The following is a 56,857-nucleotide window of genomic DNA, read 5'->3' on the forward strand; positions in this document are numbered from 1 at the left end:
AAGACGACGTGCCCGAGGGTGTCCGACGCCGCGGCCTTCCCGGGTGCGAGAGTGGTGGTCACGTTGCGCTCCTGAAGAACAAAGTCAACGTGCCGACACTATGCCTTTAAACTGTTAAGTCAAAACGGCCAAAAACCAGGGGATGCTTGCGGGCTACGGCTTCAGTTCTTGAAGTCAGGCGATCCGGCGAGGTTCCTCGGCCGTCGGCCGCGCGTCATGGTGGATCGGGCCGTCGTGGGCGCTGAGCGGGAGGCAGCCGCCGCCGCGGCGGTACGCGACGATCTCGGCGGCGACGGCCACCGCCGTCTCCTCCGGGGTGCGGGCGCCGAGGTCCAGGCCGATGGGGGAGCGCAGCCGCGTCAGCTCCACCTCGGTCAGGCCCGCCTCGCGCAGGCGGTCGAGCCGCTCGTGGTGGGTTCGGCGCGAGCCCATCGCGCCGACGAAGCCGAGCGGCATCCGCAGCGCGCGCTCCAGCAGCGGGATGTCGAACTTGGCGTCATGGGTCAGCACGCACAGCGCGGTCCGCGCGTCCAGGCGACCGGCGGCGGCCTCCGCGTCCAGGTAGCGGTGCGGCCAGTCGACCACCACACGGTCCGCCTCGGGGAAGCGGCGCTCGGTGGCGAAGACCGGGCGGGCGTCGCACACCGTCACGTGGTAGCCGAGGAACTTGCCCACCCGGACCACCGCGCCCGCGAAGTCGATGGCCCCGAAGACGATCATGCGCGGGGCGGGCACGTAGGACTCGACGAAGAAGACCGCCGCCGCATCGGAGTTGGGGTCGCAGGGACGGCCGTCGAGGGCGAACGTCAGCTGACCGGTGCGGCCGGCGTCGAGCATGGCGCGGGCCTGGCGGACCGCGGCCCCTTCGAGCAGCGGCGCGGAGATGCTCCCGTGGTGGGTGTCACCGGTGACGGCGACGGTGGCGCCGAGCAGTTCGGCCGGGCCGCTGACGCAGCGCACCAGGGCGACGGGGGTGCCCGAGCGGAGGTAGGCGACGCCCGCGTCCATGCCGTCGGAGGCCCCGGGGGCGACCGGCTGCACGAAGACGTCGATGATCCCGCCGCAGGTGAGGCCGACGGCGAAGGCGTCCTCGTCGCTGTAGCCGAAGCGGTGCAGCACCGGCTCGCCGCTCGCGAGTGCCTCCTGGCACAGCTGGTAGACGGCGCCCTCGACGCACCCGCCGGAGACGGAGCCCACAGCCTCACCGTCCGCGTCCACAGCCAGTGCGGCGCCCGGGTCGCGCGGGGCGCTCCCGGACACGGCGACGACGGTGGCCACGGCGAAGGGGCGTCCGGCGGCGTGCCAGGCGGCGAGCTGCTCGGCGATGTCCTGCATGGGAGGCGCTCCTACGGTTGCTACGGGTGGTGCCGGGCCGCCCTCCCGGTGGAGGGCGGCCCGGCGTCGGCTCAGTGGATCCCGAGCCAGAGCTTGATCGGATGCAGCGCGAAGTAAACGAGGAAGACCGCGGTCAGACCCCACATCAGCACGCCCGGCTCGCGCCAGCGGCCACGGCCGGCCTTGATGGCGCAGTAGGCGATGACGCCCGCGCCGACACCGGCGGTGATCGAGTAGGTGAACGGCATCAGGGCGATGGTGAGGAAGGCGGGGATCGCCACCTCCCGGTCGGCCCACTCGATGTGGCGGGCCTGGGCCAGCATCATCGAGCCGATGACGACCAGCGCGGCCGCCGCGACCTGGCCGGGCACCATGCCGGCCAGCGGGGTGAAGAACAGCATCGCCGCGAAGACCAGACCGGTGACGACGCTGGAGAAACCGGTCCGCGCGCCCTCGCCGACGCCCGTGGCCGACTCGATGAAGACCGTCTGCCCGGAGGCTCCGGCCACACCGCCGATGATGCCGCCGGTGCCGTCGACGAACAGCGCCTTGGACAGGCCCGGCATCCGGCCCTGCTCGTCGGCCAGGCCCGCCTCGGTGCCGATGCCGATGATCGTCGCCATCGCGTCGAAGAATCCGGCCAGGACCAGCGCGAAGACGGCGAAACCGGCGCTGAGCGCGCCCATGCCCTTGCTGCCGAACGCGCCGAACAGGTCGATGTGCCCGAGGAGCCCGAAGTCCGGTGAGGCGACCGGGTTCCCCGGCCACTTCGGCACCGAGATGCCCCAGGTGGCGTCGGGGATGTTCAGCGCGGCGTTGAGGATCAGCGACAGCACGGTGCCGACGACGATGCCGATCAGGATCGCGCCCGGGACCTTGCGGGTCTGCAGGATGAAGATGGTCAGCAGCGTGATCGCGAAGATCAGCACCGGCCAGCCCTGCAGGTTGTCGCTGACGCCCAGCTGCAGCGGGGTGTCGCTGTGGGCGGCGTCCGGGATGCGGGACACGAAGCCGGCGTTGACCAGGCCGATCAGCGCGATGAACAGGCCGATTCCGATGGTGATGGCGTGCTTGAGCGCCATCGGGATGCCGTTCATGATCTTCTCGCGCAGGCCGGTCACGACCAGCAGCACGATCGCGGCGCCGTAGATGACACAGAGGCCCATGGCCTGCGGCCAGGTGACATGAGGCACCATCACCGCGGCAAGGGTGTTGGAGACGCTCAGACCGGCCGCCGCGGCGAGCGGCGCGTTGCCGACGATGCCGAGCAGGATGGTCGTGATCGCCGCGGCGACGGCCGTGGCGGTGGTGACCTGTGCGTGGCTGAGATGGTTCCCGTTCACGTCCGGTACGGACAGGATGATCGGGTTCAGCAACAGGATGTACGCCATCGCCATGAAGGTGGTGAGACCACCTCGGACCTCGCCCGCGATGGTGGAGCCGCGGGCGGTGATCTTGAAGAAGCTGTCGATGACGTTCTTCGGCTTCGGCGTGGGTCTGTCGGGGTCGGACGGAGAGACGCTGGGTTCCGTGGAGATCTGGGTCACGGTTCCACTCCCAAGTTTCGAAGGGGGTTGGGGTGGGGCGGCCGGCCTGGGTGACCCGCTAGGTGGGGAAACAGGGGACGGTGCGGCGCGCTTCAGGGATGGTGCTGCCGGTGTGTCACGGGCCTCGGCGAAGGCGTCGTGCCGGCTGGTGCGGGGTACATCGGTTTCTTTCTGTGCTGCTTTTTTGGTGCGTCGGGATGACCCCGGGGCGGAGGCGGGAAGACCTGACATGGCTGTCCCCGCCCCGGGGTGGTCTGGGGGATCCGCTTACTCCCCGGTGCCCGTCAGGTGCTCGGGCCGGACCGGTACCCGGTTCAGCGCGAGACCCGTGGCCTGGCGGATGGCCGCCACGACGGCGGGGGTGGACGAGAGGGTGGGCGCCTCGCCGACGCCGCGCAGCCCGTACGGGGCGTGCTCGTCGGCGAGTTCGAGCACCTCCACCGGCATCGGCGGGGTGTCCAGGATGGTCGGGATGAGGTAGTCGGTGAAGGACGGGTTCCTGACCTTGCCGTCCTTGACGACGATCTCCTCCATGACCGCCAGGCCGAGCCCCTGGGTGGAGCCGCCCTGGATCTGGCCCACCACGGAGAGCGGGTTGAGCGCCTTGCCCACGTCCTGGGCGGCGGCCAGCTCGACCACCTTGACCAGGCCCAGCTCCACGTCCACGTCCACCACGGCGCGGTGGGCGCAGAAGGTGTACTGGACGTGGCCGAAGCCCTGCCCGGTCTCCTTGTCGAACGGGACGGTGGGACGGTGGTGGTGCTCACGGGTCAGGTCGATGGCGCTGTCGCCGAGCAGGTCCGCGATCGGGACCAGCGCGCCGGCGGAGGCGGAGACCACCTTGCCGCCGACCAGCGACAGGTCGTTGTACGTCCAGCCGTAGCGCTTGCGGCCGAGTGCCACCAGCTCGTTGCGGACCGCCTCGCAGGCCAGCTTGACGGCGCCGCCGGTCATGTAGGTCTGCCGCGAGGCGGAGGTCGAACCGGCCGAGCCCACCTCGGTGTTGGCGGGGTGGATGGTGACCTGCTCGACCCCGAGCTCGGTGCGGGCGATCTGGCCGTGGACGGTGACGCCGCCCTGGCCGACCTCGGCCATGGCCGTGTGCACCATGGCGACCGGCTCGCCGCCGATGACCTCCAGGCGGACGCGGGCGGTCGAGTAGTCGTCGAAGCCCTCGGAGAAGCCGACGTTCTTGATGCCGACCGCGTAGCCGACGCCGCGCACGATGCCCTCGCCGTGCGAGGTGTTGGACAGCGCGCCGGGGATGTCGCGGACGTCCAGGTGCGTGGTGTCGAGCGCCGGCGGCAGCGGCAGTGCCTTGACGCGGCGCAGCAGGTCCGCGACCGGGGCCGGGGCGTCGATCTCCTGACCGGTCGGCATGATCGAGCCCTGCTCCACGGCATTGATCTGACGCAGCTCCACCGGGTCCATGCCGAGCTCGGCGGCCAGCTTGTCCATCTGCGCCTCGTAGGCGAAGCAGGCCTGGACCGCGCCGAAGCCGCGCATCGCGCCGCAGGACGGGTTGTTGGAGTAGAGCGCGACGGCCAGCATGTTGACGTTCGGCACCTCGTAGGGGCCCATGCCCAGCGAGGCCGCGTTGCCGACGACCGCGGGGGAGGCGGAGGCGTAGGCGCCGCCGTCCAGCACGATCCGGGCGTCGCAGTAGACGAGCTTGCCGTCACGGGTCGCGCCGTGCTCGTAGGTCAGCTTCGCCGGGTGGCGGTGCACGTGCCCGAAGAAGGACTCCTCGCGGGAGTACACGATCTTGACGGGCTTGCCGGTGCGCTGCGCCAGCAGGCAGGCGTGGATCTGCATGGACAGGTCCTCGCGACCGCCGAAGGCGCCGCCGACACCCGCGAGGGTGAGCCGGACCTTGTTCTCCGGCAGGCCCAGCACCGGCGCGATCTGTTCGCGGTCCACGTGCAGCCACTGGGTGGCGATGTAGAGGTCGACGCCGCCGTCCTCGGCGGGCACCGCGAGGCCCGACTCCGGGCCGAGGAAGGCCTGGTCCTGCATGCCGACCACGTAGTCGCCCTTGATGACGACGTCCGCCATCGCGCGCACCTCGTCGGTGACGCCCTTGCCGGAGATCACCTTCTGCGAGTGGACGACGTTGCCGGAGGCGTGGCCCTTGTACTCGGCCGGCTCGTGCACGTACCCGTAGGTCTCCGGGTCGAGGCACTGCTCCTCGGTGGTGATGGTCGGCAGGATCTCGTACTCGACCTTGATCTTGGCGAGCGCGCGGCGGGCCGTCTCCGGGTGGTCCGCGGCCACGATGGCGATGGCCTCGCCGTGGTAGCGGATCTTGCCCATGGCCAGCGCCGGCTGGTCCTTGATCTCCAGGCCGTAGAACTTCGAGCCCGGGATGTCGTCGTGGGTCATCACCGCCTGGACGCCGGGGTGCTTGACCGCCTCGGAGACGTCCACGGAGAGAATCCTGGCGTGGGCGTGCGGGGAACGCAGCGCCATGCCCCAGAGCATGTCCTCGTGCCACATGTCCGAGGAGTAGGCGAACTCGCCCTTGACCTTCAGGATGCCGTCGGGGCGCAGCGGCGAGCCGCCGATGCCGTCCGGATGGGCGGTGGTGATGCCCTGGAGGTTCTTCTCGGTGCGGATCGTGCTCACTGCGCCACCTCCGAGCTCGAACACTTGCGGGCCGAGGCGAGGCGGACGGCGTCCATGATCTTCTCGTAGCCGGTGCAGCGGCACAGGTTGCCCGAGAGGGCCTCGCGGATGTCGTTGTCGCTGGGCTGCGGGTTGCGCTCCAGCAGGTCGTGGGACTGCACCAGCAGACCCGGGGTGCAGAAGCCGCACTGGACGGCGCCCGCGTCGACGAAGGCCTGCTGCACCTCGTCCAGGCTGCCCTGCGGGTCGGCCAGGCCCTCGACGGTGCGGACCTCGCGGTCCTGCACCTGGCCGGCCGCGACCAGACAGGAGCAGACCGGGGCGCCGTCGAGGTAGACGGTGCAGCTGCCGCACTCGCCCTGCTCGCAGGCGTTCTTGGAGCCGGGCAGGCCCAGACGCTCGCGCAGCATGAACAGGAGGCTCTCGCCCTCCCAGACGTCGTCCGCCTCGACCTCGCGGCCGTTGGCGGTGAAGGTCACCCTCATGCTGCGCTCCTCAGGGACTGCGTGTACTCGTTCCAGGTCCAGGTCAGGGTCCGCCGGGCCATGACCGCCAGCGCGTGACGGCGGTAGGCGGCGGTCCCGCGGACGTCGTCGATCGGGGAAGCCGCGGCGGCGACCAGCTCACCGAAGCGCTGGATCGCGGCCGGGCCGATCAGGCCGCCGGACTGCCACAGGCCGCGCTCGGCCAGCTCGCCGCCGATGAACTCCTCGGCGTCCACCGCGCGGCGCGGCGTGGGGGCGGCCGAGCCGATGCCCGTGCCGACCGTGCCGTTCTTGGGGTGGAGCGCGATGCCGAAGGCGCACACCGCGATGACCATCGCGTTGCGGGTGCCGATCTTCGAGAACTGCTGCGGGCCGTCGGCCACGGGGATGCGGACGGCGCGGATCAGCTCGTCCGGCTCCAGGCTGTTGCGCTTGACGCCGACGTAGAACTCGTCGATCGGGATCAGCCGGGTGCCGCGTACCGACTCGGCCTCGACGAGGACGTCACGGCCGGCGGCGAGCAATGCGGGGTGGGCGTCACCGGCGGGCGAGGCGCCCCCGAGGTTGCCGCCGACGCTGCCGCGGTTGCGGATCTGCGGCGAGCCGACGGTGTTGCCGGCCAGGGAGAGCCCGGGCAGCTCCGTGCTCAGTTCGCGGGTGATCCGGGCGTACGGGACCGCGGCGCCGAGCCGGATCACCTCGCCCTCCTGGCCCTCGTAACGGCCGGACTCCCATGCGGTCAGCTCGCTGATCCGGTTCAGGTCCAACAGGGCGGACGGGCGGTGACGGTCGAAGTTGAGCTCGACCATCACGTCCGTGCCGCCGGAGATCGGCAGCGCGGACGGGTGCTCGGCCTTCGCCGCGAGTGCCTCGTCCCAAGTGGCGGGCCGCAGGAACTCCATGCGGGTGACTCCTTCGGTGGGTACGACGAGCGTTGCGTGGGGAGGTGCATGGGGAGGTGTGAGCAGTACACAATTCGCAGGTGGTGTGGCGTCAGTCACTGATGGCATGAGCCGCGCCGCCGAGCCCACCCGGATGGCTGTACGTTTCTCCAACGCGCGGCGAACGGCACGCGGCCTGCGGATGGAGCCCGGAGGCTTGTTCTCCGGTCGCGAAACGCGTGGGCGCGGTTGACACCCCGGGCCGTAGTGTCTGAGCTGTGACAAACCCGACGGCCAACCCGTTCCTGCAGCCCAGCGCACTTCCCTTCGAGCTCCCGCCGTTCGCGGAGATCGAGGAGGCCCACTACCTGCCCGCCTTCGAGGCCGGTATGGCCGGGCAACTCGCGGAGATCGCCGCCATCACGGCGAACCCCGAAGCTGCGACCTTCGAGAACACCCTCGTCGCCCTCGAGCGCACCGGACAGCTGCTGCGCCGGGTGAGTCTGGTGTTCTTCAACAAAGTCTCCTCCGATTCCACGCCGGCGCTGCGCGAACTCGACACCGAGATCACCCCCCGCCTGGCCGCGCACACCGACGCGATCCAGCTCGACCCGGCTCTCTTCGCCCGTATCGACGCCGTCCACGCGCGCCGCGCGGAGCTCGACCTCGACCAGGCTGACCTGCGCCTGCTGGACCGCTGGCACTCCCGCTTCGTCCGCGGCGGCGCCCGCCTCGACGACGCCGGCCAGGCCCGCCTGCGCGAGCTCAACGCCGAGCTGGCCTCCCTGGGCACCACCTTCGAGACCAACCTGTTCGCCGCGACCCGCGCCGCCGCCCTGGTCCTCGACACCGCCGAGGAACTGGACGGCCTCCCCGACGGTGCGATCGCCGCCGCCGCGGAGAACGCCAAGGCGCTGGGCCACGACGGCCGGTACGTGCTCAGCCTGAAGAGCTTCAGCAACCAGACCGAGCTTGCCTCGCTCACCGACGCCGGGCTCCGCGCCCGCCTGCTGGAGGCCTCGCTCGGCCGCGGCCTCACCGAGAACGGTCCGCTCGCCGTCCGCATGGCCGAGCTGCGCGCCGAGCGCGCCCGCCTGCTCGGCTTCCCCTCGCACGCCGCGTACGAGGTCGCCGACCAGACGGCGGGCACCACCGACGCCGTCGAGTCGATGCTCGGCCGCCTCGTCGCCCCCGCCGTCGCGAACGCCGACCGCGAGGGCGCGGCGCTGGCGGCCTCCGCGGGTGTGCCCAGCGTCGCGGCGGCGGACTGGCAGTACCTCTCGGAGCGGGTCCGCAAGGAGCGCTACGAGATCGACGGCGCGCAGATGCGCCCCTACCTGGAGCTCGAGTCCGTGCTCCACCGCGGCGTCTTCCACGCCGCCGGCCTGGTCTACGGCATCACCTTCCACGAGCGGCAGGACCTCGTCGCCCACCACCCCGACGCCCGCGTCTTCGAGGTTCGCGAGGCCGACGGCCGCCCGCTCGGCCTGTACATCGGCGACTACTACGCCCGCGAGTCCAAGCGCGGCGGCGCGTGGATGACGGAGTACGTGCAGCAGTCGCACCTGCTCGGCCAGCTGCCGGTGGTCACCAACGACCTCAACATCGCCAAGCCCCCGGCGGGCGAGCCGGCCCTGCTGAGCTGGGACGAGGTGCGCACGCTCTTCCACGAGTTCGGCCACGCGCTGCACGGGCTCTTCTCCGACGTGAGGTACCCCTCGCAGTACATGGAGGTGCCGCGCGACTTCATCGAGTACCCCTCCCAGGTCAACGAGATGTGGCAGGAGTGGCCCGAGGTCCTGGAGAACTACGCGCGCCACGTCGAGACCGGCGAGCCGATGTCGCCCGAGCTGGTCGCCCGGGTCCGCGAGGCGCAGAACTTCGGCGAGGGGTTCCGCACCGTCGAGCAGTTGGCCGCGACCCTGCTGGACTGGGCCTGGCACACCACCCCCGAGGGTGAGGGTGCGGGCGACGCCGCCGCGTTCGAGACGGCGGCGCTGGAGCGGTACGGCCTGGCCCACCCGTCCATCCCGCCGCGCTACCGCACCGGCTACTTCGCCCACGTCTTCGCGGGCGGCTACTACGCCGCGGGCTACTACGGCTACATCTGGTCCGAGGTCCTGGACGCGGACACGGTGGAGTGGTTCAAGCAGCCCGGCCGTCCGGTCCGCGAGAGCGGCGAGATCTTCCGCCGCACGCTGCTCAGCCCCGGCGGCAGCGTGGACCCCCTCACCGCCTTCGCCGCGTTCCGCGGCCGCGCCCCGGAGATCCAGCCACTGCTGAAGCGCCGCGGGCTCGAAGACTGAGGGTCGTGGCCACTCCACAGGGGCGCGAGGAACTGCGCCACAAGCCACTTTGAGTGGTGAGTCCCCGAACGAGCAGGGCCCTCCGCACGGGGCGCTTGCTCGCGCAGTTCCTCGCCAGTTCCTCGCGCCCCTGATGGTGCAACCACAGGTCGCTTCGATTGCTCGCGCCCCTGAGGGTTCCGGTACCGTTCCCCGGAAGCCCATCCCTTTTGCCGAGTTTCGGAGGTACCCGACGTGCGGATCGGTGCGCTGCTGGCCCCCGCCGCACCGCCGATGCGGCTGCTCGCCGGGAGCGACGAGCTCGACCGCGTGGTGACCGGCGTGATGACCACCGACCTGCGGGATCCGAGCCGGTACCTGCACGGTGGGGAGTTCGTGCTCACCGGGATGCTGTGGCGTTACGAGCCGGAGGACTCCGAGCGCTTCGTCCGCCATCTGGCCTCCGGCGGCGCCGCCGGCCTCGCCGCGGGCGAGGCCGAGGTCGGGCCCGTGCCGCAGGACCTGATCGACGCGTGCGAGCGGCACCGCATGCCGCTCTTCGCCGTCGGCGAGGACGTCGCCTTCGGCGCCGTCACCGAGTTCGTCAACCGGCAGGTCTCCGCCGACCGCGCGGCGGACCTCTCCGCGCTGGTCGAGCGCCACCGCATGCTCGTCTCCGCCGCCAGCGGCGCCGGCCTCGACGCCGTGCTGCAGCTTCTCGGCGGCGACGTGGACCTGGAGAGCTGGGTGCTCACCCCGACCGCCCGCATGGTCGCCGGCCCGGTCGAGGGGCTCGACGCCGCCGAGCGGGAGGCGCTGGTCCGCGCCCACCTGGAGGCGCAGCGCAGGCGCAGCACGCCCGCCAGCCGCACTCGCGTCGGCGAGCGTCAGTTCTCCCTGCTGCCCGTCCCGGGCGGGACGCCGCTCGCCCAGTGGCTGCTCGCCGTCGAGGGCGACATCACCGACTGGACCCCCAAGCGCCGCCAGCTCGCCGAGAACCTCGCCGGCCTGGTCTCCGCCGAGCGGGTCCGCCGCGACGAGGGCCGCACGCTGCGCACCCGGCTCGCCGACGAGATGATCACCCTGCTCCAGCGCGACGCCGCGCCGGACGAGCTGCAGCGCGCACTCGAAGCCGCGCACGCGATGAGCCGCGGCCCCGAACTGCCCCTGCCGCGCACCTGGGTGGTGGTCTCGGTGGCCGGTCAGGCCCTCGCCGAGGGGGAGGCCCGCGAGGCCGTCACCGAGGCGCTGACCGGTCTGGACGACCGTGCGCTGGTCGGCGACGACGCCGACGCGGCCGTGGTGGTGCTGCCGCAGCCGGAGGGGGAGCGGACCGCCTCCGAGGTGCTGGCCGAGCTGCTCGCGCCGCTCGAGTCGGGGCTCGGCCCGGACGGTCGGCTCACCGTGGGCGTCAGCGCCCCCGCCGACGGCGTCGGCGGCCTGCGCGGCGCGCTGGAGGAGGCCCGGCACGCCCGCCGCATCGCCTCCGCCCGCCTCGGCCGCCTGTGTGTCGCCGGACCCGAGGAGCTCGCCTCCCACGTGCTGCTCCTGGCGGCCGTTCCCGACGAGGTGCGCCGCGCCTTCCGCTCCCGGCTGCTGGACCGTGTGATCTCCTACGACCTGGAGCACCAGGCGGACCTCGTCCGCACCCTGGAGGCGTTCCTGCGCTACGACGGCTCCTGGACCCGCTGCGCCGCCGCGCTGCACGTCCACGTCAACACGCTGCGGTACCGGATCGGGCGGATCGAGGAGCTGACCGGTCGTGACCTCGCCCGCCTGGAGGACCGGGTGGACTTCTTCCTCGCGCTCGAACTGAGCTGAGCCGCTGATCCGTTCGCGCGGGCCGAATCGCGTCGCGGGGCCGCGACGCGGGAGGATGGACGGCACCTGACAGCGTGAACACGGATCGGACGCGAGTTGAGCAGCGATTACGCCGAATACGTCCGCAGGACGGCCCTGCGTCTGCCGACGGTCGGCATCGACATCGGTGGGACGAAGATCGCCGCCGGGGTCGTCGACGGCGAGGGCCGCATCCTGGAGCAGCTGCGCACCGAGACGCCCCACAAGAGCAAGAGCCCCAAGGTCGTCGAGGACGTCATCACCGAGCTGGTGCTCGCGCTCGCCGACCGGCACGACGTCCACGCGGTGGGCATCGGCGCGGCCGGGTTCGTCGACGCGCAGCGGTCGCGCGTCCTGTTCGCCCCTCACCTGAGCTGGCGCAACGAGCCGTTGCAGGAGGCACTGAGCGACCGCCTCAAGCTCCCGGTCATCGTCGAGAACGACGCCAACGCCGCCGCCTGGGCGGAGTGGCGCTTCGGCGCGGGCGCGGGGGAGGAGCACCTGGTCATGGTGAACCTCGGTACGGGCATCGGCGGTGCGATCGTCCACGGCGGCCGGCTGGAGCGCGGCCGCTTCGGCATGGCGGGCGAGTTCGGCCACATGACCGTGGTGCCGGGCGGCCACCGCTGCCCCTGCGGCAACCGCGGCTGCTGGGAGCAGTACTCCTCCGGCAACGCGCTGGTGCGCGAGGCGCGCGAGCTGGCGGCGGCGGAGTCCCCCGTCGCGCAGCCGCTGCTCGACCGGGTCGAGGGTGACGTCTCGGCCATCACCGGCCCGCTGGTCACGGAGGCGGCGCAGGCGGGCGACCCCTGCGCGGTGGAGCTGCTGCAGGAGATCGGCCAGTGGCTCGGCCTGGGGCTGGCCAATCTCGCGGCGGCGCTGGACCCGGGCCGGTTCGTGATCGGCGGCGGCGTCTCGGCGGCGGGCGAGCTGCTGCTCGCGCCGGCGCGCGAGGCGTACCGGCGCAACCTCACCGGCCGCGGATTCCGCCCGGAGGCGGAGATCTTCGAGGCCGAGCTCGGCAACACGGCCGGCCTCATCGGCGCGGCCGACCTCGCCCGCGGTCGCGCCCGCCGCTTTCGCACGGTGAAGCGCGCGCGCGTCGAACGCGCCGAACGCGTCTCCCGCACGGGCGTCGGCCGCCGCCGCACCCAGTGGTGGACCCCACTGGAACGCTGACGGTCAGCTGCACGACCGGGGGCGCGAGGCTCAGCCGATGTGCGGCTCCGCCGCGCGGGCGCGAGCAACGCACCCGGTGCGGAAGGCCCTGCTGCTGGGGGACCGTCCGCACGCCGGTGGCTTGTCGCGCCGGGTCTCGCGCCCCTGGAGGGTGCGACCAAGCGCGGGAGCAAGCCTGCGGGCTTGTCGCGCCCAGGCGGCGGAGCCGCGTATCGGCTGAGTCGCCCGCTGAGCAGCGCAACTCGTTGACCTCATTGACCGCGCTACAGTCGCGACATATCGTGTTGCTACCGCCGTCGTCGACCTCAGGAGCATGCCGTCGTGAACGAGCCCGCACCGCTTCCCGCGTCCAGCGAGGGGCAGGGCCCGGCCCTGCGGGCCGGGGATGTCGATCGTGACCGGGTCGCCGCCGTGCTGGCGGACGCGCTCGCGACGGGGCATCTCGATCCCGACGAGCACGCGCAGCGGCTGGAGGCCGCGTACGGGGCGCGGACGCTGGCCGAGCTGCATCCGCTGACGCTGGACCTGCCGGTCTCGGCCACGGAGCTGCAGCCGGTCGTGCCGCCGAGCACGCAGCCGGTGACGGCGCTGTTCAGCAAGGTGCGGCGGGGTGGGCAGTGGCCGGTGCCGCCGACGAGTGTGGTGCGGGCGCGCTGGGGCAAGCTCGTGATCGACCTGCGGCACGCGGTCTTCACGCGGCGCGAGGTGGTGATCGAGGCGGACGCCTTCTGCGGCTTGATCGAGCTGGTGCTCCCGCCGCACGTCCGCGTCTACGACGAGGGCAGCGCACTGTTCTCCAAGCGGGCTCTGTCGAGCCGGACGGACGAGACGCAGTCGGACGGCCCGACGGTGCGGATCACCGGCCGCGCGGTCTTCGGGCAGGTCCGTGTGCGGCGTGCCGGCGACGCCGGATACCCGTGGCGGGAGTGGCGCTGAGCCGGGCGGGGGAGGCGCCGGGCGCTCAGCCGAGGGCGCGCTGCATCAGGACGGTGTCGATCCACCGGCCGTGCTTGAACCCCACCTCCCGCAGCCGTCCCGCCGGCTCGAAGCCGAAGCGGCGGTGCAGCGCGGCGGAGGCGTCGCTCCCGGAGTCCGCGATCACCGCCACCAACTGCCTCAGCTCGGTGTGCTCGCAGGCCGTCAGCAGCGCGTCCAGCAGGGCGCTGCCCAGGCCCAGGCCGGTACGGCCGGGGGCGAGGTAGATCGAGTCCTCGCCGGTGTGCCGGTAGGCGGCCTTGGGCCGGTACCGGTTCACGTAGGCGTACCCGGCCACCTCGCCGTCGACCTCCGCGACGAGGAACGGCAGGCCGAGGGCGGCCAGCTCCCGCGCCTTCGCACCCCAGTCGGCCTCCGTGGGCGGCACCTCGTCGAAGGTGACCACCGTCTCCCGCACGTAGTGGGCGTAGACCGCGGCGACCGCCGCGAGATCGGCGGGTGCGGCGGGACGGATCACCGGTGCGGCTCCTCGTGGTTCCGACGGGACGACGGCTTCGAGCAGGCTAGCCTCACGACCACGAAGCTGGGTACCGCCGCCTTCGCGCTGGACGAGATCGCCCCCGGCACGGCGTACGAGCGCCTGGAGCCGGGGGCGTCGGTGGACCTCTGGGCGGGGGCTCAGTCGGCGGCTGTCAGCAGCGGGCGCAGCATCCCGCTCTGCAGCCGCACCACCAGCGGCGGCGCGTAGCGGCGCGCGGCCAGGGTGGCGGGGATCGCCACCACGGTGCCCACGACCAGGCCGACGACCACGTCGTGCGGGTAGTGCGCACCGACCCACACGCGGGAGAAGGCCATGAACAGCGCCAGCACCGCGGCGATGATCCCGATCCTGCGGTCGAGGATCCACAGCGCCGCGGCGGAGGCGGCGGCGATGGTCGAGTGGTTGCTCGGGAAGGACCAGTCGCCCACGCCGGGGCAGGGCTGCAGGGTGACCGTGTGGGCGATCGCCTGACATGGTCGGACCTCGGTGAAGACGCTCTTGAGGAGGTCGTTCACCACGTAGGCGAGGACGACGGCCACCGGCACGGAGAGCGCCGTCGCCATCGCCGCGGCGCTGCGCGCCCGGCGGGCCTGCCACCAGCCCCAGATCATCAGCAGGGCGAAGACGCCCAGGCCCAGGGTGGCGTAGAAGGAGACCAGGTCGTCCAGCCAGTGCGGCGCGCTCTGCGCCTGCCGGGTGAACCAGGTGTACAGGCCGCCGTCGATGGGGGCCCCGTTCAGTGCGAGGTCGTTCACGGTGTTCAAGGGGGTGGTCACTCCGCGGAGGCGCTGCTCTTGCGGGAGCGCATCAGTTCGAGGCCGATCGGGATGACCGAGAGGACGACGATCAGACCGATGATCGGCAGCAGGTACTTGTCGATGTCCGGGATGCTGGAGCCGAGCGCGTAGCCGGCCAGGGTCACGCCCACCGACCAGAGCAGGCCGCCGACGACCTGCCACAGGGTGAAGGTCTTCACCGGCACGTTGAGGGCGCCGGCCATCGGGTTGAGGACGGTGCGCACGACGGGGATGAAGCGCGCCAGCACGATCGCCTTCGCGTGGCCGTACTTGGCCAGGATCTCCTCGGCCCGGTCGGCGCCCGCGAGCAGGTGCTTGTTGCTGGTGCGCGCGAGCAGCGCCTTGCCGCCCTTGTGCCCGATCAGGTAGCCGACCTGGGCGCCGAGCAGCGCGCCGACGGCGGCGCAGACCAGCACCGCGCCGAGGTTCAGGTGCACCCCGTTCTTGCTGGTGGTGCAGAGCAGGCCGGCGGTGAACAGCAGCGAGTCGCCGGGCAGGAAGAAGCCGACCAGCAGGCCGGTCTCCGCGAAGAGCACGACCAGGATGCCGAGAGCGCCGAAGGCGGCTAGCAGCGAGTTCGCGTCGAGGATGTTCACCGCGAGCTGGTGCACGCCCGTGGGGTCGGGGGCCATGGGGTTCGATCCTCCTGCGATAGTGGCTGCGAATCGTTTATCGTCTACATGCGTGTAGTCGTTCCGTGTCACTGTAGTGGATGGAACCGCGGAATCACGAAGACGACGGAAGGGTGGCTCGCACGTGGCGACGGAGGGGCAGCGGCGGCATCCGGGTGAGCTGGAGTCGAGCGTGCTGACCGTGCTGTGGGCGGCGGCGGGGCCGATGACGCCGGCCGAGATCCAGCGGTCGCTGGGTGGCGGCCTGGCCCGGACCACCGTCAATACGATCCTCTCGCGACTGCACGAAAAGGGGGTCGTGGAGCGCACCCGAAGCGGTCGCGCGTTCGCCTACGCGCCCGCGCGTGAGGTCGCCGACGCGCCGGGCCTCGCGGCGCGCCGGATGCGCAGCGAGCTCGACAAGCAGCAGGACCGCGAGACCGTGCTCGCGCGCTTCGTCTCCGGGTTGAGCGACGAGGACGAGGAACACCTGCGCCGCCTGCTGGGCGATTGAACCGCCGGGGCTGAACCGCCGGGCCCCTTCCCGTGGAAGATGGGCCCATGACGATGCGCACCCGCACCTTCGAACTCACCACCGGGCACCGCGAGACGGTCGTCGACCTCACCGAGCGCTGCCGGTCCTTCCTCGAGGAGGTGTCCGCCGGCGCGGACGGCCTGCTCAACGTCTTCGTGCCGCACGCCACCGCGGGCGTCGCCGTGATCGAGACCGGCGCCGGCAGCGACGACGACCTGCTGGCCGCGCTGCGGGAGCTGCTCCCGGCCGACGACCGCTGGCGTCACCGGCACGGCTCGCCCGGCCACGGCCGCGACCACGTGCTGCCCGGGCTGGTCGCCCCGCACGCGACGCTGCCCGTGGTGGACGGGCGCATGGCGCTCGGCACCTGGCAGTCGGTGGTGCTGGTGGACACCAACGGGGACAACCCCGTGCGCACCGTCCGGCTGAGCTTCCTGGCGTGACGCCCGGGACGGCCACGGCGCGAAGCGGCTCCCCGTGTTATTGAATGAGATGTGCGGTCAGGCATCTCGGGGCCCCGTCACACGGGCAGAACAGAGCCCCGGCTCCGCGCCGGGGATCGCTGAGGGAGCCGCATGGACTCCACACCCTCTCCCTCGTCCTCCTCGCCGTTCGACCTGGTCAGCAGCGCCTTGGAGCGCGACCTCTCAGGCGGCGGTGCGAGCGCGCCCGAAGATCCGGCCAACGGCCGTCAGGACCAGATCCTCGGCGCGGTCAGCCTGGACCGGGAGCTGCGGATCACTCGCTGCAGTCTGAACGCCCCCGTGTTCGCCGGTCTGCACGCCGGGGTGGGGAGCCCTTTCGTCGATCTCCTTCCCCCCGGGGACGTGCCGACGGTCACCCGGCGGTTGCACCAGGTGCTTCAGACCGGCGAGGCGCACGTCGCCCGGATCCAGCGGCTGCGGCGCGACGACGGGTCGGAGCTGGTCGTCTCGATGAGCGTGCTGCCCGCCGCGGCGCCCCAGGAGGGCCTGACCGTCTCCCTGATCGCCATGGCCACGCGGCTGCACCTGTACGCGGCCGAGACCGCGATCGGCACCTCGCTGGACATCGGCGAGACCGCGCAGGCCCTGGCCCAGTCCCTGCTGGCGTGGGGGGACGTGGCCGCCGTCGACCTCGACTACGCCGTGTGGACGGGTGAGGGGATCACCGGCCACGGCGAGGGGCGCATCCGGCTGCGGCGCGCCGCCCTGGTGCCGGACCGGGCGTGGCCCGAGGGCTACGTGACCCCGGGCGACGATCTGCCGGGCGACGCGAGCCGTCTGCTGGCGCTGGCGGTCCTGCGGGACGACACGCCGCAGGCCGTCGTCATCCCGGACCGGGAGGCGCTGGAGCGGGTGTTCGGCGGCGCGCAGGTGATGCGGGCCCTGGTGCCCGTGGACCGGTCGGCGGGTGTGGCGTGCATTCCGCTGGTCCTCGCCGGCGAGCCGCCGGTCGTGCTGGGCGTGGCGGAGGTCTGGCGACGGGCGGACCGTCCGTTTCGCGACAGCGAGCTGTTCGACCTGCAGGAACTCGTGGCCAGGACGGCCCATCACGTCGACCTGGCCCGTCAGCACCAGCGCGAGCACACGCAGGTGCTGGCGCTGCAGCGCCGCCTGCTGCCCCGGACCGGTGGCGACACGGTCGAGATCGCCAGCGTCTACCAGCCGACCACCCCCGACAGCGCGGGCGTCGGCGGCGACTGGGTGAACAGCTTTCCGCTCCCGGACGGCCGGACCGCGCTGGTCGTCGGTGACGTCGTCGGCCACGGGCTGGGAGCCGCCGCGATCATGGGCCAGCTGAGCATGGAGGCCCGCGCGCTGCTGTCCGCCGGGCTGGCCCCCGACGAGGTGCTGGAGCACCTGGACGAGACCGTGACGCTGCTGGACGACGCGGACTCCGGGCTCGCGGCGGGCTACAGCGCCCTGGGCTCGACCTGCTGCATCGCCCTCTACGACCCGGTCAGCCACCAGGTGGCGCTGTCGAGCGCCGGCCATCTGCCCCCGGTCCTGCTCTCGCCGGACGGGCACGCGCAGCAGCTCGCGGTGCGGCCGCACCCCGGCCTCGGCGCCGAGTTCGCGCTGCGCGAGCCGTTCGACGTGCACACCTTCGACACGCCCCCGGGCTCCCTGTTGGCGCTGTACACGGACGGCCTGGTGGAGGACCCGGCCGTGTCGATCGACGAGGGCATCGGCAGGCTGTCGGCGGCCGTGTCCACCGTCCACCCGTGGGAGGACCTGCAGCAGGCCGCCCGCCGCGTGGTCGCCGCGCTCGCGCCCGCCCGTCGGCGCGACGACGTGACGCTGCTGCTCGCGCGGATGATCGGCTACCGCAAGGGGGACACGACGACCTGGCGGCTGCCCGCCCGCCCCGACGCTCCGGCCCGTGCCCGCGCGCGGATCGCTGCGCTGTTGCGGCAGTGGGGCGCCGCGGACGACACCACGGAAACGGTGCTGCTGCTGGTCAGCGAGCTGGTCGCGAACGCGGTGCGCCACGCCACCGGGCCCGTCACGGTCCGGGTGATCAGGGCCGGGCACGGCCTGCTGTGCGAGGTGGGCGACACCGGGAACGGCAGGCCGCGGCTGAGCCGGGGCGGCCTCCTCGACGAGGGCGGCCGCGGGCTGCAGATCGTGCACCGGCTCACCACCCGGTGGGGGGTGCGCTGGACGGACACCGGCAAGGTGGTGTGGGCGGAGGTCGCGAAGTGACGCCTCCGCCGGGGCGGGGGGCGGGCAGGGCCGGCCCGGCCCCGGCGGCCGTCCGGGTCCGCGCTAGAGCCACTGGCCTTCCAGGGCGGTCGCGGTGAGGCCAGGAGCCGCCGCGAACAGGACGGCGCGACTTCCCGGGCTCTGTCCGGCGTCGTGCGCCCGCCGCATGATGTCGAACACGGCGGCGCCGCCGCGGTTGCCGCTGGCGTAGCTCTGCCGGCTGTGGTCGAGCAGCCCGGACGGCCAGCTCTCCGGCATGGTCTGCTCCATGTACTCCAGCACCCGGGTCCCGCCGGGGTGCGCCAGCAGCACGTCGGGGTGCCAGGCCTCCGCGTCGTCCTGGTAGCGGACGCGCAGCCACTCCCACATCGCGGTGACCGTCTCCTGCACCGCGCGCGGGCCGCGGCGGTCCATCACGAAGTGGGTGCCGTCCTCGCGGGTGTCCAGGCGGTGCAGGTCCTGGGTGCCGGGCAGCGTGTGGTGCCACGCGGAGTCCACCCGCAGCACCGACTCGGGCCGCTCTCGGCCGGTGACCACCACCGCGACCGCGGTGTCCGCGAACAGCAGCCGGACGATCAGGGACTCCAGGGTGTCGTCCGCGGGCTGGTAGGTGGTGCTCAGCGCCTCCGAGATCACGACCAGGACCACCCGGTCGGGGTCGGCCGCCACCAGGTCCGCCGCCAGCGCCAGGGAGCGGGTCCCCGCTATGCATGCCCACTGCGTGGCGGGCAGCAGCAACGTGTCGTCGCGAAGCGAGAGACGGTTGGCCAGCGCGACGTCCAGGCCCGGCAGCGCCGGGGTGGTGGAGTGACTGGTGATCAGGCAGTCGACGTCGGCGGCGTCCAGCCCGGCGATCTGCAGGGCCCCGCGCGCCGCGCGCTCCCCGTAGGACCGCACGGCCTCCCAGGCCGGCGCGGTGCGCTCCCGGACGGTCTGCGGCGTGGGCAGCGCCTCGAGGGCGGCGATGACGCGCTCCGCCTCCGGTCGGCTGAACCCGTCGCGCTCCAGGGCCTCTTGGGCCGGGCCGACGCCGACGGCCCGCAGGCCGCCGGCGCCGCCTGGGGCGACGGCGGCCTCGAGCGGGAGCATCCACCCGCGGGTCTCGATGCCCGTGCTCGCCGCGATGCCGTCGATCCGCGGGGCCCACGCCGCGTCGGGATGCCGGTCGCGCACCTCGGCGACGATCTGGCTGGTCTCAACGGCGTGCTCGCCGTGGATCACGGCAGGAGGACAGAGGTAAGCGGCCATGCTGGGGCACCTTTTCAGGGGGGACATGGGTTCGCGGCCAAGAGGGCGCCGACGGGCGCCACTTCGGGAGGCGCGGTTCCCCTCGAGAATGCACGCAAAACGGACATTTACGCTGTGACGTAGACAACTTGGGCGGCCTCAAAATATGTGACGCGGCGCACGTTGCCCGGTCCCACGCGGATCGTGCGCCTCTCCTTGCTCGGCTGACTCCCACTCATCCGACGATCTGTCAGGAGTCGTCAGCCAAAAGGCCGCACTTGTCAAAACGCTGGCATGAACACTTCCCCGGGTGTGTTACCGACTGGTAAAAAGTTCGACGACGCGCGTCGACCTGTCCCCACCCCTGACCAGTCGTGCACCACCACCACAAGTGGAGGTTCCATGCGCAGCCCCGCGTCCAGACGACTGCTGGCGAGCGCCCTCGCCGCGGGCGCCCTGATCACCGGCGCCCTCGCCGCGGCCCCCACCGCGCAGGCGTCGACGGGCGGCTACGTCGCCCTCGGCGACTCCTACTCCTCCGGAGTGGGCAGCGGCAGCTACATCTCCTCCAGCGGCTCCTGCGAGCGCAGCACGCTCGCCTACCCCTACCTGTGGCAGCAGGCCCACGCACCCTCCAGCTTCAGCTTCCAGGCCTGCTCCGGCGCGACCACCGCGGACGTGCTGAGCGGTCAGCTCTCCACGCTGAACAGCGGCACCTCCGAGGTCAGCATCACCATCGGCGGCAACGACGCGGGTTTCTCCTCCACCATGGAGACCTGCGTCCTCGAGGGCACCAGCGCGTGCGTGTCCGCGGTGAACTCGGCCGAGAACTTCATCAACACCCAGCTCGGCGCCAAGCTCGACGCCGTCTACTCGGCCATCCGCTCCGCCGCGCCCAACGCGCACGTCGTCGTGCTCGACTACCCCCACCTCTACGCGGTCCCCGGGGACTGCCTCTTCGGAATCAGCGACACCAGCCGGTCCGCGATCAACGGCGCGGCCGACGACCTGGCCTCGGTCACCGCCAAGGAGGTCGCGAAGTACGGCAACTTCAGCTTCGCCGACGTCCGCAGCGCCTTCTCCGGCCACGAGATCTGCACCGACTCGCAGTGGCTGCACAGCACCACGCTGCCGATAGACGAGTCCTACCACCCCACCGCCGCCGGGCAGTCGGGCGGCTACCTCCCGGTGTTCAGCGCCCACGCGTGACCGCTCGTAGCACAATGAGCGGATGACCGATCATCTCCCGCTGGTTCACCACGTCGAGTTGTGGACGGACGACCTGGCCCTCGCCGAACGACAGTGGGGGCCGGTGCTGACCGCGCTGGGCTGCGAGCCGTACCAGCACTGGCAGGACGGCCGCAGCTGGCGGGCCGGCGGGAGTTACGTCGTCATCGAGCAGTCGCCCGCGCTGCGGCCCGGAGGCCACGACCGGATGCGGGCGGGGATCAACCACCTGGCGCTGCGGGCCCCCGGGCGGGCCCGCAGCGTCGCGCTGCGTGACCTGGCGCTGTCCGCCGGGTGGAGTGAGCGCGTGGACACCGGACGGGCGCTGCACCTGATCGACGGCCAGGGTTTTGAGCTGGAGCTGGTCTACGACGAGCAGCCGGAGGAGACCGCTACGCCCGCTACGTCGTGAGCTGGACCGCCGGGGCGGCGGCCGCGTCCGCGTAGAGGGCCTCGATGTCGGCCGCGCAGGCGCGGGCGATGGCCCGGCGGCGCAGCTTCAGTGACGGCGTCAGCAGGCCCGCCTGCTCGGTGAACTCGATCGCGAGGATGCGGAAGGCGCGGACCGACTCGGCGCGCGAGACCGCCGTGTTGGCCGTCACCACCGCGCGCTGGAGCTCGGCGTGGAGCTCGGGGTCGGTCGCGGCCTCGATCGGGCTCAGCGGCGAGCGGCCGCGCACCCGCAGCCAGTGCTCGACGGCCTCGGGGTCGAGGGTGATCAGCGCGGCGATGAACGGGCGGTCGTCGCCGACGAGGACGCAGTGCGCCACCAGCGGGTGGGTGCGGATCCGGTCCTCCAGCACCACCGGCGAGACGCTCTTGCCGCCGCTGGTGACCAGGATCTCCTTCTTGCGCCCGGTGATGTGCAGGTAGCCGAGCCGGTCCAGGTGGCCGAGGTCCCCGGTGGCCAGCCAGCCGCCGCGCAGCGTGCGGCCGGTGGACTCGGTGTCGTGCAGGTAGCCCTGGAAGACCTGGCCGCCGGAGATCCAGATCTCGCCGTCCTCGGCGATCAGCACGCTGGTGCCCGGGATCGGCTGGCCGACGGTGCCGAAGCGGACCCTCTCCTGCGGGTTGGCGGTCGCGGCGGCCGTGGTCTCGGTCAGGCCGTAGCCCTCCAGCACGGTGACGCCCGCGCCGCGGAAGAACAGCGCCTGTTCGCGGCTCATCGCCGAGCCGCCCGACATCGCGAAGCGCAGCCGTCCGCCCAGCACCGCGCGGACCTTGCCGTAGACGAGGGACTCGTAGAGCTGGTGCTGCATCCGCAGCGCGGCCGACGGACCCGGCCCCTCGTCGAAGGCCTGACGCTCCAGCGCCTCGGCGTAGCGCACCGCCACCTGGTACGCCTTCTCGAAGGCGGAGGCCCGTCCGGACCGCTCGGCGCGTTCTCTGGCTCTTCGGAGCATCTTCTCGAAGACGTACGGAACGGCGAGCAGGAAGGTCGGCCGGAACGCTGCGAGGGTGGGCAGCAGCTGGGTCGGCGAGGTGCTCGGCTCGTGCCCGAGCTTGATCCCGCCGCGCACGGCGGTCACCTGGATCATGCGCCCGAACACGTGGGCCAGCGGCAGGAAGAGCAGCGTCGCGGGCTGCTCGCCGCCGCGTCCGCTGAAGACCTCGTCGTAGCGGGCCAGCAGGTTGTCGCACTCGGCGAGGAAGTTGCCGTGGGTGATCACGCAGCCCTTGGGGCGGCCGGTGGTCCCCGAGGTGTAGATGACGGTCGCGACCGTCTCCGCGACGACGGCCTGCCGGTGCTGGTTCACGTACTCGTCCGGCATGCCCTGCCCGGCCATCGCCAGCTGGGCGAGGGCTCCGGAGTCCAGCTGCCAGATGTGCCGCAGCTCCTCCAGGGTGTCGCAGACCGAGCCGACGGTCATGGCGTGGTCCTCGTGCTCCACCACGCAGGCCACCGCGCAGGTGTCGGCGAGGATCCAACGCAGCTGCTCGGCGGAGGAGGTCGGGTAGACCGGCACCGGCTGGGCGCCGAGCGACCAGAGGGCGTAGTCGAGGACGGTCCACTCGTAGCGGGTGCGGGACATCATGGCGACCCGGTCGCCGAAGCGGATTCCCTGCGCGAGCAGGCCCTTGGCGACGGCCAGCACCTCGTCGCGGAACTCCTCGGCGGTCACGTCCGCCCAGACGTCTCCCTGACGCCGGGCCAGGACGGCTTTCTGCGGTGTCTCCTCAGCGGTCCGGTAGACGGACTCGGCCAGCCCCTCCGCCTTGGGGCACCGCGCCAGCGCCGGAACACTGAACTCGCGCACGTGGTCTTTTCCCTCCCTGCCCCCCGAGGCGCGGGCGGCCGAACTCGAAAGTTACCTCTCGGAAACAGAGAGTGGCCAGAGTGCGTCCACCTGCTTCACCGGACTTCCACCCCGCGCGACCACCCTCTGCAACTTGCGGAGATATGTGCCGGTTGTTCGGTTTCGGTGCGCGAGATGTGATGACATGTGGCGAAGATCAGACGAAATATGCGTTCGATGAGGCGGGCGACGCTCGAACTGGTACATGCGCAAGTAGTAGAGTCGCGGCGTTTCTGCCGGGCCCACAAGAGGAACCCATGCGACTCCGCCGCAGATCCATCCGCGCGAAGATCACCGCGTTGCTGCTGGTACCGCTCGTCGCGTTGACCGGCCTCTGGGCCTACACCTCGGTGGTGTCCGCTACCCAGGTGTGGGGCCTGCTCAAGGTCGTCGACGACTACAAGTGGTACGGCGCACCCGCGGACGCCCTCTCCCGGGCCCTCCAGGACGAGCGCCGCGCCGCGGTCTCCTTCGCCGCGACCAGGATCGACGGCAGGACCGTGCCGGCCTCGGTGCTGGCGCCGCTCCAGGCCGCGGAGGCCAGGACGGACGCCGCCGCGGCAATGTTCGAGGCGCACGCGAACGACGCCGGCCATCGCAAGGACCTCAACGCCCCGTCCCAGGACGCGGTGCGGACGATCCTCGACCAGGTGAACGCGCTCAAGGTGGAGCGCACCGCGGTCCAGCAGCACTACCTGGACTGGTTCAGCGTGTACGTCTGGTACACGAACATCCAGGACCCCTTCTTCGACCTGCGCCTGGGCCTGAGCGACATCCCCGCCGGCGACCTCGCCCGCACCGCGCAGAACCTCGTCGAGCTGGTCCGCGCCCGCGAGTACATCTCCCGTGAGGACGCCCTGGAGGAGGGCACGCACCTCCAGCCCGACCTCAGTGCCGTCCAGTTCCAGGAGATGCTCTCCACCTCCGCCACCGAGCAGCTCCTGCTGCGCGTCCACATCACCCAGCTGCCCCCGCAGCTGGCCTCCCTCTACCAGGACTTCGCCGACAGCTCCGACTACTCCGAGCTCAACGCCCTGGAGGACTACTCCGGGCAGCTCGGCGAGTCCCAGCACATCAGCCGGCTCAACTACGCGCAGTGGCGCGAGACCGCCGACCGGGTGCTGAACCGGCTCAGCGACCTCGACCAGCAGTCCGCCACCATCGCCGGCCAGCAGGGGCGCGACTACGCGGTCGGCGTCCTGTGGCGCGACGGCATCGCCGGCGCGCTCGGTCTGCTCGCGGTCGTCGCGACGGTCTTCATCTCGGTGCGCATCGGCCGCCGCCTGGTGCGCGAGCTGGTCCAGCTGCGCAACGGCGCCTTCGACCTGGCCGGAGTGCGCCTGCCCTCCGTCATGCGGCGGCTGCGCGAGGGCGAGAAGGTCGACGTCGCCGTCGAGGCCCCGCCGCTCACCGCGCCCGACGAGCCCGGCCACGGACCGACCGCGCCCGACGAACTGGCCCAGCTCGGCCGCGCCTTCAACGCCGTGCAGCGCGCCGCCATCGAGGCCGCCGTCGAGCAGGCCGAACTGCGCCGCGGCGTCTCCGCCGTCTTCGTCAACCTCGCCCGCCGCAGCCAGGCGCTGCTGCATCGCCAGCTCTCCCTCCTCGACGAGATGGAGCGGCGCGCCGAGGACCCGGAGGAGCTGGAGGACCTGTTCCGGCTCGACCACCTGACCACCCGTATGCGCCGCCACGCCGAGGGCCTGATCATCCTCTCCGGCTCGGCGCCCGGCCGCTCCTGGCGGCGGCCCGTGCGCATCCTCGACGTGGTCCGCGCCGGCGTCGGCGAGATCGAGGACTACGCCCGCGTCCGCGTCCACCGGATGCCGCCCGTCGCCGTCGTCGGCGGCGCCGTCTCCGACCTCGTCCACCTGCTGGCCGAACTGGTCGAGAACGCCACCGTGTTCTCGCCCCCGAGCACCCAGGTGCGGATCGTCGGCGAGGAGGTCGCGCACGGTTTCGTGCTCGAGATCGACGACCGCGGCCTCGGTATGGGCGACGAGGCGCTGTCCGCCGCCAACGACCGTCTCGCCACCGGAGGCGACTTCGACCTCGGCGACACCGACCGCCTCGGGCTCTTCGTCATCAGCCGCCTGGCCGCCCGTCACCAGATCCGGGTCTCGCTGCGGCGCTCCCCCTACGGCGGCACCACGGCCGTGGTGCTGCTGCCGCACGAGCTGCTGACCCCGGCCGCGCCGCGCCCGGGCGACGCCACCGGGACCGGCACCGCGTCCGTGTCCGGCGCGGAGTCCGGCGCCGCCTCGGGCGAGTACGCGCTGCCCGCCTCGCTCACCCGCGGACTGCGCGACGCCCCGCCGGAGACCGGCCGCGCCTCCGGCAGCCGCCTCGCGTCCACCCCGCGCGCCTATCCGGGCCGCCTGGGCGGACCGCGCCCGCACACCCCCGACGAGTCCACCGGCGGCGGCCTGCCGCGCCGGCGTCCCAACCCCGCTCTGCAAGCGGTGCGTCAGGAGGTCCTGGCGGACGAGGTGCTGGTCGAGGAGGTGCTCAACGTCGAGGTCCTCGACGAGGGAGGCCTCGGCGCCCTCACGACGACGGGGCCGGTCCCCGGCGTCGAGGTGATCGACGCCGAGGTGCTGAGCGAGGAGGACCTCGCCGTCGAGCTGCTGCCCGCCGTCGAGGACAGCCGGGTCGGGCACCCGGAGCGGACCGCCCACGGCGGCGCCGGAACCCTCCCGCCCGCGCTGCCGCGCCGGGTGCGGCAGGCGAACCTGGCGCCGCAACTGCGTCGCAGCGGGGACGCCCCCGCGCAGCCGGAGACGCCGCGCGCGGATCGCACGCCCGAGCAGGCGCGCGCGACCTTCGCCTCGTTCCAGCGCGGCCTGCAGCGCGGGCGCACCCAGCCCACCCACCCCACCGATGACCACTCCGGCGAGAACACAGATCCGACTGCGGAAGGAACCACCCGATGACAGCCACGACGAAGCCGTCCGGCGACCTCAACTGGCTTCTGGACGACATGGTCCGGCGGGTGCCCGCGATCCGGCACGCCGTGGTGCTGTCCAGCGACGGTCTCGCCACCGGCGCCTCCGGCGAGCTGGCCCGGGAGGACACCGAGCACCTCGCGGCCGTCGCCTCCGGCTTCCACAGCCTCGCCAAGGGCGCCAGCCGCCACTTCCAGGCCGGGGACGTCCGGCAGACCATGGTCGAGCTCGACCAGGCCTTCCTCTTCGTCACCGCGGCCGGGGACGGCAGCTGCCTCGCCGTGCTCAGCGAGTCGGACGCCGACGTCGGCCTGATCGCCTACGAGATGGCCCTGTTGGTCCGCCGCGTCGGCGAACACCTCGGCACGGACCCGCGGGGCTCGGCGGGGTGAGACCGATGTCGGGGGAGCAGGACGGCTTCGACGGCGTCGACGGTTTCGAGGAGGAGCCGGACGACGCCCTCGCCGACCACTACGCCGAGGAGGCGGAACTCGGCCAGCTGGTGCGCCCGTACACCCTCACCCGCGGGCGCACCCGCCACGCCGTCTCCGAGGCGTTCGATCTGGTCACCCAGATCAGCCCCGCGCCGCGGGAGTCCGGCGGCGCGGACGAGGAGGCCCAGGACCCCGAGCACGAGGCGATCCTGGAGCTGGTGCGCGTGCGCACGCTCTCCGTCGCCGAGCTCGCCGCCGATCTCGACCTGCCGCTCGGGGTGGTCAGGATCCTTCTCGGCGACCTGTTCGAGGCCGAGTTGATCGAGGTCACCCGACCCGTCCCGGCGGCGGAACTGCCGCACGTCGACATCCTGCGCGAGGTGATCCGGGGCCTGCGCGCGCTCTGAGACGCGCGCACGCCAGCGGATCATCTGTTCGCCTCCAAGCCGACGGGCCTCCCCCGGACGGGTCATTCGCGTGCCCTCGCGGGCTGGTCGGCCGGGCGCTGGGCAGCTTCGCGGCATGGAGCCACGGATCTGTCCGCCACCCCCCGTCCCGGTCGTCCCGCCGGTGCGGCCGGGAGGCCCGCACACGCCGCCACAGCCGCCGCCCTTCCCGCCCGCGCTGCGCTGCGCGTACGTTCATCCGCGTCCGCCCGCGCACCCGCACCCGCGCCCGCTCCTGCGTGCGCCGGCGGCGCGGCCCACCCCCGTGCACGTCCAGCCGCCACCTCCGGCCCCCGTCCACACGCACGCCGCCACCGCAGTGCCGCGCCCGCTGCCGGCCCCCGAGGCGGCCCCTCAGCCCGCCGCTCCCGAGGCCGCGTTCGTCTACGTGGCCATCACCATCCCGGCCCTGGTCGCCGCAGGAACCGGCGCCTTCCACCAACTCTTCGGAAGGGGACGCTGAGTGGACCTCGGCTTCCTGTTCGCCGCGATCGTCGGCCTGTGCCTCGCGGTGTTCGTCCTCGCCCTCTTCGGCCGCACCGCCCGCTCGCGCGAGGGCAGCTTCTCCGGCAGCGCCCTCGCCTTCCTCGGCTCGGCCTCCCTGTCCTCCTTCGTGCTCATCGCCGCCTTCCTCATCGCGGGCTCCTGGTCCAACCTCAACACCGCGCGCGGCCACACCCTCGACGAGGCCCGCGCCCTCAACGCCGCGTACACGGACGCCGACGCGCGCACCCGCCCGCTGCTGCACGCCTACGTGACCTCCGTGATCCACGACGAGTGGGCCGCCATGGCCAAGGGCCAGGCGAGCCCGGTGTCCTGGCAGCGGCTCGACGCCGTCCGCGCCCAGGTCCTCGCGGAACCGGCCTCCGCCGACCGCGAGCAGGAGCTCACCGACCTGGGCGGCGTCTACACCACCCGGCAGGTCCGCCTGGCCGACTCCTCGGCGGCGATGCCGTGGCCGCTGTATCCCGCACTGGTCTGCACGGGACTGCTGGTGCTCCTGTACGCCCCGATCGCGGGCCTGACCTTCCACCGGCGCGAGGCGGTGGCCCTGGGCCTGGTCGGGGCGGTGGTCGGCTTCGGGGTCTGGATGGTGCTGCACATGACCCACCCGTACACCGGCCCGGTCCACGTGACACCGGTGGCCTACACACAATCCCTGCAACGCTTCACGCAGTTGGCGGGCACGGCGCCGAAGTAGCGGGGCGGTGCGCGCGAGATCGGGGGTGCGGTTCCGCTCCCCGCCGGATATTGCCTATGATGCGCCCGTGATGCGTGGCACGAAGGGGGACGGCTCGTTCGTCGCCGTCAAGATCCTGGTCGCGGGCGGCTTCGGCGCGGGCAAGACGACGCTGGTCGGGGCCGTCAGTGAGATCCGCCCGTTGCGGACGGAGGAACGACTGAGCGCGGCGGGGCGACCCGTCGACGACACGCACGGGGTGGAGGGCAAGACCACCACGACCGTCGCCATGGACTTCGGCCGGATCGACATCCGGGAGGGCCTGGCGGTCTACCTCTTCGGCACCCCCGGCCAGGACCGGTTCTGGTTCGTCTGGGACGAGCTGGCCCAGGGGGCGCTCGGCGCCGTGGTGCTCGCCGACACCCGGCGGCTGGAGGACTGCTTCCCGTCCGTCGACTACTTCGAACGGCGCGGCATCCCGTTCGTCGTGGCCGTCAACTGCTTCGAGGGAGCCGAGCTCTACCCGGCGGACCAGGTGCGCGACGCGCTCGACCTGGGCGGGCACGTGCCGGTCGTGCTCTGTGACGCGCGGGAGCGGGACTCGGTCAAGGAGGTCCTCGTGCATGTGGTCGAACTGGCGCTGACCGAGCGGGAGTCCGTCTACAGCTGAGCAAGGCGCTCGGGGCGTCAGCGGTGCGGCGAGAGCCGGAGCCGCGCGTTGGTGACGGTCATCGGCGGGTCCGTCAGGACCGTCAGCAGCGTCGGCCCGGCCGGGTTGGGCGCCAGCGGGGCGCCGACGCGGCGCAGCACGTAGACGGCGCTGCCGTGCGCCGGGACGGCGGCGGGGCCGGAGACGACCCGCCAGCCGGTGTCGGGCCAGGCGCTGACGCTGACGGCGAAGGCGGGCCTGAGCGGCGCCGCGCCGGTGTTGCGCACGGTCGCGGTGATCCGGTCGAGGCCGGTGAGGCGGGGGGAGTGCTTGGCCTGCGGGCCGGAGGCGGTCGCGGCGAGCCGCAGCGGCGACGGCGTGAGGACGGCCGTCAGCAGCAGGGCGAGGGCGGGCGCCGCCAGCAGCGGCGGCAGGGCGAGGCGCACCGCCCGGGAACGCAGCGGGGCGGGCCGCCAGGTCCAGGCGGCGGCGAACAGGGCGCGTTCGTTGCAGGCCAGGGCGACCAGCCAGAGCGGGACCAGCAGCACGAAGTACGTCTCGGTGGAGCGCGTGGAGAGGAAGAAGGCGGGCCAGGGCAGCAGCGCCAGCGCGGGACCCAGCCGCGCCGGCCAGAGCACCAGCGCCACGAGCGTGGCCAGCAGCGCCGCGGCCGCCGCGGTCGAGTAGAGACCGACGGCGCCGCTGCCGGAGGTGATCCAGAGACTGATGTCGATCGGGCCGAGCCCCTGCGGCGACGCGTGCTGCGTCAGCACGGTCAGCACGCCCGGCAGCCAGGCGCGGCGGTCGACGACTACGAACGGCAGGTTGACCAGCAGGAAGACCCCTGCGGTCAGGGCGGCGTACCGGCCCGTCACCAGGAGGGCGGGGCGCCGGCGGCCGAACTCGCCGCGCCGCAGCAGCAGCACGCCGAGCAGGAGGAACACCGTCAGGAACCAAGCGAGTTGGTGCGCGGCGTCGGCCACGCCGAGACAGCAGGCCGAGACGACGCCCTGCCGGCCCAGCCGTCCCCCGGCGCCGATCCGGCTCCAGCCCGCCAGCACGACCACGAGGAAGGGCAGTGTCAGGAACACCGGGTAGCCGTCGCGGGCGTACAGGAACGTCCAGCTCATCGCGAACACCAGCACCGTCGCGCCGGGCCGCAGCGCGGGCGGCAGCAGCCGGAACATCAGCGCGGCCGCGACGACCAGCGCGGCCAGGCACCACAAGCCGGTCACCGGCAGCCACGCCGGCGCCGGGAGCAGCCCGTGCGCGGTGAACGGCGCGGTCAGCAGCACGCTCAGCGGCGGGTAGCCGAAGGTGTCCGCGGTGCCGCCGTTCATCAGCGGCGTCATGCCGACGTGGAACACCCGCACCGTGTCGGTGAAGTGGACGCCGTAGACGTGTCCGCCGGCCACGAGCGACCGTGCCGCCATGGTCACCAGCGCGGCCTCGTCGTCGTGGTACGTCGGTACGCGGGTCCCGGTCGCGTAGGCCGTATGCAGCCCGAGCCGGACGACGGCCGCGAGGAGCACCGCCACGTCCAGCCGGCGCAGCCCGCGGTCGTCGCGGGCCACGGCGACCAGCAGGGCGAGCACCAGCAGTGCCCCGTACAGCAGACCGAAGCCGACGCTGAGGTAGACACGCGAGACCGCCTCGTCGCGCAGCAGGGTCGGCAGTCCTTGGAACAGCGCGACCACAGCGAGGAGGGACAGGACGCGATGGGCGAGCGTCGGCGAGACCGCCGCCGACCGCACCGGCGTGGAACGGTCCGCGTGGCGGTCCGTCAGGGCACGAGTCGTCATGGCGAGGCCGACCGTAGCCGACCGCGCGCGGCCCCACCTGCCGAGACGGCGACGCTACGCGAACGAGTGACAGCGCGGGCGGAGGCGTTCGCCCGTCCGGCCGAACGGCGCGTACGCGCTCGGCGGTTCGGCGAGAAGGAGGCGGAATGCCACCCCCCGGCGCCAAACCCCCTGCGCTACCCGCACAATGGTTCTTCACGGGAGCGACACAGCACGGAGTGCGGCAGACCACGGAAGGCGGTGACGGTACGGACATGGGCGACGCGGTGATCGGCGGATCGGATGTGGTTCCGCTGCGGCCCACGCGGCTGACGGTGCCGACGTGGCGACGCCTGCTCGGCCTCGCCATCACTCTGGCGGCGTTCGCGGCGGTCGCCTTCGTCGGCCAGGCCGTCGGCTGGCTGACGGCGGCCCAGTCCTCGGCGCGCGCGGCTCAGGCCGCCGACGGCCGGGCCCACCTGCTGGTGCTGGCGCTGCGCCAGCTCGCCCCGAACGGTGAGCCGGCCGAGGCGCGGTTCGCCCAGGTGGGCGGCGGGCTGGGCGCGGTGCTGATGCGGGACGACCCCCGCGGCGCGGCGGGGATGCTGCTGACCGTCCAGATCACCGCGCAGGCGACCACCGGCGCGTTCGGCGGCCGCCACGAGGTCAACGTGGCCCGCTGCTACGCGGTCGACTGGCGACCGCCGGAGGTGTCGAACCCGACATCGGTGCGCTGCCCGGGCGTGCCCGAGATCCCGGACGGCATGGAGGGCGCCGGACAGCTGGCCCAGGACCTCAACACGATCGGCGGCCTGGGCACCGGCAGGTACGTCGCCGCAGGCGTGAACGGCGCCTGCGCCTTCGGGGTCCAGAGCAGAAACGGTTTTCTCGCCTGGCCCGCCCCGTCGCTCACCCCCTGCGACGCCTCCCACGCCGCGGCCGCCGCAGCCGTCCGGGACTGACCCGGCTGGGACACAATGATCGGGTGAGCGGCCGGGGTCTCGAAGAGGAACTGCGGGGCGCCCTGCGTGGTGAGGTGGACTTCGGGGCCGCCCAGCGCGGGGTCTACGCGTACGACGCGTCGAACTACCGGCAGGTGCCGCTCGGGGTCGTGAAGCCCGCGTCGCGCGACGACGTGCGGGCCGCCGTCGCGCTCGCGGGGGCGCACGGCGTGCCGGTGGTGGCGCGTGGGGCGGGCACCAGCATCGGCGGACAGGCGATCAGCCCGGGCGCGCTGGTGCTGGACCTCCGGGCCGGGCTCGGCGGGCTCGCCGAGGACGCGGTCGACCCTCGCGCACGCACCGCGCGGGTGCGGCCGGGGACGGTGCTGGACGAGTTGCAGCGCGCCGCCGCGCCGTACGGGCTGCGGTTCGGGCCGGACCCGTCCACGCACAGCCGCTGCACCCTCGGCGGCATGATCGGCAACGACTCCTGCGGCGCGCACTCCGTCGCGTACGGGCGGACCTCCGACAACGTCCGGTCACTGGACCTGCTGCTCGCCGACGGAACCGAGCTCACCGTGCACGGGCCGCGCACGGCCGCCGAGCGGCAGGCGATGGCGCGCGAGCCCGGCCGGGCCGGGGAGCTCTACCGGGAACTCCACGAGCTCACCGAGGCCAATCTCATGACGCTGCGTCAGGCGTTTCCCGCGCTGCCGCGCCGCGGCTCCGGCATCGCGCTCGACGCGCTGCTGCCCGAGCGCGGCTTCGACCTCGTCCGGGCGCTGGTCGGCACGGAGGGGACCTGCGCCCTCGTGCTCGGGGCGACCGTCGACCTCGTCCCGCGCCCGAGCCGGACCGAGCTGGTGGTCGCCGGGTACGCCGACGAGACGGCCGCCGCCCAGGCCGTCGTCGAGCTGCTGCCGCTCGGGCCGTTGACGGCGGAGGGGATGGGCGCCGACCTGATCCGGTCCGACGCGGCCCGCGCGCGGCTGCCCAAGGGCGGCGGGTGGCTGTTCCTGGAGGCCGAGGCGGGCGACCACGCCCGCGCGCTCGAGCGGGCCGTGCGCGGGCAGGGCGCGGAGCTGACCGTCGTCGCCGACGCGGCCGGGCAGCGGGCGCTGTGGCGGGTGCGCGAGGCCGCCGCGGGGACCGCGACGCGGGGGCCGGACGGGCAGGAGGCGTGGCCCGGCTGGGAGGACTCCGCCGTGCCGCCGCAGCGCCTCGCGCCCTACCTGCGCGACCTGCGCGCACTCACCGCCGAGCACGGCCTGCACGGCACGCCGTTCGGGCACTTCGGCGAGGGCTGCCTGCACCTGCGGCTGGACTTCCCGCTGGACACCCCGGCCGACGGACGCTTCCGGGGCTTCCTGACCGAGGCGGCCGCGCTGGCGGTGCGCCACGGCGGCTCGCTCTCCGGCGAGCACGGCGACGGCCAGGCCCGCGCCGAGTTGCTGGGCCTGATGTACCCGCCCGAGGTGCTCGCGCTCTTCGCCCGCTTCAAGGCCCTCTTCGACCCGGCGCACCTGCTCAACCCGGGCGACCTGACCCGGCCGCGCCCGATCGACGCGGATCTGCGCCAGCCGGGCCTGCCGCGCGCGCTGCCGCTGGCCGACGGCGCCCGCCGCTGCGTGGGCGTCGGCGCGTGCGTCGCGGACGACCCGGCCGCGGTGATGTGCCCGAGCTACGCCGCCACCCGCGACGAGCGGCACTCCACCCGCGGCCGCGCACGCCTGCTCGGGGAGCTGCTGCGCGGCACGGTGACGGGGGAGGGGCCGATCACGGACGGCTGGCGCTCGCGCGAGGTGCTGAGCGCGCTGGACCTCTGCCTGTCCTGCAAGGGCTGCGCGAGCGACTGCCCGGTCCATGTCGACATGGCGACCTACAAGTCCGAGTTCCTGCACCGGCACTACCGCCGTCGCCTGCGGCCGCGGGTGCACTACGCGCTCGGCGGCCTGCCGCGTCTGCTCCGGCTGCTGCACGCCGTCCCGGGCGCGGGCTGGGCGGCGCGGCTCGCCCTGCGCGTGCGACCGCTCGCGACCGTGGCCCGCGTCCTGGCGGGAACGGCCCCGGAGCGGCCGCTCCCGGCGGTCCCGGCCCGGTCGTTCGCCGGCTCCTACCGGCCGCCCGCCTCCGGTCGGCCGGTGCTGCTCTGGCCGGACACCTTCGGCAACCACCTCGACCCCGACGTGCTGCACGCCGGCGCGGCCGTGCTGACGCGGCTGGGCTTCCGGCCGCTGCTGCCGCCGCGCCCGGTCTGCTGCGGCCTGACCTACGTGAGCACCGGCCGTCTCGACGCGGCCCGCCGGACCATGGCCCGCACCCTCGGCGTGCTCGCCCAGGTGCCCGCCGAGCTGCCGGTCGTGGTGCTGGAGCCGAGCTGCGCCGCGGCGCTGCGCGAGGAGCTGCCCCGGCTGCTGCCCGACGACCCGCGGGCCGCCGGCCTCGCGGCCCGCGTGCGCACCTTCGCCGAGTTCCTGGACGAGCAGGCGCCGCTCGACCGGATGCCTCGAGCGGCCGCCGGGCTGCGCGAGGCGCTGGCGCAGACGCACTGTCACCAGCACGCCGTGCTGGGCACCGCCGCCGACGAGCGGGTGGCGGCGCGGGCGGGGCTGGACGTACGGCGGCTGCCGCCGTCCTGCTGCGGCCTGGCCGGGAACTTCGGGTTCGAGCGGGGGCACCATCAGGTCTCCCTTGCGTCGGCGGAGCGGGTGCTGCTGCCGGCGCTGCGCGCGGAACCGGGAGCGCGCGTCCTGGCGGACGGATTCAGCTGCCGTACCCAGATCGCCCAGCTCGGCGACGGCCGCAAGGCCTTGCATCTCGCGCAGTTGCTGCGGGAGGTGCTGGAGGGGGCAGTGCGACCTGAGGGGGATCCGGCTCCGTAGCCGCTTGCAGCAACCACCACAAGGCTCTGACCGGCCGCGCGGCATTCTGGTGCCGCGCGGCCGCCGTCGTCTCGCGGCAACACCGTGGACACGCGCAGGTAACGATCCCGCCGTCTTGCAGAAAATTGCTGCAAGGACTTTCCAGTGCGCTCACACCGCTGTTACGTTCCTCCCCAAGCCCAGCGGCAGTGCGGCTCTGGGCATCCCACCCCTGAAGGAGTGCACAATGCGTCGTGGCATTGCGGCGGCCGTTCTGGCGACGGCGATAGCGGTTTCTGCAAGCGCTTGCGGTTCCTCCGGCGGGACCGCCTCCGGCAGCTCTGCCAGCGGCCCGGTCACCATCACCTGGTGGGACACCTCGGACGCCACCAACGAGGCCCCGACCTACAAGGCCCTGGTCGCCCAGTTCGAGCAGGCCAACCCGAGCATCAAGGTCGACTACGTCAGCGTGCCGTTCGCCAACGCGCAGACGAAGTTCACCGCCGCCGCTGCCGCCGGCAAGGGCGCCCCGGACGTGCTCCGCTCCGACGTGGGCTGGCTCGCCGGCTTCGCCCAGCAGGGCTTCCTGGTCCCGCTCGACGGCACCGCCGCCTCCGCCGAGAAGTCCTCCTTCGAGCCGCAGCTGATCCAGCAGGCCACCTACCAGGGCAAGCTCTACGGCATGCCCGAGGTCACCGACACCCTGGGCCTGATGTACAACAAGGCGCTCTTCACCAAGGCCGGCATCACCGCCGCCCCGAAGACCTGGGACGAGCTGAAGGCCGACGCCGCGCTGGTCAAGCAGAAGGACGGCGTCGACGGCTTCGCCTTCAACCCGGCCTCGTACTACGCCATGCCGTTCCTGTACGGCGAGGGCACCGACATGCTGGACGCGTCGAGCAAGAAGCTGGAGTTCAACTCCGCCGCCGCGATCAAGGGCATGAACACCCTCAAGGACCTGGTCTCGGCCCCCGGCGTCTCCAAGCTGGACACCACGCCGAACGGCTACACCAACATCATGGACGCCTTCGAGAGCGGCAAGGTCGCCTCGATCATCCAGGGCCCGTGGGAGACCAGCAACGTCTTCAAGGGCGCCGCCTTCGCCGACAAGACCAACCTGGGTGTCGCGGCCGTCCCGGCCGGCTCCGCCGGCAAGGCCGGCGCCCCGATCGGCGGTCACAACCTGGTCGCCTACGCGGGCTCGGACGCCGCCCACCAGGCCGCCGCGGAGAAGTTCATCGCCTTCATGACCTCCGCCGCGTCGCAGGTCACGACCGCGACCAAGAACGACACGCTCCCGACCCGTCAGGACGCCTACACCTCGGCCGTCACGTCCAACCCGGGCATCGCCGACTTCCAGGCCATCCTGAGCGCTGGTGTGCCGCGTCAGCCCGTCGCCCACTACAGCGACCTGTACGGCCCGTTCGGCACCGAGCTGACCAAGATGCTGAGCGGTCAGGAGACCGTCCAGCAGGCGATGAGCAACACCACGATCCAGGCCCAGAAGCTGCTGCCGGACTACGCCGCGCAGTGATCCCCGTGCCGGCCGACTGCCTCCTTGAGGGTGGGGGCGGTCGGCCGGCCGTCCCGCGTCGTCCCCGGCAGTCGCTCCCCAGCGCTGCCCCCAGCTGTGCTTTCCCAGTTCTGACGTGCGAAGAGGTGTCAGCATGACCGTGGCCGCGCCGGCGGAAGCCGCCACGCCACGCCGGTCCGAGGAGCCGCGGCGCCGCACAGGCCCGCTGCGCCGGATCCGGCGTTCCTACGACCAGTTCTGGTACGCCTGGGCGATGTGCGCCCCGGTCGTGGTGATCCTCGGTGTCCTGGTCGGCTATCCGCTGGTCCTCGGCATCATGTACACCTTCACCGACGCGACCAGCCTCAACGTCGGCCACACGATCGGGGTCAACAAGATCCCCGACACGTTCAGCTGGGTCGGGCTGAAGCAGTACGTCGACATCCTGTCCGGGCCGGACAACCAGTTCTGGCCCCACTTCTGGTGGACCATCATCTGGACCGTCAGCTGTGTGGCGATCACCGTCTCGCTGGGCCTCGGCCTCGCCGTGCTGCTCAACCGGCAGGTGCGCGGCCGCACCTTCTACCGGGTGCTGCTGGTGCTGCCGTGGGCGGTGCCGACCTTCGTCACCATCTTCTCCTGGCGGCTGCTGCTCTCCGACGGCGGCGCGGTCAACCACCTCCTCGGCGCCCTCGGCCTCGGTCAACCCGAATGGCTGAGCAACCCGTTGTGGCAGAAGATCGCCGCGATCGGGGTCAACGTCTGGGTCGGCGTCCCGTTCATGATGATCTCCATGCTGGGCGGCCTGCAGTCCATCCCGGCCGAGCTCTACGAGGCCGCCGAGATGGACGGCGCGACGCCCTGGCAGCGGTTCCGGCACGTCACCCTGCCCGGCCTGCGCCCGGTCAGCAGCACGCTGATCCTGCTCGGCGTGATCTGGACCTTCAACCAGTTCAACGTCATCTTCCTGCTGTTCGGCTCGACCAACGGCGACAGCGTCCAGATCCTGGTCACCTACTCCTACCGGCTCTTCTTCGGCCAGAACCCGATGGACTACGCCGGCGCCGCGACGGTCGGCGTGCTGTGCCTGTCCATTCTCATCGTCTTCACCGAGTTCTACCGGCGCTGGATCCGGCGCATGCAAGGAGCGCAGGCATGAGCCAGACACCCCAGGTCGACAAGGGCAGCCAGGCCGCCAAGAAGAGCCGCGGCCGGGGCAAGCGGGGCCCGCTCGCCTCCGTGGGACTGCACTCCGTGCTCGCGATCGCGGCCTTCATCGCCGCGTTCCCGGTGGCCTGGGTCGCCTACGTCTCCCTCGGCCCCGGCGAGTACGACTACCAGCACCCGCAGCGGATCGCCGCGCACCCGTCGCTCTCCAACTACGACCACGTGCTGAACCACACGGACTTCTTCACCTGGCTCGGCAACTCCACCATCGTCGCGCTCGGCACCACCGTCGTCGGCGTGCTGGTCGCCGCCAGCGCGGGCTACGCCGTCTCCCGGATCCGGTTCCTGGGCCGCGGCAGCCTGATGTACACCTTCCTGCTGACCCAGATGTTCCCGGTGTCGGTGCTGATCGTGCCGCTGTACAAGATCCTGGCCAACACCAAGCTGCTCGACACCTACCCCGGCCTGATCCTGGTCTACTGCACCACGGCCGTCCCGTACTGCGCCTGGCTGCTCAAGGGCTACTTCGACACCATCCCGGTGGAGATCGACGAGGCCGGCCGGATCGACGGGCTCAGCCCCTTCGGCACCTTCTGGCGGCTGATCCTGCCGCTGGCCCGGCCGGGGCTGGCGGTGGCGGCGTTCTACACCTTCCTCACCGCCTGGGGCGAGGTCGCCTTCGCGTCCTACTTCCTGCTCTCCCCGGACAAGTTCACCCTCGCCGTGGGCCTGCAGCAGTTCGTCAGCCAGTACAACTCGCAGTGGAACTACCTGGCCGCGACGGGCGTGCTGATCGCCATCCCGGCCGCCGCCTTCTTCTACCTGGTCCAGAAGCACCTGGTGACCGGCCTCACCGCCGGCGGGACCAAGGGCTGATCGAGCCGACTCCCCGGCCCCGCCCATAATCTGACCACCAGTCACTTCTCCCGCAGCTCTCGCACCCAAGGGATCCCATGACCCAGCATCTCGTCGTTCCGGCCCAGCCCGCCCGCAGTGGTGGAGACGAGCCCGCGCCGCAGAGAACCGGTTGGTGGCGTGACGCGGTGATCTACCAGGTCTATCCGCGCAGCTTCGCCGACGCGAACGGCGACGGCATGGGCGACCTCGCGGGCATCCGCGCGCGCCTGCCCTACCTGCGCGACCTGGGAGTGGACGCGGTCTGGCTCTCCCCGTTCTACGCCTCACCGCAGGCCGACGCGGGCTACGACGTCTCCGACTACCGCCGGGTCGACCCGATGTTCGGCGACCTGGCCGACGCCGCCGGGCTGATCGAGGACGCGCACGGGCTGGGCCTGCGGGTCATCTTCGACCTGGTGCCCAACCACTGCTCGGACCAGCACGAGTGGTTCCAGCAGGCGCTGCGCGAGGGCCCCGGCTCCGCGCTGCGCAAGCGGTTCCACTTCCGTGCGGGCAAGGGCGAGAACGGCGAACTGCCGCCCAACGACTGGGAGTCCATCTTCGGCGGGCCGGCCTGGACCCGGGTCACCGAGCCGGACGGCACGGCCGGGGAGTGGTACCTGCACCTGTTCGCGCCCGAGCAGCCGGACTTCGACTGGGAGCACCCGGCCGTCGCCGACGAGTTCCGCTCCATCCTGCGCTTCTGGCTGGACCTCGGCGTCGACGGCTTCCGCATCGACGTCGCCCACGGCCTGGTCAAGGCCAAGGGCCTGCCCGACCTCGGCGTCCACGACCAGCTGAAGCTGCTCGGCAACGACAGCATGCCCTTCTTCGACCAGGACGGGGTCCACGAGATCTACCGCTCGTGGCGGCCGATCCTGGACGAGTACCCGGGGGAGCGCATCTTCGTCGCCGAGGCGTGGACCCCGACGGTGGCCCGCACCGCCAACTACGTCCGCTCCGACGAGCTGCACCAGGCCTTCAACTTCCAGTACCTGGCCACCCCGTGGGTCGCCGAGAAGCTGCGCGAGGTGGTCGACCTGACCCTGGAGGCGATGCGCCCCGTGGGCGCGCCCGCCACCTGGGTGCTCTCCAACCACGACGTGACGCGGCACGCGACCCGGTTCGCCAACCCGCCGACCGAGGCCACCCAGATCCGCACCCCCGGCGACCGCGCGCTCGGCCTGCGCCGCGCCCGCGCCGCCACTCTGCTGATGCTGGCCCTGCCCGGCTCCGCCTACGTCTACCAGGGCGAGGAGCTGGGCCTGCCGGACGTCACCGACCTGCCCGACGAGGTGCGCCAGGACCCGTCCTTCCTCCGCGCCAGCGGCCAGGACGGCTTCCGCGACGGCTGCCGCGTCCCGATCCCGTGGTCCGGCGCCCAGGCGCCGTACGGCTTCGGCCCCGCCGCGGGCGGCCCGAGCTGGCTGCCGCAGCCGGCCGACTGGGTTGAGCTCAGCGTCGAGGTGCAGTCCGGCGACCCGACCTCGACGCTGGAGCTGTACCGCTCCGCGCTGGCGATCCGGGCCGCGCACCCGGCGCTCGGCGCGGGTGACGGCGTCGAGTGGCTGGACGCTCCCGCCGGGGCGCTGGCCTTCCGCCGGAGCCACGCGGACGGTGCCTTCGTCTGCGTGGCCAACACCGGCTCCTCGCCCGTCCGGCTGCCGCTGCCCGTGCCTGGTCGGCTGCTGCTCACCTCGGGCGAGGAGCCGGTCCGGACGGGCGAGGAGACGGTGGTCCCGGCCGACACGACCGTCTGGTGGTCCGTCTGAGATGACCCCTCCCGCACAGGGTGGCCGGCCGACACAGGTCGCCGCCCAGCCGGTCCTCCCGCAGGCGCCGGCCCGGCTGGCGGACATCGCCGTCCAGGCCGGGGTGAGCGAGGCGACCGTCTCGCGCGTGCTCAACGGCAAGGCGGGCGTCTCCGGCACCACCCGGCAGACCGTGCTGGCCGCCCTCGACGTGCTCGGCTACGACCGCCCGGTCAAGCTGCGCCAGCGCAGCGCCGGACTGATCGGGCTGATCATCCCGGAGCTCAGCAACCCCATCTTCCCGGCGCTGGCCCAGGTGATCGAGCAGGTGCTGACCCGGCACGGGTACACGCCCGTGCTGTGCACGCAGACGCCGGGCGGCTCGACCGAGGACGAGCTCGTCGAGCTGCTCGTCGAACGCGGCGTCACCGGCATCGTCTTCGTCTCCGGTCTGCACGCCGACACCAGCGCCGACCACGAGCGCTACGCCCGGCTCGCCGGGCGCGGCGTGCCGTTCGTGCTGATCGACGGCTTCAGCGAGCGCATCGACGCCTCCTTCGTCTCGCCCGACGACCGGGCCGCGATGTGGATGGCGATCCGGCACCTCGCCGAACTCGGGCACGAGAAGGTCGGGTTGGCCGTCGGGCCGACGCGCTTCGTGCCCGTGGCACGGAAGCTCAGCGGCTTCACCGAGGCCGCGCAGGAGCTGCTCGGCCTCTCGGCGGAGGCCGCGCAGGGCCTGGTGCAGCACTCGCTGTTCACGGTCGAGGGCGGACACGCCGCCGGGACGCGCCTGCTGGACAAGGGCTGCACCGCGATCGTCTGCGGCAGCGACCTGATGGCCTTCGGCGTCATCCGCGCCGCCCGGCAGCGCGGCCTCGAAGTCCCCGGCGACGTCTCGGTGGTGGGCTTCGACGACTCCCCGCTCATCGCCTTCGCCGACCCGCCGCTCACCACCATCCGCAAGCCCGTCGAGGCCATGGGCCAGGCGGCGGTGGACGCGTTGCTGGAGGAGATCAGCGGAACGCCCGCGCACCGCGCGGAGTTCGTCTTCCAGCCCGAGCTCGTCGTGCGCGGCTCGACGGGGGCCGGACCCTCGTCCGGCGGGCGTTGATGTCCTACCGCGCCCTGTTCGCGCCACGCGGCGCGGTCGGCTTCACGCTGGCCGTGCTCGTGGCGCGGTTCCCCTCGGGGATGGCCTCGCTGGCCGCGACCCTGCTGGTCACCTCGCTGCACGGCTCCTACAGCCTGGCCGGGCTCGGCGGCGCGGCGGCCCTGGTCACCGTCGCCCTCGCGGGGCCCTGGCAGGCCCGGCTGGTGGACCGCCACGGCCAGTCCCGCGTGGCCGTCCCGGCGGTCGTGGTGGCCACGCTGGGCGGTCTCGGCGTGCTCACGGCGCTGGAACTGCACGCGCCGACCTGGGTCTACCTGCTGGCCTGCGCGGTCAGCGGCCTCGGGCCCAACACCGGCTCGCTGGCCCGCGCCCGCTGGGCGTTCCTGCACCGCGGCGACGAGGCGGTGCTGCACACCGCCTACGCCTACGAGGGCGTCGTCGACGAGCTCTGCTTCGTCCTCGGCCCGCTGGCCGCGACCGCGCTCGCGACGGGCTGGTCCGCGCCGGCCGGCTACCTGACGGCCGGTCTGCTCTCCCTGGTCGGCGTCCTCGCCCTGGCCACCCGGCGCGGCACCGAACCGCCCCCGGCGGGGCACGCGGCGTCGGCGTCGGGGCGCGGAGTGCTGCGCGCGCCGGGCGTCGCGGCGCTCGTGCTGATGCTGACGGCCACCGGCGCGGTCTTCGGCACCATGGAGATCACCACGATCGGCTTCGCCCAGGCCCACGGTCACACGGCCGCGGCCGGCGCGGTGCTGGCCTGCTACGCGCTCGGTTCGGCGCTCTCCGGCGTCCTGCTGGGCCTGTGGAAGCCGCGCGGCCGGGCGGTCGTCCGGCTGCGCTGGGCGCTGGCCGCGATGGCGGTGACGCTCGCTCCGCTGCCGCTGTGCGGCGGGCTGGCGCAGGTCGCGGCGATGCTGCTGGTCGCGGGCTTCGCGACGGCGCCGACCATGTCCACGAGCATGGGCCTGGTCGCCGAACTCGTCCCCGCCGAGCGCCTCACGGAGGGCTTCACCTGGACCACGACCGGTCTGCTGGTCGGCATCTCGGGCGGCACCGCGGCGGGCGGCTGGCTGGTCGACCACACCCCAGCCGGCACCGGCTACCACGTCCCGGCCGTCGCCGCCCTCGTCGCGCTGGCCCTCTCGGCCCGGCTCCCGCGCCGATCCGTCCTCTCCTGCCTGGACGAAACAGCAGGCGAACGGTTGTCCGTGCAATAGGCTTCGGTGCCGTGAACACAGCGCGGTTGGCGGACATCGCGGCACAGGCGGGGGTCAGTGAGGCCACCGTCTCCCGTGTGCTGAACGGAAAGCCCGGAGTGGCGGCGGCGACCCGGCAGTCGGTCCTCGCCGCCCTCGACGTGCTCGGCTACGAGCGCCCCACGCGCCTGCGCCAGCGCAGCGCCGGGCTGATCGGGTTGATCACGCCCGAGCTGAGCAATCCCATCTTCCCCGCGTTGGCCCAGGTCATCGAGCAGGTGCTGACCCGCTACGGCTACACGCCCGTGCTCTGCACGCAGACGCCGGGCGGCTCGACCGAGGACGAGCTCGTCGAGATGCTCGTGGAACGGGGCGTCACCGGCATCGTCTTCGTCTCCGGCCTGCACGCCGACACGACGGCCGACACGGCCCGCTACGACCGGCTGCAGGGCCAGGGCGTGCCCTTCGTGATGATCAACGGCTACAGCGAGAAGGTCGCCGCGCCGTTCATCAGCCCCGACGACCGCGCCGCGATGTGGATGGCGGTCCGGCACCTGGCCGGGCTCGGCCACGAGCGCGTCGGCCTCGCCGTCGGCCCCTCCCGCTTCGTCCCGGTCCTGCGGAAGGAGGAGGGCTTCGTCGCCGCGACCGGCGAGGTCCTCGGCCTCTCGGAGGAGCGCAGCCGCGATCTCATCCAGCACTCCCTCTTCACCGTCGAGGGCGGCCAGGCGGCGGCCAACGTGCTGCTGGACAAGGGCTGCACGGCGATCGTCTGCGGCAGCGACCTGATGGCCTTCGGCGCGATCCGCGGCGCGCGTGCGCGCGGCCTCTCCGTCCCGAAGGACATCTCCGTGGTGGGCTTCGACGACTCCCCGCTGATCGCCTTCGCCGACCCGCCGCTCACCACCATCCGCCAGCCCGTCGAGGCGATGGGCGCCGCCGCGGTCAACGTCCTCCTGGAGGAGATCGGCGGCAACCCGGCCCAGCGCGGCGAGTTCGTCTTCCAACCCGAACTCGTCGTCCGCGGCTCCACGGGCGCGCTCAACCCCACTGCGTGAGCTTCTCCGCCGACGCCCGCCGCGTCCGCGACCCCGGCCTGCCCCTGGCATGGCGTCACACGGCCCTGCGCTGCGCGGTGACCTGTTACCGCCCGATGGGCTACCGGGCGACCTGGGCCTTTCTGGAGACCGCGGGAGATCTGCGCAGGGACCAGGACGCGCTGCTGCGGGCGCTGGAGCGGCTGGAGCTCAGCAGCGCGGCGTGGCTCGCCGAGGAAGCGGCGTTCGCCGTCCTACGGCGCGAGGAGAAGCGCGGGCGGCATCGGCGCTCGCCCACGGCGGCGCAGTGGCTCAGGCATCGCGGGTACCGCTGGCCCGGGCCGGAGGGCCACGCGGCGATGCTCGGCGAGGTGGGGAGGCTGTGGGCGCCCCACGCGGGCCCCTTCCCTTCCGTGCCGGCGGCGGAGAAGGCGGATCTGGTCGAGTTGGACGCGACGGTTGCGGGCTGCGTTTCCAGCTACCTGGGCGCGGGCGGTGCCCTCGACGCCGGGCGGGCGGCTCTGCTGTGGCGCGTCCTGCCGCGGCTTCGCGGGACGACGGCGCGCTGGGGCCTGGAGCCGCAGCGCGCCGCGGCCTACGCGTGCTTTCGCCGTCTCGGATGGATGGCGGAACTCATGCTGAACGACAGGTGGTTGCAGACGGCCGGAGGGGCCGGGGCTGCAACCACCTGTGTCGGTGCGGGGCGTGTCAGTGGTGCTGGGCCTTACAGGCCTTCGGCGTCGATGCCGAGGGAGCGGAGGTAGAGGCCGAGGGCGAGACGGGCCACGGCCGGGTAGGCGCCGATCGGCTCGGCCGCCGCGCAGTCGATGGCCTCGGCGACGGCCTTGACGGCCTCGGCGGAGACCTCGGGGCCGAGGAGGTAGGGGGCCAGGGCCGGCTGGGTGCAGCCCGTGTCGCGCAGGTGGGTGACCGCCGCCGCGACGGACTCCGCGGAGTCGAGGGAGGCCGCGACGACCGGGACGGCCAGGCGCGCGGCCAGCAGCACCGCGGTGACCTCGGCCAGCTCCAGCGCCTCGGGGCCGCCCGTGCCCGCCAGGACGATGCCGTCGGCGGAGGTGTTGATGGCGAACAGGCGCGCGCGGTCCGCGCGCGCGAGGCCGGCCTCGCTGAGCCGCACATGGACGGCCTCGGCGAGCAGCGGGTGCGGGCCGAGGGTGTCCGTCGGCGTGACGGTCCCGAACGCCGCCAGGACGGCGTCCAGCTCCGTGGAGGGGCCGGGGGACAGGGGGACGACGATCGGGGTCGTCCCGGCCTCCACCGCGGCCGTCAGCGCGTCGGTGAGGCCGACGCAGGTGTAGGGGCCGTCCTCCTCGCCCGCCGTCAGGTACGCGGGGGAGACCTCGATGCCCGGCTGCTCGAGCCGGATCAGCGTGGCGATCTCCTCGGCCAGCTGCCGGGCCTCGGTCGAGGGGTGTGCGGGGACCGCGAGCAGCAGCCCGGGCGCGCCTTCGGGCAGCTCGGGGCGCTCGGGGCGGCGGTGGCGCCCCTTGGCGGGGGCGCTGGGGGTACGGACGGGCAGCGGCGTGCTGGGAGTCGCGGCAGTGCTCATGGGGGACGATCGTAGGTCATCCGTTCGCCCGAAGGGAGGCGGGTGGCCTTATACCGGCCGTTTGAACCGTGTGGGCGTGAGCAGCGTCACATAGATGGAAGCGACACACGATTACTGACTGTGTGTCACGGGGGAGTTCCATGCTGTCGATCATGAGCGCCCAATTTGGCGCCCCGGAGTGCACCGGTAGCCGAGAGCGACAACAGTCCGCCCGGATTTGCCCGTTTCGGGCGGTCAACTCCCTGTGCTGTAAAGGAATGTGTCACCTCATGTAAACGCATGTGCACACGCATAAGCACCTGCACGTGCACGTGCACAGGCGATATCATCACCGGCAGTGAGACCGCTGCATGGTGCACCGCTCGCACGATCCGGGGAGATACCTATGCGTCGCATCCACAACGGCATCGCCGCCACGGAACTTGAGGGAGTGGTCTGGCAGAAGGCTCGGATGAGCAACTCGCAGGGCAACTGCGTCGAGCTGGCGCGGCTGGCCGACGGGGACGTCGCGGTGCGCAACTCCCGCTTCCCCGACGGTCCGGCGCTGATCTACACCAAAGCGGAGATCGTGGCCCTGCTCCACGGGGTCAAGGCCGGGGAGTTCGACCACCTGGCCGAGTGAGCCGTTGTGGTGCACCTATGAGGAAGGCCCGGGAGCGCGCTCCTGGGCCTTCTCTTCGTCCGCTATCTCTTCAAGCGCTGCATGGCTGCCGCCCTCGTCGCTGTCGTCCCGCCCGCGCCGTCAGGCGCGGGCGCGGAGTTCGAAGACCGCCCAGACGACCTTGCCCACCGCGATCGGGTGCCAGCCCCAGGACTGGCTGAAGGACTCGACCAGATGCAACCCGCGGCCGGACTCCGCTATCCAGTCGGCCTCGCGCGGAACCGGGCCGCGCTCGCTCGGGTCGCTCACCGCGCAGACCACCTGCGGATCGTTGCGCACCAGGCTCAACCGGATCAGCGGGGAAGGGAGTTCGGCGCCGGCGTCGACCGCGGCGTCCATCCGGTCGCCGATCGGGCTCGTCATCCCGCGCCGCGGCCAGGAACCGCGTTGCTCGGGCACCACCGAGGGCAGGCCGTAACGCAGAGCGTTCGTCACCAGTTCGCTGGCCACCAGGGCGACGTCGTCGAAGAGCTCGCCGAGCTCCCATCGGTTGAGCGTCAGCCGGGTGAACTCGCGTGCCGTGCGGACCGACTCGTGACGCGGTGCCAGCGCACAGCTCACGATCGACTCACGGTCCGCTGCCACCGCCGGGCTCAGGCCCATGAAGAGCTCCTCCCATGCGGGCGCGGCCCCGTCCGCGGTGGGCGTGCGGGGCGGAATCTCGGCGTTCTCGGCGGATTGCCTCGGGGCGTGCAGGTGCACGTGCACCATGGTCCTCTTCGCATACGTCAGATGCAAGAGTGGATTCACGTGCATTCGCATTGCTTGCAGATGCACGTGCAGATTCCCGTGCAGAGTGTCATCATGTGATTGCACAGCGCGATGGCCAGGGCATGTCCTCGCGCCAATCTTGACCTACGTGTGAACAACCGGGCACGATGCGCGCCCGGACAGTGCCGGACAGTGGCAGACTGGCCCCTGTAGCCAGCGGGTGGAGGTTCGACGGAATGACCACGGTTCAGCCGGGGGGCGGGTCGATGGTCCGCCGCATCCTCCTCGGCTCCCAGCTTCGTCGTCTGCGAGAGGCGAAGGGCATCTCCCGAGAGGACGCCGGCTACACGATCAGGGCTTCCGAGTCGAAGATCAGCCGCATGGAGTTGGGGCGCGTCAGCTTCAAGGAGCGGGACGTCGTGGATCTGCTCAGTCTGTACGGTGTCGACGAGTCCGAGCGGGGCCAACTTCTCACGCTGGTACGCGAGGCCAACCAGAACGGCTGGTGGCACAGCTTCAGCGACGCCATGCCGAACTGGTTCCAGACCTACGTCGGCCTCGAGGAGTCCGCCGCGCTGATCCGCACCTACGAGGTGCAGTTCATCCCCGGCCTGCTGCAGACCGCCGACTACGCGCGCTCCATCATGGGCCTCAACCGGCCCCATATGGCGAGCGAGGAGATCGAGCACCGCGTCGACCTCCGGATGCGCCGTCAGCGCATGATCACCGAGGGCACCGGCCCGCGCCTGTGGGCCGTCATCGACGAGGCGGCGCTGCGCCGCCCCATCGGCGGCCGGGACGTGATGCGGGCTCAGGTCCAGCACCTGATCGAGGTCTCCGAACTGCCCAACATCGTCCTGCAGGTGATGCCGTTCCGGTTCGGCGGCCACGCCGCCGAGACGGGCGCGTTCTCGATCCTGCGCTTCCCCGAGCAGGACCTGCCCGACGTGGTCTACCTGGAGCAGCTCACGAGTGCGCTGTACCTCGACAAGCGCGACGACGTCGACGCGTACATCCAGGTGATGGAGCGGCTCAGCGTCGACAGCCTCACCCCCGAGCAGACGGTCGAGCTGCTGTCGGGTCTGCTCAAGGAGGCCTGAGCAGACCCGAGAGCCGACCTGGTCCGCCTGAGGCTCAGCCCCGGGCGGGCGCGTGGGGCGCGCGGGGGCCCAGCGCGGTGTCAAGGCCGTACCGGGCGAAGAGGTCGGCGCGGATCAGCTCCGGCGGCGCCTCCGCGCCCGGCAGCAGCATGCCGATGCACGCGCCCATCAGCGCGCTGCGCAGCACCGCGTGCTCGGCGCCGGGGTCGGTGGAGCCGCGTCGCCGCAGCACCTCCTGAAGCAGCCGGCCCAGCTCCCGCTGCTCCTCGTCCTGCACGAAGACGCCGTCCAGCGGCGCCAGGATCAGCGACAGGTGCGCGCGCATCAGCGTCGGCCGGTCCACGGCCAGGCCGGTTACCGCGTCGATCGCGGTGGCCAGCCACAGGTCCGGGTCCTGCGAGAAGTGCGGGGTCGCCGGGTCGTCGAGCGGGCGCAGCGCGGCGGCCAGGGTCAGGTGCATGTGCCGGTGCATCGCCGTCTGCAGCAGGAAGCGCTTGCCGGGGAAGTAGTAGGACACCAGGCCGCGCGCGACGCCGGCCCGCTCGGCGATGTCACCGAGGGTCACCTTGTTGAAGCCACGCCGGTCCACGAGCTCCACGGCCGCCTGCATGATGCGCTCGCGGGACCGGGCCCGCATGACTTCGTTGACTGCCGCCCGCCGTGGTGACATGGTGCTCCCGCGCTCATTGGCCTGGCGTCAATATACGCGCGGGTCACAGGCGGTTCGCGGGCGCGGGGGCCCGCGCGGCCGGCCCTCCCACGCCCCGCACGGAGCAGCGCGTACGAGCAGGAGCCGGCCTTCCCGCTGACCCCGGTCGGCCACGTCGTCGGTGGTCGCGTCGTCGGTGGTCACGTCGTCGGTGGCCGCGACGGGGTCCGCGAGGACGGGCCGCTGGTCGGCATCTTCGCGCGACGCGGCAGGAACCCGCACCGGCAGGCACAGCAGGCGGGTCGCCCGGGCTCGCCGGCCTGAGCCGGCCGGCGGATCGACGCCGCTGATCGGCGGCGGTCGCCGTGGGCCGGTCGGGCCGTGCCCGTCAGCGCGTGCCCGTCATCTCCCGCTCCTCGGCGGCCTGGCGGCGCATCGCCTCCAGGCAGGCGTCCGGGAGGGCCGGGTGGCGGCCGATGACGACGACGCCGAGGACGATGCAGGCCAGGCCGAAGGCCTCGCCCGCGAGGGCCACGGGGGTGAGCACGAGACGGTCGCCGAGGAAGCCGACGCCGCAGGCGATGCCCGCCAGCGGCTGGGCCGCGGTCAGCGCGGGCAGGGACATCTTCAACGGCGCGGACTCGAACGCGCTCTGGACGAGGATCAGCCCGACGATCCCGATCAGGACGACCGCGTACGGCTGCCAGCCGCGCAGCAGCAGCGCCAGGCCCCCGTGGTCCAGCCGCAGGCCCGCCGTGCGCGTCAGGGCGTCCTGGAGGCCGTACAGCAGGCCCGCCGCGAGGGCGAGCAGGGTCGCCTCCCGGACCCGGGGCAGGCGCTTGGCCAGGGACACCAGGAGCAGGGCCAGGCCCGCGACGATCCCGAAGACCAGCCAGTGTCTCAGCGCGCCCTTCTCCGTCCCGCCGCCGGTCGGCGCGCCGCTGAGGATGAACACCGTCACCCCCGCCGCGAGCAGCAGGACGCCGCCCCAACCGGAGGCGCCCAGGGTCTGCCGCGTGATCCGCCGGGCGAGGGCCATCGCGAACAGCAGGTTCGTCGCCAGCAGCGGCTCGACAAGGGAGATCCGCCCGGCGTTCAGCGCCAGCGCGCTGAGCACCTGGCCGCAGACCATCAGGACGATCCCGAGCAGCCATTCGCGTGACCGCATCAGCCCGAGCAGCAGGCGGTAGGAGAGCAACTGCTCGCGCGGGGCGCGCTGGGCCGCGTGCTGCTGCAGGACGAACCCCAGCCCGAGCAGACAGGCCGCGCCTACGCCGAGAAGAAACACCGTCACGGGGAAGCCCCCACAGAGAGTCACGAGCCGTCAGCAGTGGCCCCTCGCCCGAAGCGTAGCGCGCGTTGCTGGGAATGGCCTCGGAGACGCCGAAGGCGAACGGGGAGGGTGCGGCGCGCGGCCGGGCCGCACCCTCCCCGCGCGTCCCGGCTGTCCCTAGGCCTCGAAGGCCGTCGCCCGCGCCGTCTTCTCCCAGGCGGCGATCTCCGCCCGGACGGAGTCCAGGTGGGTGACGACGGCGTCCACCGCGTCGCCGCCCAGGGGCAGGTGCAGCGGCGTGCTGGGGGCGTCCAGGGCGGCGAGGACGGCTGCCGCGGCCTTCGCCGGATCGCCCGGCTGGGTGCCCGAGCCGCCGTTGACCGCGGCGCGAGTGGCGCCCACCGTGGCGCGGTAGTCGTCGATCTCGGCGCTCATGGAGGCGTTGCCGAACAGACCTGTGCGGAACGCGCCCGGCTCGACGACGAGGACCTTGACGCCCAGTGGCGCCACCTCGGCCGCCAGCGCCTCGGAGAAGCCCTCCAGGGCGAACTTGGTCGCGCTGTACGCGGAGAAGCCCGCGAGGGACATCTGGCCGCCCATGCTGCTCAGCTGGACGATCGCCCCGGAGCGGCGCGCGCGCATGTGCGGGAGCACGGCGCGGACCAGCTCCGCGGGGCCGAAGAAGTGGAGCTCGAAGAGATCGCGCAGCTCCTCGTCCGTGGTCTCCTCGGCCGCGCCCACATGGGTGCGGCCGGCGTTGTTGACCAGCACGTCGATCCGCCCGTGACGGGCCGCCACCTCGTCCACCACGGACGCCGCGGCGCCACGGTCGGTGACGTCCAGCCGCAGCGCCTCGACGCGACCGGGATGCGCGGCGAGAAGATCCGCCAGCGCCTCCGGACGCCGCGCCGTGGCCACCACGGTGTCACCCGCGCCGAGCGCCGCCTCGGCGAAGGCGCGCCCGAAACCGCTGTTGGCCCCGGTGATCAGCCAGACCCTGTCCATCCCCACTCCTCACGCAGCCGACGCTCCTCGTCGATCGTGCCCGAACGAGAGCGCGGGTGTCCCGGGAACGGGGAGATCGAAGCCGACGCGCGGCTACAGGGCCGTCAGGCCCGGGGTGAGGGACAGCAGGACGGGGGCCAGCGGCAGCGCCAGCGCCGTCAGGGTGAGGGCGAGGCGTCGCCAGGCCGGGAGCCGGGGCGCGCTCGCCAGCAGGCGGTCGACGCGGGTGGGTATCTGCGCCAGCGGGTGCGTGCAGGTGCTCTCGGGATTGAGCTCGACCAGCGCGATCGCCGTGGCCAGCCGGCCGTGGCGGCGGGCCGCGGAGTCGTCCGCGGCGAGCTCGACCAGCCGGCCCACCTCGTCGCGGAACTGGGCGAACAGCCGCACCGCGGGGAAGCCCGCGGCCAGCGCCTCGGCCGCGCTCAGCAGCCAGTGGTGGCGGGCCCGGACATGCCCGCGCTCGTGGGCGAGCAGCGCGGCGAGCTCGCGGTCGCTGAGGCGCTGCAGCGCGCCCGTCGTGACGACCATGCGCGGCACCGGGCCCGGCAGCGCCCAGGCGCGGGGCTCCTGGCTCTCCAGCACGACCAGCTGCTCGGACGGTTCGGCGCTCGCGCTCGGTCGCAGCTCGGGGTGGAGGTCCGGCGCCTGCCGGGCCAGCTGACGGCGCTGCCGGCGGCGGACGGCGCGGGCACCCGCGAGCTCGTAGGCGAGCGCGAGCGCTGTGCGGACGGCGCCGAGTGCGAAGACGAAGGCCGCGGCGATCGCCCAGGGCCGGGCCGAGGGGAAGCCGTACGCCGCCTCCACGCCGGCCGGCGCACCCGCGAAGACCAGCGACCTGACGTCGGGCCAGGCGGCCGCGACCGCGAGGACCAGCGCGCAGGCGCAGCACAGCAGGACGGCGACGACGGTGCACTGCCACGCCCACAGGGCGACCACGGGCTCCCGGACCGTCCAGCGGGCGCGCGCCAGTGCGCGCGGGCCGAGCAGGGCCAGCACCGCGCCGAGCGCGACGAGTCCGGGCAAGGCTGCTCCCACCGCTGCGGCTCCTCAAGGCAGGACAGGACGCACGCATAGGTGCGTCCGGCCTCAACCTATGCCCTGGCCCGGCACAGCGGAATCGCTTTGCGCAAGAGTGACGCAGGACACGATTCGAGCGGCGAAAGGCCCGCCGACCAGGTCACATCAGAGCCAGCATGGTGGCCATGGACAGCCCCATGACGACCCGGCAGGCATCGGGCAGCGCGGGTGCGCGCCAGAGCGACCGCGCGGGCCCGCCCGCCGGTCCGCCCGCCGGAGCGATCAGCCGCAGGCCGGCCGTCACGGACACGGCGACGCAGGCCACCAGGAGCGCACCCGTCAGCAGCGGCACCCCGCGTGCGGGCGCCCCGGCCATTCCCGCCATCCCGGCCATGCCTGACATCCCCGCCGTCCCGCTCGCGCTCGCCGTGCCGTGCGGCGCGGCGGCCGTCACGACCGTCATGTAGACCATCGCGCCGTGCCCGACGAGGTGGTAGGCGTGATGGGCGCGGTGCCCCGCGGCGAGCGCGCCGAGCACGAGCGAGGCGAGGGCCGCCGACCCGTAGACGGCCACCCCCACACCCGTAGGGGTGGCCAGACCGGCCGCCATCGCGGCCATGCCCAGGCCCATCACCGCCTCGGTGGCGTCCGCGGCCCGGTGCGCGGGCGGCGCGGTGCGCCGCACGCAGAGCCGGACGGCGCAGTAGGCCCCGGCGCCTCCGCAGAGCAGCACCAGCAGCCACGCGATCACCTCGGCACCGCCCATGCGCGCCCCCGTTCTCCCCGTCACGCTCCAGCGCGCGGCAGTAACGACGCCGTCACTGTGACGCGGTGTCACGGGAACGCGACAGGGCGCTCCGGGGGCGCAAGGGCGCAGAAAGCGGACGTTCCGCGCCACTCGCCTCCTTCTCAGGGCCGACCCCGAGACGCCACATACTCCATATGGAGTATGTGAGGCCTGCGCGTACCCGACGCGACTACGGATGAGGGGTCGGTAGTTCATCCTGGGGGCGCTCTTGCGGCGCGGTTGCGGTCAATAGCGTGGAACCGTCCGCTTGTGTCGCCGCAGCGCCGCCGCCACCATCGGGGCCGACGCCGCGTCGACGCGCCACCGAAACGACCGGGGACCGCCGACACCATGGGCCGACTGATCCGACTTCCGCTGCAGCGCCGTACCGCACCCGGGCGTGGCACCCCGCGTGCCGTGATCGTCTCGGCGAGCGTGGGAGCGGGACACGACGCGGTGGCAAAGGAGCTGGAGGTCCGCCTCCTCGAGGCCGGCCTCAACGTCGACCGCCACGACTTCCTCGACCTGCTGCCCGGCGGCAGCGGCAAGCTCTTCGTGGGCACCTACCACACCATGCTCGAACGGGCTCCCTGGACCTGGAAGCTGCTCTACGGCGGCCTGGACAACCCCCGGATGATGAGCGGCCAGGCGGCCCTGTTCACCTGGCTGGCCGGCCGGGCCATGCGCCGGGCCGTGAAGGACGACACCGCGATCGTCGTCTCCACCTACCCGCTCGCCAGCCAGGTCCTCGGCCGGCTGCGCAAGAACGGCAAGGTGAGCCAGCGGGTGCACACCTACCTGACCGACTTCTCGGTGCACCGCCTGTGGGCCTCACCGCACGTTGACTCGCACGTGGCCGTGCACAACGTCCCCGCTGAGCAGGCCGAGCAGATCGACTGCCAGGACGTGAAGGTCGTCACGCCCCTGGTCGACCGCCGGTTCCGCCCGGTCAGCAAGGCGTCCCGGGCCGCCGCGCGCCGGCGCTGGGGCCTGTCGCACGACGCGAAGATCGCCCTGCTCGTCGGCGGCTCCTGGGGCGCGGGTGAGCTGGAACACACCGTCGCCGACGTCGAGGCGGCCGACTCGCGCTTCACCTGCGTCGTGGTCTGCGGCCGCAACGAGGCCCTGCGCAAGCGCCTGGAGGCCGCCGGGGTCACCGCGCTGGGCTGGGTCGACGACATGCCGAGCCTGATGCACGCCGCCGACGTGCTGGTCCAGAACGCGGGTGGCATCACCGTGTTGGAGGCCGTCGCCTCCGGCATCCCCGTGGTCACCTACCGCTCCATCCCCGGCCACGGCCTGACCAACGCGGCCGCGCTCGACAAGGCCGGTGTCGCCCCCTGGGCGCGCACCCACGCCGAACTGGCCCCGCTGCTGGACCGGGCCGTGCGCTCCGCGTCCGCGGTCCCCGCCCCCTGGGGCGTCGACCCGGTGGCCCTGCTGCTGGAGACCGCCGGTCTCGGTCACCTGGTCGCGTCGGCGCCCGGCGTGGTGGTCCCGCTGGGCCCGGCGATGGAGGCGATGGACTCGATGGAGATGGAGAACGCGCGATGAACCGCGTCGTCAAGACGGCCGCTGGGATCGCCGGCGGTCTGGCCCTGGCCCACGCCGCGCCGGCGCTCACCTCGATCCAGCCGCTGGAGCCGCTGCGCACCAAGCTCTTCCCGCACTACGCCGGCCAGGGCCTGGAGAGCCACATCGCGCTGAGCTTCGACGACGGCCCCGACCCGATCTCCACCCCGCGGTTCCTGCGGCTGCTGGAGAAGCGCGACGTCAAGGCCACGTTCTTCCTGCTCGGTTTCATGCTGGAACGCGACCCCGGCCTCGGCAAGGAGATCGTCGCGGCCGGTCACGAGATCGCCGTCCACGGCTACCTGCACCGTCCGATGGTGGTCCGCACGCCGCGCGCCACCCGGGACGACCTCACCCGCGCCCGCGATCTCGTCGCGGAGGCGACGGGTGTCGCCCCCCGCTGGTACCGCCCGCCGTACGGCATCGCCACCACGGCCGCGCTGACCAGCGCCCGTAGCCTCGGCATGACGCCGATCCTGTGGACCTCCTGGGGCGCGGACTGGCGCGCCGGCGCGACGGGCACGTCCGTGTACCAGACGGTCACCCGCAACCTTCGCGGTGGCGGCACGATCCTCCTGCACGACTCGGACTGCACCTCAGCCCCCGCCTCCTGGACCGCCACCCTCGCCGCGCTCCCGCGCCTGCTGGACCACTGCGAGGAGCAGGGCTGGTCCGTCGGCCCGGTCGGCGAGCACGGGATCTGACCTTCGGTCCTTCGGACGTTGCCCCCGGACGTTGCCCCGTCCAGGGGCGCGAGGAACTGCGCGACAGGCCACTCACCAGGTCGAGCACCGAACGCGCAGGGCCATCCGCGCAGGGTGGTTACTCGCGCAGTTCCTCGCGCCCCTGGGGGAGCGCAACTGAGCGGACTTTCTGAAGCGTTCCGTCCGTCAGGATCAGTGCGGCGATGTTCCAGGCGTCGTCCGCGCCGGAGTGGTGGCGGCCTTCCAGGGGGAGGCCGGCGAGGGCCAGGGCCTGCGCCATGCCCGGGCGCTTGCGCAGGCCGTTGGCCTCGGTGAAGACCGCCTTGGCGTTCGTGTGCCGTGAGCCGAACGGATACGCGGCGCCCGTCGCCTCGCACTGGCGGGTGAACTGGTGACGGTCGTAGTCGCCCCAGCTCGCCCACGGCCGCGCCCCGGCCGCCTGCTCCTTGGCCAGCCACCGGCAGGCCTCCGCGAAGGAGAGCCCGTCGTCGACCTCGTCCTGTGTCAGCCCGGTCAGTTCGGTGCAGAACGCGCTCACCCGCGACCGCTCCGGTCGCACCAGCAGGCGGTGCTTGGCCAGCCGTTCGCCGCGGGCGAGGTCGACGACGGTGAGGCCGATCTCGATGATCTCGTTGACCTGGCCCGGCGGCGGCTCGCCGTCCCAGCAGGTCGCCTCGACGTCGACGACGTTCAGCAGCTCCGAGCCCTCGTTCATACGGGGGACGGTAGCCGCTCAGCGGGCGATGCGCCGGTCGTTTTTCGCGCGCGGGAACAGGCGCCAGATGAGGACGCTCGCGCCCCCACACGTTCCCCACCGTGGTCAGTGTCCCCCACCACCCTGCGGATCAGAGCCGTCCGGCGTCGCTGAGCCGGCTCAGGAACCGCCGCGTGCGCTCGTGCTGCGGATCGCCGAAGACCTGCGCCGAGGTGCCCCGCTCCAGGATGACCCCGTCGGCCAGGAAGCAGACCTGGTCGGCGACATCGCGTGCGAAGGCCATCTCGTGGGTGGCCAGCACCATGGTGCGGCCCTGCTCCTTGAGGTCGCGGACGACGGAGAGGACCTCGGTGACCAGCTCCGGGTCCAGCGCCGCGGTGATCTCGTCGAGCAGCAGCACGCGCGGCTCCGAGACGATCGCGCGGACCAGCGCCACGCGCTGCTGCTGGCCGCCGGAGAGCCGATCGGGGTACTCCCTCGCCTTGGCGGCGAGCCCGAGCCGGTCCAGCAGCTCTGTCGCCCGCCGCTCGGCCTCGGCCCGCCGGACGCCGTGGACCCGGCGCGGGCCGAGCGTGATGTTGTCCAGCACGTTCAGGTGCGGGAAGAGGTTGTAGGCCTGGAAGACCACGCCGATCCGGCGCCGGACCGCGTCCGCGTCGACGCGCGGGTCGGTGACGTCCTCGCCGTCGAGCCAGATCGCGCCGTCGTCGATCTCCTCCAGCAGGTTGGCGCAGCGCAGCAGCGTGGACTTGCCCGAACCGGAGGCGCCGATCAGCACGGTGACGCTGTGTTCGGGCACCTCCAGACTGACGTCGTCCAGGACGACCTGCTCGCCGAAGGCCTTTCGGACCGACTCGAAGCGCAGGACCGGATCGGTCGCGGTCATACGATGCCTCCCTGGGCGCGCCGCCGGTCCATTCGCCTCGTCAGCCAGTCGGCGTAGCGGGTCATCGGGATGGTGAGGATCACGAAGCCGAGACCGGCGACGACCAGCGGCGTGTAGTTGAAGCTGCCCGCGACCATGATGTGCGCGGCGGCGACGGCGTCGATCGCGCCGCCGATGTAGACGAGTCCGGTGTCCTTCTGCAGCGAGGCCATGTCGTTGACCAGTGCCGGGACGACGCGGCGGATGGCCTGCGGCAGGACCACGAAGCGCATGGTCTGGGTGTAGGTCAGGCCCAGCGAGCGGGCGGCGGCCCGCTGGCTCGGGTGGACCGACTCGATGCCGGCGCGGTAGACCTCCGCGACGTACGCCGAATAGTTGATCACCAGCGCGGTCCCGCCCAGGATGATCGGGTCGTTGGTGACCCCCTGGAGCTGCAGTGCCGGAACGCCGAAGACGATCAGCAGCAGCAGGATGATCAGCGGAAAGCCGCGGAAGAAGTCCACGTACGCCGTGGCGAGCAGCCGCACCGGCAGGAAGACGGGCCCGCGCAGGGTCCGGGCAGCCGCGATCACCAGGCCGAGGACCAGGATGGTCGGCCCGCAGACCGCGAGCAGCTCCAGGTTGAGCACGAAGCCGTGCAGCACGGGGGAGAGTGCCGCCCGGGCGTAGTGGGGGCTGAGGAAGGTCTTCTGCGTCACCGGCCAGCCGGGGGAGCCGGTGACGACGATGAAGAGCACGGTCGCCACCGCCAGGGTGCTGGCGGCGGCGATCAGCGCGGAGCGCCGGGTCCGCGAGCGGCGGTAGGCCTCGCGGGCCAGCCGCCGCTCGGACGGCTGGTACGGCGCGCGCCCCATGACGGGGTCGGCGCTCACCTCGGCTCCGCTCACCTCGGCTCCGCTCACCTCAGACGCGCTCACTTCAGGACGGGCGCGGAGTCGGCGGCCGGCAGCCACTGCTTGGCCAGCTGGTCGAGGGTGCCGTCGGCCTGGAGCGCGTCGACGGCCCGGGAGACGCAGGAGGTCAGCGTGCTGCCCTTGCCCAGCACCAGGCCGAACTGCTCCGGCCTGCCGTCGGACGTGGCCGCGCCGGAGGGGAACTGGCCGACGATCCTGGCGTCGGTGACCTGGGCGGAGGTGATGTAGAAGGCGGTCGGCAGGTCCACCACGATCGCGTCGACCTGGTGGTTCTTCAGCGCGGCGCTGGCCTCGTCGGTGGTGTCGAAGACGGCGGGCTGGGTGCTCGGCCGGACCACCTTCTGCAC

General features: G+C 72.8%; 51 protein-coding genes (1 of these 51 cut by a window edge). 29 read left to right on the forward strand and 22 right to left on the reverse strand.

Going from position 1 to position 56,857, the window contains the following annotated elements; all coding sequences use genetic code 11:
* Positions 1-174: 174 nt before the first annotated feature.
* From TR48_RS18040 to TR48_RS18060, 5 genes are all read right to left on the reverse strand, one after another.
* Positions 175-1,335, reverse strand: coding sequence for an XdhC family protein (locus tag TR48_RS18040; protein ID WP_042368427.1), 1,161 nt, complete (start codon positions 1,333-1,335; stop codon positions 175-177).
* A gap of 71 nt (positions 1,336-1,406) precedes the next feature.
* Positions 1,407-2,882, reverse strand: a complete 1,476-nt coding sequence (locus TR48_RS18045) for an NCS2 family permease (RefSeq protein WP_042368430.1) — start codon at positions 2,880-2,882, stop codon at positions 1,407-1,409.
* A gap of 267 nt (positions 2,883-3,149) precedes the next feature.
* Positions 3,150-5,507 (reverse strand): xanthine dehydrogenase subunit D, encoded by a 2,358-nt coding sequence (gene pucD / locus TR48_RS18050; RefSeq protein WP_439654476.1) that lies wholly within the window; start codon positions 5,505-5,507, stop codon positions 3,150-3,152.
* Complete coding sequence (locus tag TR48_RS18055) at positions 5,504-5,992, reverse strand: (2Fe-2S)-binding protein (protein WP_042368431.1); 489 nt, start codon at positions 5,990-5,992, stop codon at positions 5,504-5,506. The genes pucD and TR48_RS18055 overlap by 4 nt, the downstream gene beginning before the upstream one ends.
* Entirely contained in the window at positions 5,989-6,894 is a 906-nt protein-coding gene (locus tag TR48_RS18060; protein WP_042368433.1) for an FAD binding domain-containing protein, read from the reverse strand. The genes TR48_RS18055 and TR48_RS18060 overlap by 4 nt, the downstream gene beginning before the upstream one ends.
* 257 nt (positions 6,895-7,151) lie before the next feature.
* On the opposite strand from TR48_RS18060, the gene TR48_RS18065 reads away from it, so the two are divergent.
* The 4 genes from TR48_RS18065 to TR48_RS18080 all read left to right on the forward strand — a co-directional run bounded on the left by TR48_RS18065 (position 7,152) and on the right by TR48_RS18080 (position 13,112).
* Positions 7,152-9,179, forward strand: coding sequence for a M3 family metallopeptidase (locus TR48_RS18065; RefSeq protein ID WP_042368435.1), 2,028 nt, complete (start codon positions 7,152-7,154; stop codon positions 9,177-9,179).
* A gap of 234 nt (positions 9,180-9,413) precedes the next feature.
* Positions 9,414-10,979 (forward strand): PucR family transcriptional regulator, encoded by a 1,566-nt coding sequence (locus TR48_RS18070; protein WP_042368437.1) that lies wholly within the window; start codon positions 9,414-9,416, stop codon positions 10,977-10,979.
* Positions 10,980-11,075: 96 nt separating this feature from the next.
* Entirely contained in the window at positions 11,076-12,176 is a 1,101-nt protein-coding gene (locus tag TR48_RS18075) for an ROK family glucokinase (RefSeq protein ID WP_236652202.1), read from the forward strand.
* A 321-nt stretch (positions 12,177-12,497) separates the two neighbouring features.
* Positions 12,498-13,112, forward strand: coding sequence for a DUF1707 SHOCT-like domain-containing protein (locus TR48_RS18080; protein ID WP_236652203.1), 615 nt, complete (start codon positions 12,498-12,500; stop codon positions 13,110-13,112).
* A gap of 25 nt (positions 13,113-13,137) precedes the next feature.
* On the opposite strand, the gene TR48_RS18085 is transcribed toward TR48_RS18080, so the two are convergent.
* The 3 genes from TR48_RS18085 to TR48_RS18100 form a co-directional block, all read right to left on the reverse strand.
* Positions 13,138-13,629 (reverse strand): GNAT family N-acetyltransferase, encoded by a 492-nt coding sequence (locus tag TR48_RS18085; protein ID WP_042368441.1) that lies wholly within the window; start codon positions 13,627-13,629, stop codon positions 13,138-13,140.
* A 161-nt stretch (positions 13,630-13,790) separates the two neighbouring features.
* Entirely contained in the window at positions 13,791-14,408 is a 618-nt protein-coding gene (locus TR48_RS18095) for a phosphatase PAP2 family protein (RefSeq protein WP_084729539.1), read from the reverse strand.
* Between the two features lie 17 nt (positions 14,409-14,425).
* Positions 14,426-15,082, reverse strand: coding sequence for a DedA family protein (locus TR48_RS18100; RefSeq protein ID WP_042368449.1), 657 nt, complete (start codon positions 15,080-15,082; stop codon positions 14,426-14,428).
* A 124-nt stretch (positions 15,083-15,206) separates the two neighbouring features.
* Here TR48_RS18100 and TR48_RS18105 point away from each other — a divergent pair, with 124 nt between their 5' ends.
* From TR48_RS18105 to TR48_RS18115, 3 genes are all read left to right on the forward strand, one after another.
* The gene (locus TR48_RS18105) at positions 15,207-15,575 is read left to right on the forward strand and encodes a BlaI/MecI/CopY family transcriptional regulator (RefSeq protein ID WP_042368451.1); all 369 of its coding nucleotides are present in this window, start codon (positions 15,207-15,209) and stop codon (positions 15,573-15,575) included.
* 47 nt (positions 15,576-15,622) lie between these two features.
* Positions 15,623-16,039: a secondary thiamine-phosphate synthase enzyme YjbQ gene (locus tag TR48_RS18110; RefSeq protein ID WP_042368453.1), complete on the forward strand. Its 417-nt coding sequence runs from the start codon at positions 15,623-15,625 to the stop codon at positions 16,037-16,039.
* Positions 16,040-16,171: 132 nt separating this feature from the next.
* Positions 16,172-18,283, forward strand: coding sequence for a SpoIIE family protein phosphatase (locus TR48_RS18115; protein ID WP_042368455.1), 2,112 nt, complete (start codon positions 16,172-16,174; stop codon positions 18,281-18,283).
* A 63-nt stretch (positions 18,284-18,346) separates the two neighbouring features.
* Here the strand turns inward: TR48_RS18115 and TR48_RS18120 are convergent, their stop codons facing one another.
* On the reverse strand, positions 18,347-19,531 hold the full coding sequence (locus TR48_RS18120; protein WP_042368457.1) for a beta-ketoacyl-[acyl-carrier-protein] synthase family protein: 1,185 nt from the start codon (positions 19,529-19,531) through the stop codon (positions 18,347-18,349).
* 381 nt (positions 19,532-19,912) lie between these two features.
* On the opposite strand from TR48_RS18120, the gene TR48_RS18125 reads away from it, so the two are divergent.
* Together TR48_RS18125 and TR48_RS18130 are read left to right on the forward strand one after the other, a co-directional pair.
* The gene (locus tag TR48_RS18125) at positions 19,913-20,719 is read left to right on the forward strand and encodes an SGNH/GDSL hydrolase family protein (protein ID WP_042368459.1); all 807 of its coding nucleotides are present in this window, start codon (positions 19,913-19,915) and stop codon (positions 20,717-20,719) included.
* 22 nt (positions 20,720-20,741) lie between these two features.
* The gene (locus TR48_RS18130; protein WP_170183540.1) at positions 20,742-21,149 is read left to right on the forward strand and encodes a VOC family protein; all 408 of its coding nucleotides are present in this window, start codon (positions 20,742-20,744) and stop codon (positions 21,147-21,149) included.
* On the opposite strand, the gene TR48_RS18135 is transcribed toward TR48_RS18130, so the two are convergent.
* Positions 21,139-22,995, reverse strand: a complete 1,857-nt coding sequence (locus TR48_RS18135; protein ID WP_042368461.1) for an AMP-dependent synthetase/ligase — start codon at positions 22,993-22,995, stop codon at positions 21,139-21,141. The genes TR48_RS18130 and TR48_RS18135 overlap by 11 nt on opposite strands.
* 296 nt (positions 22,996-23,291) lie before the next feature.
* Here TR48_RS18135 and TR48_RS18140 point away from each other — a divergent pair, with 296 nt between their 5' ends.
* From TR48_RS18140 to TR48_RS18165, 6 genes are all read left to right on the forward strand, one after another.
* Positions 23,292-25,967, forward strand: a complete 2,676-nt coding sequence (locus tag TR48_RS18140; RefSeq protein ID WP_052442758.1) for a sensor histidine kinase — start codon at positions 23,292-23,294, stop codon at positions 25,965-25,967.
* Complete coding sequence (locus TR48_RS18145; RefSeq protein WP_042368463.1) at positions 25,964-26,371, forward strand: roadblock/LC7 domain-containing protein; 408 nt, start codon at positions 25,964-25,966, stop codon at positions 26,369-26,371. The genes TR48_RS18140 and TR48_RS18145 overlap by 4 nt, the downstream gene beginning before the upstream one ends.
* Before the next feature lie 5 nt (positions 26,372-26,376).
* Complete coding sequence (locus TR48_RS18150; protein ID WP_042368466.1) at positions 26,377-26,820, forward strand: DUF742 domain-containing protein; 444 nt, start codon at positions 26,377-26,379, stop codon at positions 26,818-26,820.
* Between the two features lie 304 nt (positions 26,821-27,124).
* The gene (locus tag TR48_RS42020; protein ID WP_152628028.1) at positions 27,125-27,322 is read left to right on the forward strand and encodes a hypothetical protein; all 198 of its coding nucleotides are present in this window, start codon (positions 27,125-27,127) and stop codon (positions 27,320-27,322) included.
* Entirely contained in the window at positions 27,323-28,060 is a 738-nt protein-coding gene (locus tag TR48_RS18160) for a bestrophin-like domain (RefSeq protein WP_042368470.1), read from the forward strand. It abuts the gene before it with no gap.
* A 70-nt stretch (positions 28,061-28,130) separates the two neighbouring features.
* Positions 28,131-28,709: a GTP-binding protein gene (locus TR48_RS18165; RefSeq protein WP_042368472.1), complete on the forward strand. Its 579-nt coding sequence runs from the start codon at positions 28,131-28,133 to the stop codon at positions 28,707-28,709.
* 17 nt (positions 28,710-28,726) lie between these two features.
* On the opposite strand, the gene TR48_RS18170 is transcribed toward TR48_RS18165, so the two are convergent.
* Positions 28,727-30,490, reverse strand: a complete 1,764-nt coding sequence (locus TR48_RS18170; RefSeq protein WP_052442759.1) for a hypothetical protein — start codon at positions 30,488-30,490, stop codon at positions 28,727-28,729.
* A gap of 254 nt (positions 30,491-30,744) precedes the next feature.
* Between TR48_RS18170 and TR48_RS18175 the strand changes: the two genes are divergently transcribed.
* From TR48_RS18175 to TR48_RS38980, 10 genes are all read left to right on the forward strand, one after another.
* Positions 30,745-31,431, forward strand: coding sequence for a hypothetical protein (locus tag TR48_RS18175; protein ID WP_042368475.1), 687 nt, complete (start codon positions 30,745-30,747; stop codon positions 31,429-31,431).
* Between the two features lie 23 nt (positions 31,432-31,454).
* Complete coding sequence (locus TR48_RS18180) at positions 31,455-34,292, forward strand: FAD-binding and (Fe-S)-binding domain-containing protein (protein WP_042368477.1); 2,838 nt, start codon at positions 31,455-31,457, stop codon at positions 34,290-34,292.
* 226 nt (positions 34,293-34,518) lie between these two features.
* Positions 34,519-35,805, forward strand: a complete 1,287-nt coding sequence (locus TR48_RS18185) for an extracellular solute-binding protein (protein WP_042368479.1) — start codon at positions 34,519-34,521, stop codon at positions 35,803-35,805.
* A 133-nt stretch (positions 35,806-35,938) separates the two neighbouring features.
* Positions 35,939-36,943, forward strand: a complete 1,005-nt coding sequence (locus TR48_RS18190; protein WP_042368481.1) for a carbohydrate ABC transporter permease — start codon at positions 35,939-35,941, stop codon at positions 36,941-36,943.
* Positions 36,940-37,827 carry a sugar ABC transporter permease gene (locus TR48_RS18195; protein WP_042368483.1) on the forward strand — a complete coding sequence of 296 codons (888 nt, stop codon included), beginning with the start codon at positions 36,940-36,942 and terminating at the stop codon, positions 37,825-37,827. Before TR48_RS18190 ends, TR48_RS18195 begins: the two co-directional genes overlap by 4 nt.
* A gap of 77 nt (positions 37,828-37,904) precedes the next feature.
* Positions 37,905-39,620, forward strand: a complete 1,716-nt coding sequence (locus TR48_RS18200; protein ID WP_042368485.1) for a glycoside hydrolase family 13 protein — start codon at positions 37,905-37,907, stop codon at positions 39,618-39,620.
* 1 nt (position 39,621) lies between these two features.
* Complete coding sequence (locus TR48_RS18205; protein WP_084729532.1) at positions 39,622-40,713, forward strand: LacI family DNA-binding transcriptional regulator; 1,092 nt, start codon at positions 39,622-39,624, stop codon at positions 40,711-40,713.
* Complete coding sequence (locus TR48_RS18210) at positions 40,713-41,930, forward strand: MFS transporter (RefSeq protein ID WP_042368488.1); 1,218 nt, start codon at positions 40,713-40,715, stop codon at positions 41,928-41,930. Before TR48_RS18205 ends, TR48_RS18210 begins: the two co-directional genes overlap by 1 nt.
* Positions 41,931-41,941: 11 nt before the next feature.
* Positions 41,942-42,967 (forward strand): LacI family DNA-binding transcriptional regulator, encoded by a 1,026-nt coding sequence (locus TR48_RS18215; RefSeq protein ID WP_084729533.1) that lies wholly within the window; start codon positions 41,942-41,944, stop codon positions 42,965-42,967.
* The gene (locus TR48_RS38980; protein WP_052442760.1) at positions 42,964-43,710 is read left to right on the forward strand and encodes a hypothetical protein; all 747 of its coding nucleotides are present in this window, start codon (positions 42,964-42,966) and stop codon (positions 43,708-43,710) included. The genes TR48_RS18215 and TR48_RS38980 overlap by 4 nt, the downstream gene beginning before the upstream one ends.
* Here TR48_RS38980 and TR48_RS18225 read toward each other — a convergent pair.
* Positions 43,671-44,516: a sirohydrochlorin chelatase gene (locus TR48_RS18225; protein ID WP_042368490.1), complete on the reverse strand. Its 846-nt coding sequence runs from the start codon at positions 44,514-44,516 to the stop codon at positions 43,671-43,673. The genes TR48_RS38980 and TR48_RS18225 overlap by 40 nt on opposite strands.
* Positions 44,517-44,901: 385 nt before the next feature.
* Here TR48_RS18225 and TR48_RS18230 point away from each other — a divergent pair, with 385 nt between their 5' ends.
* Positions 44,902-45,138: a DUF397 domain-containing protein gene (locus TR48_RS18230; protein ID WP_042368491.1), complete on the forward strand. Its 237-nt coding sequence runs from the start codon at positions 44,902-44,904 to the stop codon at positions 45,136-45,138.
* 120 nt (positions 45,139-45,258) lie between these two features.
* On the opposite strand, the gene TR48_RS18235 is transcribed toward TR48_RS18230, so the two are convergent.
* Entirely contained in the window at positions 45,259-45,888 is a 630-nt protein-coding gene (locus tag TR48_RS18235) for an ATP-binding protein (RefSeq protein WP_439654477.1), read from the reverse strand.
* A gap of 236 nt (positions 45,889-46,124) precedes the next feature.
* Here TR48_RS18235 and TR48_RS18240 point away from each other — a divergent pair, with 236 nt between their 5' ends.
* Positions 46,125-46,988: a Sco1979 family transcriptional regulator gene (locus TR48_RS18240; RefSeq protein WP_063771007.1), complete on the forward strand. Its 864-nt coding sequence runs from the start codon at positions 46,125-46,127 to the stop codon at positions 46,986-46,988.
* Positions 46,989-47,022: 34 nt separating this feature from the next.
* On the opposite strand, the gene TR48_RS18245 is transcribed toward TR48_RS18240, so the two are convergent.
* The 5 genes from TR48_RS18245 to TR48_RS18265 all read right to left on the reverse strand — a co-directional run bounded on the left by TR48_RS18245 (position 47,023) and on the right by TR48_RS18265 (position 51,698).
* Positions 47,023-47,625, reverse strand: a complete 603-nt coding sequence (locus TR48_RS18245; protein WP_052442761.1) for a TetR/AcrR family transcriptional regulator — start codon at positions 47,623-47,625, stop codon at positions 47,023-47,025.
* A 400-nt stretch (positions 47,626-48,025) separates the two neighbouring features.
* Positions 48,026-48,931: a DMT family transporter gene (locus TR48_RS18250; RefSeq protein ID WP_042368500.1), complete on the reverse strand. Its 906-nt coding sequence runs from the start codon at positions 48,929-48,931 to the stop codon at positions 48,026-48,028.
* Positions 48,932-49,087: 156 nt separating this feature from the next.
* A complete protein-coding gene (locus TR48_RS18255) occupies positions 49,088-49,915 on the reverse strand; it encodes an oxidoreductase (RefSeq protein ID WP_042368502.1) in 828 nt (275 codons plus the stop codon).
* Positions 49,916-50,008: 93 nt separating this feature from the next.
* A complete protein-coding gene (locus tag TR48_RS18260) occupies positions 50,009-50,950 on the reverse strand; it encodes a M56 family metallopeptidase (protein ID WP_042368504.1) in 942 nt (313 codons plus the stop codon).
* Between the two features lie 142 nt (positions 50,951-51,092).
* Positions 51,093-51,698 (reverse strand): DUF5134 domain-containing protein, encoded by a 606-nt coding sequence (locus TR48_RS18265; protein WP_042368506.1) that lies wholly within the window; start codon positions 51,696-51,698, stop codon positions 51,093-51,095.
* A gap of 372 nt (positions 51,699-52,070) precedes the next feature.
* Between TR48_RS18265 and TR48_RS18270 the strand changes: the two genes are divergently transcribed.
* Both TR48_RS18270 and TR48_RS18275 read left to right on the forward strand, forming a co-directional pair.
* Positions 52,071-53,273, forward strand: a complete 1,203-nt coding sequence (locus TR48_RS18270) for an MGDG synthase family glycosyltransferase (RefSeq protein ID WP_052442762.1) — start codon at positions 52,071-52,073, stop codon at positions 53,271-53,273.
* Positions 53,270-53,995, forward strand: coding sequence for a polysaccharide deacetylase family protein (locus TR48_RS18275; protein WP_042368508.1), 726 nt, complete (start codon positions 53,270-53,272; stop codon positions 53,993-53,995). The genes TR48_RS18270 and TR48_RS18275 overlap by 4 nt, the downstream gene beginning before the upstream one ends.
* 118 nt (positions 53,996-54,113) lie before the next feature.
* On the opposite strand, the gene TR48_RS18280 is transcribed toward TR48_RS18275, so the two are convergent.
* From TR48_RS18280 to TR48_RS18295, 4 genes are all read right to left on the reverse strand, one after another.
* Positions 54,114-54,710, reverse strand: a complete 597-nt coding sequence (locus TR48_RS18280; protein ID WP_042368510.1) for a 3'-5' exonuclease — start codon at positions 54,708-54,710, stop codon at positions 54,114-54,116.
* Positions 54,711-54,840: 130 nt separating this feature from the next.
* Positions 54,841-55,596, reverse strand: coding sequence for an amino acid ABC transporter ATP-binding protein (locus TR48_RS18285; protein WP_042368513.1), 756 nt, complete (start codon positions 55,594-55,596; stop codon positions 54,841-54,843).
* The gene (locus TR48_RS18290) at positions 55,593-56,450 is read right to left on the reverse strand and encodes an amino acid ABC transporter permease (protein ID WP_042368602.1); all 858 of its coding nucleotides are present in this window, start codon (positions 56,448-56,450) and stop codon (positions 55,593-55,595) included. Before TR48_RS18290 ends, TR48_RS18285 begins: the two co-directional genes overlap by 4 nt.
* Before the next feature lie 59 nt (positions 56,451-56,509).
* Positions 56,510-56,857 carry the 3' end of an ABC transporter substrate-binding protein gene (locus TR48_RS18295; protein ID WP_042368515.1) on the reverse strand. 555 nt of this gene lie beyond the right edge of the window, so 348 of the gene's 903 nt are visible here — the last part of the coding sequence; its start codon lies beyond the right edge, outside the window; it ends in the stop codon at positions 56,510-56,512.

The sequence above is a fragment of the Streptacidiphilus neutrinimicus genome (assembly GCF_000787815.1).
Lineage (GTDB): Bacteria > Actinomycetota > Actinomycetes > Streptomycetales > Streptomycetaceae > Streptacidiphilus > Streptacidiphilus neutrinimicus.

Coding starts and splice junctions, on each gene's coding strand:
- TR48_RS18110 (WP_042368453.1), top strand. CDS start 15,623: ATGACGATGCGCACCCGCACCTTCGAACTCACCACCGGGCACCGCGAG.
- TR48_RS18100 (WP_042368449.1), bottom strand. CDS start 15,082: ATGGCCCCCGACCCCACGGGCGTGCACCAGCTCGCGGTGAACATCCTC.
- TR48_RS18140 (WP_052442758.1), top strand. CDS start 23,292: ATGCGACTCCGCCGCAGATCCATCCGCGCGAAGATCACCGCGTTGCTG.
- TR48_RS18165 (WP_042368472.1), top strand. CDS start 28,131: ATGCGTGGCACGAAGGGGGACGGCTCGTTCGTCGCCGTCAAGATCCTG.
- TR48_RS18210 (WP_042368488.1), top strand. CDS start 40,713: ATGTCCTACCGCGCCCTGTTCGCGCCACGCGGCGCGGTCGGCTTCACG.
- TR48_RS18060 (WP_042368433.1), bottom strand. CDS start 6,894: ATGGAGTTCCTGCGGCCCGCCACTTGGGACGAGGCACTCGCGGCGAAG.
- TR48_RS18230 (WP_042368491.1), top strand. CDS start 44,902: ATGCGTCGCATCCACAACGGCATCGCCGCCACGGAACTTGAGGGAGTG.
- TR48_RS18275 (WP_042368508.1), top strand. CDS start 53,270: ATGAACCGCGTCGTCAAGACGGCCGCTGGGATCGCCGGCGGTCTGGCC.
- TR48_RS18145 (WP_042368463.1), top strand. CDS start 25,964: ATGACAGCCACGACGAAGCCGTCCGGCGACCTCAACTGGCTTCTGGAC.
- TR48_RS18120 (WP_042368457.1), bottom strand. CDS start 19,531: ATGGCCGCTTACCTCTGTCCTCCTGCCGTGATCCACGGCGAGCACGCC.
- TR48_RS18240 (WP_063771007.1), top strand. CDS start 46,125: ATGACCACGGTTCAGCCGGGGGGCGGGTCGATGGTCCGCCGCATCCTC.
- TR48_RS18280 (WP_042368510.1), bottom strand. CDS start 54,710: ATGAACGAGGGCTCGGAGCTGCTGAACGTCGTCGACGTCGAGGCGACC.
- TR48_RS18270 (WP_052442762.1), top strand. CDS start 52,071: ATGGGCCGACTGATCCGACTTCCGCTGCAGCGCCGTACCGCACCCGGG.
- TR48_RS18170 (WP_052442759.1), bottom strand. CDS start 30,490: ATGACGACTCGTGCCCTGACGGACCGCCACGCGGACCGTTCCACGCCG.
- TR48_RS18245 (WP_052442761.1), bottom strand. CDS start 47,625: ATGCGGGCCCGGTCCCGCGAGCGCATCATGCAGGCGGCCGTGGAGCTC.
- TR48_RS18055 (WP_042368431.1), bottom strand. CDS start 5,992: ATGAGGGTGACCTTCACCGCCAACGGCCGCGAGGTCGAGGCGGACGAC.
- TR48_RS18125 (WP_042368459.1), top strand. CDS start 19,913: ATGCGCAGCCCCGCGTCCAGACGACTGCTGGCGAGCGCCCTCGCCGCG.
- TR48_RS18255 (WP_042368502.1), bottom strand. CDS start 49,915: ATGGACAGGGTCTGGCTGATCACCGGGGCCAACAGCGGTTTCGGGCGC.
- TR48_RS18235 (WP_439654477.1), bottom strand. CDS start 45,888: ATGGTGCACGTGCACCTGCACGCCCCGAGGCAATCCGCCGAGAACGCC.
- TR48_RS18225 (WP_042368490.1), bottom strand. CDS start 44,516: ATGAGCACTGCCGCGACTCCCAGCACGCCGCTGCCCGTCCGTACCCCC.
- TR48_RS18200 (WP_042368485.1), top strand. CDS start 37,905: ATGACCCAGCATCTCGTCGTTCCGGCCCAGCCCGCCCGCAGTGGTGGA.
- TR48_RS18150 (WP_042368466.1), top strand. CDS start 26,377: ATGTCGGGGGAGCAGGACGGCTTCGACGGCGTCGACGGTTTCGAGGAG.
- TR48_RS18265 (WP_042368506.1), bottom strand. CDS start 51,698: ATGGGCGGTGCCGAGGTGATCGCGTGGCTGCTGGTGCTGCTCTGCGGA.
- TR48_RS18040 (WP_042368427.1), bottom strand. CDS start 1,335: ATGCAGGACATCGCCGAGCAGCTCGCCGCCTGGCACGCCGCCGGACGC.
- TR48_RS18175 (WP_042368475.1), top strand. CDS start 30,745: ATGGGCGACGCGGTGATCGGCGGATCGGATGTGGTTCCGCTGCGGCCC.
- TR48_RS18115 (WP_042368455.1), top strand. CDS start 16,172: ATGGACTCCACACCCTCTCCCTCGTCCTCCTCGCCGTTCGACCTGGTC.
- TR48_RS18130 (WP_170183540.1), top strand. CDS start 20,742: ATGACCGATCATCTCCCGCTGGTTCACCACGTCGAGTTGTGGACGGAC.
- TR48_RS18190 (WP_042368481.1), top strand. CDS start 35,939: ATGACCGTGGCCGCGCCGGCGGAAGCCGCCACGCCACGCCGGTCCGAG.
- TR48_RS18205 (WP_084729532.1), top strand. CDS start 39,622: ATGACCCCTCCCGCACAGGGTGGCCGGCCGACACAGGTCGCCGCCCAG.
- TR48_RS18285 (WP_042368513.1), bottom strand. CDS start 55,596: ATGACCGCGACCGATCCGGTCCTGCGCTTCGAGTCGGTCCGAAAGGCC.
- TR48_RS18290 (WP_042368602.1), bottom strand. CDS start 56,450: ATGGGGCGCGCGCCGTACCAGCCGTCCGAGCGGCGGCTGGCCCGCGAG.
- TR48_RS18195 (WP_042368483.1), top strand. CDS start 36,940: ATGAGCCAGACACCCCAGGTCGACAAGGGCAGCCAGGCCGCCAAGAAG.
- TR48_RS18185 (WP_042368479.1), top strand. CDS start 34,519: ATGCGTCGTGGCATTGCGGCGGCCGTTCTGGCGACGGCGATAGCGGTT.